At 34.7% G+C, this 57,671-nt stretch carries 40 protein-coding genes and 3 pseudogenes (2 of these 43 cut by a window edge); 20 read left to right on the forward strand and 23 right to left on the reverse strand.

From position 1 onward, the window contains the following. Window positions 1–709, reverse strand: a pseudogene (locus tag IPK14_00255) (RtcB family protein) (it extends 517 nt beyond the left edge of the window). An 868-nt stretch (window positions 710–1,577) separates the two neighbouring features. Further along, complete coding sequence (locus IPK14_00260) at window positions 1,578–3,134, reverse strand: RNA-binding protein (GenBank protein ID MBK7991874.1); 1,557 nt, start codon at window positions 3,132–3,134, stop codon at window positions 1,578–1,580. A 279-nt stretch (window positions 3,135–3,413) separates the two neighbouring features. Here IPK14_00260 and IPK14_00265 point away from each other — a divergent pair, with 279 nt between their 5' ends. Continuing rightward, window positions 3,414–5,024, forward strand: coding sequence for a sigma 54-interacting transcriptional regulator (locus IPK14_00265; GenBank protein MBK7991875.1), 1,611 nt, complete (start codon window positions 3,414–3,416; stop codon window positions 5,022–5,024). A gap of 19 nt (window positions 5,025–5,043) precedes the next feature. Next, window positions 5,044–6,555, forward strand: a complete 1,512-nt coding sequence (locus IPK14_00270) for a polysaccharide biosynthesis C-terminal domain-containing protein (GenBank protein ID MBK7991876.1) — start codon at window positions 5,044–5,046, stop codon at window positions 6,553–6,555. A gap of 78 nt (window positions 6,556–6,633) precedes the next feature. On the opposite strand, the gene IPK14_00275 is transcribed toward IPK14_00270, so the two are convergent. The 6 genes from IPK14_00275 to cyaB all read right to left on the reverse strand — a co-directional run bounded on the left by IPK14_00275 (window position 6,634) and on the right by cyaB (window position 14,935). Then, entirely contained in the window at window positions 6,634–10,518 is a 3,885-nt protein-coding gene (locus IPK14_00275; protein ID MBK7991877.1) for a S8 family serine peptidase, read from the reverse strand. Between the two features lie 134 nt (window positions 10,519–10,652). Then, window positions 10,653–11,282 (reverse strand): hypothetical protein, encoded by a 630-nt coding sequence (locus IPK14_00280; protein MBK7991878.1) that lies wholly within the window; start codon window positions 11,280–11,282, stop codon window positions 10,653–10,655. A gap of 2 nt (window positions 11,283–11,284) precedes the next feature. Further along, entirely contained in the window at window positions 11,285–11,515 is a 231-nt protein-coding gene (locus IPK14_00285; GenBank protein MBK7991879.1) for a hypothetical protein, read from the reverse strand. A gap of 5 nt (window positions 11,516–11,520) precedes the next feature. Next, the gene (locus IPK14_00290) at window positions 11,521–13,014 is read right to left on the reverse strand and encodes a protein kinase (protein ID MBK7991880.1); all 1,494 of its coding nucleotides are present in this window, start codon (window positions 13,012–13,014) and stop codon (window positions 11,521–11,523) included. Between the two features lie 532 nt (window positions 13,015–13,546). Then, window positions 13,547–14,347 carry a hypothetical protein gene (locus IPK14_00295; GenBank protein ID MBK7991881.1) on the reverse strand — a complete coding sequence of 267 codons (801 nt, stop codon included), beginning with the start codon at window positions 14,345–14,347 and terminating at the stop codon, window positions 13,547–13,549. A 72-nt stretch (window positions 14,348–14,419) separates the two neighbouring features. Next, entirely contained in the window at window positions 14,420–14,935 is a 516-nt protein-coding gene (cyaB, locus tag IPK14_00300; protein ID MBK7991882.1) for a class IV adenylate cyclase, read from the reverse strand. A gap of 163 nt (window positions 14,936–15,098) precedes the next feature. On the opposite strand from cyaB, the pseudogene radA reads away from it, so the two are divergent. From radA to IPK14_00330, 6 genes and pseudogenes are all read left to right on the forward strand, one after another. Further along, window positions 15,099–16,450, forward strand: a pseudogene (gene radA / locus IPK14_00305) (DNA repair protein RadA). A 238-nt stretch (window positions 16,451–16,688) separates the two neighbouring features. Beyond that, window positions 16,689–17,870 carry a TRAM domain-containing protein gene (locus tag IPK14_00310; GenBank protein MBK7991883.1) on the forward strand — a complete coding sequence of 394 codons (1,182 nt, stop codon included), beginning with the start codon at window positions 16,689–16,691 and terminating at the stop codon, window positions 17,868–17,870. Between the two features lie 26 nt (window positions 17,871–17,896). Next, the gene (gene ispD / locus IPK14_00315) at window positions 17,897–18,613 is read left to right on the forward strand and encodes a 2-C-methyl-D-erythritol 4-phosphate cytidylyltransferase (protein ID MBK7991884.1); all 717 of its coding nucleotides are present in this window, start codon (window positions 17,897–17,899) and stop codon (window positions 18,611–18,613) included. Between the two features lie 8 nt (window positions 18,614–18,621). Next, entirely contained in the window at window positions 18,622–20,580 is a 1,959-nt protein-coding gene (locus IPK14_00320) for a sensor histidine kinase (GenBank protein MBK7991885.1), read from the forward strand. Next, window positions 20,556–20,684, forward strand: a pseudogene (locus tag IPK14_00325) (HAMP domain-containing histidine kinase). The gene IPK14_00320 and the pseudogene IPK14_00325 overlap by 25 nt, the downstream one beginning before the upstream one ends. Before the next feature lie 3 nt (window positions 20,685–20,687). Beyond that, on the forward strand, window positions 20,688–21,299 hold the full coding sequence (locus IPK14_00330; protein ID MBK7991886.1) for a response regulator: 612 nt from the start codon (window positions 20,688–20,690) through the stop codon (window positions 21,297–21,299). A gap of 59 nt (window positions 21,300–21,358) precedes the next feature. Here the strand turns inward: IPK14_00330 and IPK14_00335 are convergent, their stop codons facing one another. The 5 genes from IPK14_00335 to IPK14_00355 form a co-directional block, all read right to left on the reverse strand. Further along, complete coding sequence (locus IPK14_00335; GenBank protein MBK7991887.1) at window positions 21,359–21,892, reverse strand: transposase; 534 nt, start codon at window positions 21,890–21,892, stop codon at window positions 21,359–21,361. Then, window positions 21,886–22,197 (reverse strand): hypothetical protein, encoded by a 312-nt coding sequence (locus IPK14_00340; protein MBK7991888.1) that lies wholly within the window; start codon window positions 22,195–22,197, stop codon window positions 21,886–21,888. Before IPK14_00340 ends, IPK14_00335 begins: the two co-directional genes overlap by 7 nt. 754 nt (window positions 22,198–22,951) lie before the next feature. After that, window positions 22,952–28,429 carry an Ig-like domain repeat protein gene (locus tag IPK14_00345; protein ID MBK7991889.1) on the reverse strand — a complete coding sequence of 1,826 codons (5,478 nt, stop codon included), beginning with the start codon at window positions 28,427–28,429 and terminating at the stop codon, window positions 22,952–22,954. A 480-nt stretch (window positions 28,430–28,909) separates the two neighbouring features. Further along, a complete protein-coding gene (locus IPK14_00350; GenBank protein ID MBK7991890.1) occupies window positions 28,910–29,926 on the reverse strand; it encodes a VWA domain-containing protein in 1,017 nt (338 codons plus the stop codon). A gap of 35 nt (window positions 29,927–29,961) precedes the next feature. Continuing rightward, window positions 29,962–30,966: a CapA family protein gene (locus IPK14_00355; protein MBK7991891.1), complete on the reverse strand. Its 1,005-nt coding sequence runs from the start codon at window positions 30,964–30,966 to the stop codon at window positions 29,962–29,964. A gap of 452 nt (window positions 30,967–31,418) precedes the next feature. Here IPK14_00355 and IPK14_00360 point away from each other — a divergent pair, with 452 nt between their 5' ends. The 9 genes from IPK14_00360 (at window position 31,419) to IPK14_00400 (ending at window position 41,881) form a co-directional block, all read left to right on the forward strand. Further along, on the forward strand, window positions 31,419–32,705 hold the full coding sequence (locus IPK14_00360; GenBank protein MBK7991892.1) for a hypothetical protein: 1,287 nt from the start codon (window positions 31,419–31,421) through the stop codon (window positions 32,703–32,705). 335 nt (window positions 32,706–33,040) lie between these two features. Continuing rightward, complete coding sequence (locus IPK14_00365; protein MBK7991893.1) at window positions 33,041–33,949, forward strand: ribonuclease D; 909 nt, start codon at window positions 33,041–33,043, stop codon at window positions 33,947–33,949. A 235-nt stretch (window positions 33,950–34,184) separates the two neighbouring features. Next, on the forward strand, window positions 34,185–35,168 hold the full coding sequence (locus IPK14_00370) for a Stp1/IreP family PP2C-type Ser/Thr phosphatase (GenBank protein MBK7991894.1): 984 nt from the start codon (window positions 34,185–34,187) through the stop codon (window positions 35,166–35,168). A gap of 404 nt (window positions 35,169–35,572) precedes the next feature. Beyond that, on the forward strand, window positions 35,573–36,493 hold the full coding sequence (locus tag IPK14_00375) for a hypothetical protein (GenBank protein MBK7991895.1): 921 nt from the start codon (window positions 35,573–35,575) through the stop codon (window positions 36,491–36,493). Window positions 36,494–36,611: 118 nt separating this feature from the next. Beyond that, window positions 36,612–38,279 carry an FAD-binding oxidoreductase gene (locus IPK14_00380; GenBank protein ID MBK7991896.1) on the forward strand — a complete coding sequence of 556 codons (1,668 nt, stop codon included), beginning with the start codon at window positions 36,612–36,614 and terminating at the stop codon, window positions 38,277–38,279. Next, complete coding sequence (locus IPK14_00385) at window positions 38,276–39,928, forward strand: glycerol-3-phosphate dehydrogenase/oxidase (protein ID MBK7991897.1); 1,653 nt, start codon at window positions 38,276–38,278, stop codon at window positions 39,926–39,928. The genes IPK14_00380 and IPK14_00385 overlap by 4 nt, the downstream gene beginning before the upstream one ends. A 235-nt stretch (window positions 39,929–40,163) precedes the next feature. Further along, window positions 40,164–40,640, forward strand: a complete 477-nt coding sequence (gene nrdR, locus IPK14_00390) for a transcriptional repressor NrdR (GenBank protein MBK7991898.1) — start codon at window positions 40,164–40,166, stop codon at window positions 40,638–40,640. 217 nt (window positions 40,641–40,857) lie between these two features. Then, complete coding sequence (locus IPK14_00395) at window positions 40,858–41,109, forward strand: KH domain-containing protein (protein ID MBK7991899.1); 252 nt, start codon at window positions 40,858–40,860, stop codon at window positions 41,107–41,109. A 439-nt stretch (window positions 41,110–41,548) separates the two neighbouring features. Further along, window positions 41,549–41,881, forward strand: a complete 333-nt coding sequence (locus IPK14_00400) for a response regulator transcription factor (GenBank protein MBK7991900.1) — start codon at window positions 41,549–41,551, stop codon at window positions 41,879–41,881. Between the two features lie 59 nt (window positions 41,882–41,940). On the opposite strand, the gene IPK14_00405 is transcribed toward IPK14_00400, so the two are convergent. The 6 genes from IPK14_00405 to IPK14_00430 form a co-directional block, all read right to left on the reverse strand. Next, complete coding sequence (locus IPK14_00405; protein ID MBK7991901.1) at window positions 41,941–42,579, reverse strand: hypothetical protein; 639 nt, start codon at window positions 42,577–42,579, stop codon at window positions 41,941–41,943. Between the two features lie 176 nt (window positions 42,580–42,755). Continuing rightward, window positions 42,756–43,634: a hypothetical protein gene (locus IPK14_00410; GenBank protein MBK7991902.1), complete on the reverse strand. Its 879-nt coding sequence runs from the start codon at window positions 43,632–43,634 to the stop codon at window positions 42,756–42,758. A gap of 16 nt (window positions 43,635–43,650) precedes the next feature. Then, a complete protein-coding gene (locus IPK14_00415) occupies window positions 43,651–45,468 on the reverse strand; it encodes an SUMF1/EgtB/PvdO family nonheme iron enzyme (protein MBK7991903.1) in 1,818 nt (605 codons plus the stop codon). A gap of 208 nt (window positions 45,469–45,676) precedes the next feature. Continuing rightward, on the reverse strand, window positions 45,677–46,357 hold the full coding sequence (locus tag IPK14_00420) for a fibronectin type III domain-containing protein (protein MBK7991904.1): 681 nt from the start codon (window positions 46,355–46,357) through the stop codon (window positions 45,677–45,679). Window positions 46,358–46,406: 49 nt separating this feature from the next. Next, window positions 46,407–46,937 carry a hypothetical protein gene (locus IPK14_00425; protein ID MBK7991905.1) on the reverse strand — a complete coding sequence of 177 codons (531 nt, stop codon included), beginning with the start codon at window positions 46,935–46,937 and terminating at the stop codon, window positions 46,407–46,409. A gap of 509 nt (window positions 46,938–47,446) precedes the next feature. Further along, window positions 47,447–49,627 (reverse strand): hypothetical protein, encoded by a 2,181-nt coding sequence (locus IPK14_00430; GenBank protein ID MBK7991906.1) that lies wholly within the window; start codon window positions 49,625–49,627, stop codon window positions 47,447–47,449. Window positions 49,628–49,821: 194 nt separating this feature from the next. Here IPK14_00430 and IPK14_00435 point away from each other — a divergent pair, with 194 nt between their 5' ends. Together IPK14_00435 and IPK14_00440 are read left to right on the forward strand one after the other, a co-directional pair. After that, complete coding sequence (locus IPK14_00435) at window positions 49,822–50,901, forward strand: aromatic ring-hydroxylating dioxygenase subunit alpha (GenBank protein MBK7991907.1); 1,080 nt, start codon at window positions 49,822–49,824, stop codon at window positions 50,899–50,901. 28 nt (window positions 50,902–50,929) lie between these two features. Further along, window positions 50,930–51,715: a sporulation protein gene (locus tag IPK14_00440; GenBank protein ID MBK7991908.1), complete on the forward strand. Its 786-nt coding sequence runs from the start codon at window positions 50,930–50,932 to the stop codon at window positions 51,713–51,715. Between the two features lie 12 nt (window positions 51,716–51,727). On the opposite strand, the gene IPK14_00445 is transcribed toward IPK14_00440, so the two are convergent. Genes IPK14_00445 through IPK14_00460 form a run of 4 tightly spaced genes read right to left on the reverse strand, consistent with a single transcriptional unit; the run spans window position 51,728 to window position 55,446 of the window. Continuing rightward, window positions 51,728–52,447, reverse strand: a complete 720-nt coding sequence (locus IPK14_00445) for a dienelactone hydrolase family protein (GenBank protein MBK7991909.1) — start codon at window positions 52,445–52,447, stop codon at window positions 51,728–51,730. 30 nt (window positions 52,448–52,477) lie between these two features. Continuing rightward, complete coding sequence (locus IPK14_00450; GenBank protein ID MBK7991910.1) at window positions 52,478–52,903, reverse strand: hypothetical protein; 426 nt, start codon at window positions 52,901–52,903, stop codon at window positions 52,478–52,480. 14 nt (window positions 52,904–52,917) lie between these two features. Continuing rightward, window positions 52,918–53,409 (reverse strand): ankyrin repeat domain-containing protein, encoded by a 492-nt coding sequence (locus tag IPK14_00455; protein MBK7991911.1) that lies wholly within the window; start codon window positions 53,407–53,409, stop codon window positions 52,918–52,920. A 3-nt stretch (window positions 53,410–53,412) separates the two neighbouring features. Continuing rightward, the gene (locus tag IPK14_00460) at window positions 53,413–55,446 is read right to left on the reverse strand and encodes a protein kinase (protein ID MBK7991912.1); all 2,034 of its coding nucleotides are present in this window, start codon (window positions 55,444–55,446) and stop codon (window positions 53,413–53,415) included. 241 nt (window positions 55,447–55,687) lie between these two features. Between IPK14_00460 and IPK14_00465 the strand changes: the two genes are divergently transcribed. Further along, window positions 55,688–57,671: the 5' portion of a photosystem P840 reaction-center cytochrome c-551 gene (locus IPK14_00465; protein ID MBK7991913.1), read on the forward strand. It continues 317 nt past the right edge of the window; only the first 1,984 of its 2,301 coding nucleotides appear in the window; the start codon lies at window positions 55,688–55,690; its stop codon lies beyond the right edge, outside the window.

Consider the following 57,671-nt stretch of genomic DNA (forward strand, 5'->3'; position numbering starts at 1 on the left):
CAACATAATCATTGAAATGCTCAGTTCCTTCAGGCAAATAAGCCAAATCTTGATCAGGTAAATTAATAAACCAACGTCGCATATCTTCTTTAGCTAGTTCAATAAAATAGCTTCCAATCCGATTACCTACACCACGTGAACCACTATGCAACATAAACCAAACCCGATCAACTTCATCCAAGCAAACTTCAATAAAATGATTTCCTGTACCTAAAGTTCCTAAATGGTTTAAGTGGTTTCCTCGGTCTAGCTTAGGATGTTTAGCTATAATTTTTTCATAACCTGTTTTTAAGTCCTGCCAAACTTTTTCATGATGTTTAGGTGAATTTGCCCAAGCACCTCTATCATTCTTTCCACCATTATCAGTACGACCATGAGGAACAGCCTTTTCAATTGCTGCCCGTATATGACCTAAGCTATCCGGTAAGTCATTTGCCTTAAGTGTAGTTTGCACAGTAGACATACCGCATCCAATATCTACCCCTACAGCAGCAGGAATGATTGCTTTTTTTGTTGGGATTACACTGCCAACCGTAGCACCAATACCAGCATGAACATCAGGCATTGCTGCAATCCACTTATGAATAAATGGCATTGAAGCAGCATTTAATAATTGTTTTTTAGCTGCGTCCTCTAATGCTACACCCTCAATCCAAGCTTTTACTGGTGCAGTTTGATCTTCTTTTAGTACCTGATATTTTTTTTCCATGCTGGCAGTCTCCTTATAGTAATTATTAATAAGCATAAAAATAGGGCTGACAAATTTGTGATTTAATTTGACTTAAACCACAGGAGCCAAGATTGTAGTCATTATTGGATGTAATGTAATCCTGGCAAGCATTCAGCCCTGATTTTATATAGAATTTTTTATAAATATGAAATAGTAATAATAGATCTATTTAGTAAGAGGTTGTAGCGACAAGGGTTTAGAGAAACACCGTCCTTACCAAATTGCTTTGGCAGTGGACACGCAAAAAACATCTTTTTTATCAAAAGACATTTTGATGCTTCGCTCGCTAGATCACTCCAGTATCGCTACCTTAGGGTCGTTATAGTTACGTGTAGTTCCTCAAGGCATTCGCTACAACTATAATTCTTACTTGAGTAAGCTTAGTTATTTGTGACGACAAGGATTTGAGAAACGTTTTTTCGTCGCTCTAACCATTGAGCTACAGCTTCCATAAGGATTTGGTGGAAGCTGGCAGGACTCGAACCTGCAACCTACGGCTTATGAGGCTTGTAGTTCCTCAGGGCATTCGTCACAAGCTTAATTTTTTGTTGATAGCAACAAGGGTTTGAGAAACGCCATGCCTTTCGGCTCCAATGTAGTTCCTCTGGCATTTGCTATCTAAGAACTTGAAAAAATTTAATTTTTATAAAGAAATTTTAATTGGGCTAACAAGTTGTCGGTAAAGACTCGATATGTAATGTAGTCCTTACCTGCATTTAGCCCAAAACCCGTAAGCAATGATTTGCTGCTAAACTCTATAATTTTAAGCTAGATTTAATTGGGCTGACAAGCTTTTACTAAGACACAATTCCTTATGTAGTCTAGCGGCATTCAGCCCAACAAATTTTTATATTTCTACTGTTTTGATCACATTAACCCAATGTTGGCCTTGACTTTGACCATTAGCAAATAAATTTATTACATCAAATACTTGGTCAGAAAATCCGCCAACATTAAGAATATCTTTCCTATCAATTGCTTGAGTAGTTCCATAAGGTTGAATATCAATACAAACTAAGCGTGCTTTAGGATTATTTTTCTTAAACTTTTGCCATTCTTCCATTGTTGCACTACCGCGACCACCCTTAGCATCTACCCAAGATTCATTGTCAGAGATAAATATTACTAAATCACCTTTAGCTTTACGTTTGTTTAACTCTGCTAAAGGTGCGCTACAGTTAGTTCCACCGCCGCCAATAGAAGCTAGTTTAGTAGCGTTAGTCATTATGCTATCGCGTCCATTAAGCCGTAAGCTTTTTACAACATCACATTCAAAAGGTAAAACTTCAGCATCAGAATTTTTACGTAGCACAGTAGCAGCAACTAAAGCAGCAACATCAATACAACGAACCTTACTAGTTGAACCTTGACGATAGCCAGTTACAGAAGAAGACATTGAACCAGAAACGTCTGGACAAACATAAACTTTACCTTCAAATTTTGGCACATTAGCAGTTGCTATTTCCATTGCATCTTGTAAAGCTTCACGAATTTCTTCTGGCACATCTGCACTAGTCATTAAATAAGCAGTCATTAATTGATAAGGAAAAGCTCTAGCTTTAGAAATTAATTCACTATTACGCAACCTATCAGCAATAACCTTACTAATTCCCTCAGTTTTATAAACTTTATGACGGGCAAAAGTATTTAAGTTCATTCTAGTCATTTGCCAAGAACCATTACGAGCAATTTCTGTCCAATGCTCTTTGGTTAAATCTAGCATAGTCAACATTTCAAAAGGTACATTAGGTATTTTACTAGATTTAGCTTGCTTAAATGCTTCATATTCTTGAACTAATTCTGGCAACTTATTTTCATGATATTGACGACCAATCATATAACCAAAGAAATTTTCCCGTTTTTCATCTTTTGGTTTAGGATGTACCATTTTTATAATATCTGCAAATGAAGGACTTTGACCAACAGAAGCACGAAAAATTGATTCTTCACTACGATTTTCAAACCATTCACGAACTAAGCGTTTTGGTAAAGTACCAAGGGATTTACGACCAACTACGCCAGATCTAATAAGCTGTACAAAATTACGTAGCATTTTTCCATTATCAATTACACGAGGAAAAATTTTAGCTAATAAATCACGATCTTTTACTGATAAAATAGCAGCAAGTAATGCTGGCATATCTTTCATAAAACCACGCTCACGGCAATAAACAGCAGTACGAGCAATAAAATCAGCGTCAACTTCTTGACAAAGGGATAAAACTTTTTCTAATTGTTGTTCAGCACTAGCATAAAATGTTTGGTTAAAACATCCAGTCATTGCATATTGAGCTAAAGCATGTTTAGAGCTAAAAGAATAAGCGTTTCCGCCAGCTTCATTAAAAGTATCAGTTTTAGGGATAAATTTTCCAATAACAGATTGAAATAAACCTTTGTTAGCCATAAATCCTCCTGCGGACAATGGATTCCGCCAATTAGAGACATTTGTTAAATCATTTATAAAATTTTATTACTAGTTTTGTTTTATCTAACTTTATTACTTGCTTTGATAATCTATATATCAAGCAGCGTGCCATAAATTAAATTTTCTGCAAAATATCGTAATTTGTTGATATTAAATAGTTTAATTTGATATTTATTTGTTTACTATAGCTGCTTGACAAAGCTAATTAAATTGCTATTATCCAAAATTCTAAATCACTTATAATAAATTCTAAATTTTATGAAAAATAAAAATTATGTAGTAATGGGATTAATTGGAACCGCGTTAGATAGTGGTACAGGCCCGGAACGTTGGGAAAAGTGGCGGCCAACCGTTGCTTTATGCCGACATGAAAATTTGTTAATACATCGTCTGGAATTATTTTATCAAGCTAAGTTTAACTACATAGTAGAAACCCTAGTAGAAGATATTAAGACTGTTTCCCCTGAAACTTCGGTTCGAGCAATTGAAATGGAGTTTGATGACCCTTGGGATTTTGAGGAAGTTTATTCAACTTTACACGAATTTGCAGGCAAATATGAATTTAATACAGACGAAGAAGAATATCTAGTTCATATTACTACGGGAACACACGTGGCACAAATTTGTATGTTTTTATTAACAGAATCCCGACATTTTCCAGCTAAATTGCTGCAAACATCGCCACCTAATAGGCATAAATCCGAGCCAGGGAAATACACAATTATTGACTTAGACCTTTCTAAATATGATGAAATCGCATCTCGTTTCCAACAAGAAAAGCGCGAAGGCGTATCATTTCTAAAATCAGGTATTGAAACTAAGAATAGAGAATTTAACCGACTTATTGAAAGGATTGAACAAGTAGCAATTGCGTCTGAATCACCGATTTTGCTTATGGGGCCAACTGGCGCAGGTAAATCCCAACTCGCACGACGAATTTATGAATTAAAAAAAGCTCGTCATCGTGTTTCAGGTAAATTTGTAGAAGTTAATTGTGCTACGCTGCGGGGTGACTCGGCGATGTCAGCACTTTTTGGACATATTAAGGGGTCATACACAGGAGCAAATACTAATCGACCAGGATTATTACGCACGGCTGATAAAGGACTATTATTTTTAGATGAAATTGGTGAACTTGGTTTAGATGAACAAGCTATGCTTTTAAGAGCATTAGAAGAAAAGATGTTTCTCCCTCTAGGTGCTGATCAAGAAGTAAGCAGCGATTTTCAATTAATTGCTGGGACAAATCGAGAGCTAAATAGTTTTGTTACTGCTGGAAGGTTTAGAGAAGACTTGCTAGCTAGAATTAATTTATGGACGTTTCGACTTCCAAGCCTTCGAGATCGTGTAGAAGACCTTGAACCTAACCTTGACTATGAATTAGAAGCTTATACTCGTCGAACAGGAAACCGTGTCACGATTAGCAAGGAGGCTAGAGAAAAGTTTTTACGCTTTGCTACTTCTTCGTCAGCAAAATGGAGTGGCAATTTTCGTGACTTAAATGCTGCTGTAACACGTATGACAACGCTAGCTTTAGGTGGGCGTATTTCACTAGAAATTGTTGAAGAAGAAATGGAAAGACTTAATGCTACTTGGTATAACCCTAGTGAGCCTAACAAGGAAGAAATTCTGCTGGAGTCTTTATTAGGTAAAGAAGAACTTAATAAAATAGATCGATTTGATAGATTACAGCTTTTAGATGTGTTATCCATTTGTCGAACAGCTAGGACGCTTTCTGAAGCAGGCCGAGAGCTTTTTTCTAACTCACGAGAGCAGAAAAAAAATATTAATGATGCAGATCGATTAAGAAAATATTTATCCCGCTTCAATCTACAATGGCAAGACATTAAAACAGCTACTGAAGATTAGGATTAAAATTAAATAATTTATGTCTGATACAAATAAAGAAAAAGATTCTCTAGCTCAAACCGTTGCACAAGGGACAATTTATATTACTGCTGCTAAGTTTTATTTTATTGTTTCTAGCTACGCGATTTATTTTGCCCTACCACGTTTAATAAGTGCTGAACTCTTTGGTATTTATGGGTTTGTTATTAGTATTGTTTCTATTATTAATGTTGTGTTAGTAACTGGTACACAGCAAACAGTCTCTAAATTTGTTTCTCAAGATTACCGTCATGCAGATTCGGTTAAGTATCAAGCCTTAAAACTTCAAGTTTTTGTTGCTGGAATTATAACGCTAATCTATTTTCTCTCTGCTCCACTGCTTGCAAGGTCTTTTAATGACCCAGCTTTAACTCGACCTCTACAGATTTCTGCACTAATTCCTTTGTTTTATAGCTTTTATGCTGTTTATGTAGGCTACTTAAACGGTCAAAAAAAGTTTGTTCGTCAATCTATACTAGATATTACTTATTCAACATTAAAAGCAGGCGGAATTATTCTATTAGCAGTGCTAACAACTAGTGTTGATGGAGCAATTTTAGGTTTTGGGATTGCAGTAATAGTAGTTTTTCTATTCTCCCCATTTGTTGCAGGTAAAGCAGTTAATCAACAAACAGATCATAAACCTTCTGTTAGTGCTTTTCTAAGATTTCAATCTGAACTGCTAGGAGCAATTTTAGTTAGCAATTTATTACAAAGAGCAGACCTGATTTTAATTAAAAAATATATTTCGTCTGACAGCGTTACGGCTAATCAAATGGCAGGCTATTACACAGCTTTAATGACAATTGCAGGCGTGACTTACCAAGCAATTGTTTCTGCTGCTTTTATAATTTTTCCAATAATTTCCCAAGCTAGTTTTGAGCAACAAACGGAAGCAATGAAAGGCTATATCCGTCAAACTACTAAATACACGCTTATGTTGATGGCTTTAAGCGCGACTGTTTTTTCTGCTAATGCTCCAGTAGTTTTAGAAATACTTTACCGCAAAGAATATGCTGTTGGCGCACCAGCACTTGCTATTGCTGCTTATGGGCTACTATTTTTTGGACTAATTTATATTTTGACTACAATTATTTCCAGTAGTGGTAAACCTAGAGTCTCATTGCTAGTTGGAGGAGCAACTTTAATTGCAAGTGTGCTACTTAATATTTTCTTAATCCCAAAATTTGGTTTGGTTGGAGCAGCAGCAGCAACAACTATTGCAATGTTTATAGGTGTAATTCTAGCTAGTAGCTATATTTATCATAGCTTTAAGGCGTGTTTTGATATTAAATCAACTATTAGCACTGTCCTTGCTGCCGCTTCTATGTATTTGGTAGCAAGTGTTTTACCCGCAAATATTATTAATATTGCTACAGGTAAATTAGCCATACTAATTAATTTTGCTTTTCAAGCAGGTATTCAAACAACCGTTTATTTAGTGATTTTAATTCTTACACGCGAAATTGGCCTTAAAGAAGTTAACTTAATCCGCAAAGTTATTAAAATTTGATAGGTTGATTTTGTATAAAATAAAACCCCTGCTTAAAATTGCTTAAGCAGGGGTTTTTTAATTAGCTAGAAAAGATTTTTAACGCATACCAGTTGGACTATTAAATTGTCCTAAGCCTGTACCAGGGCCACCTACAATTGTAGTTGTTCCACCAGCAGCAGGTTTTCTTTGGATACGGTTGTTAAGTGTATCTCCAATAAACACATTACCAGTAATAGAAACTGTAACACCTTCAGCACCATTAACCGTACCAGGTGCAGTACCTGTTGCCATAAATACTGACCAAACGCCGCTAGTATTTACTTGAACACGTTTATTACCAGTATCAGCAACATAAACTGTACCATTGGAATCAACAAAAATGCCTCTAGGTTGATTCATCTTGCCAATAGCAGTTCCAGCAGTAGCACTAGCAAAAATTGTCCAACCTGTTGTCATTCCAGTAGTATTCATTTGAATACGGTTATTGCCAGTGTCAGAAACGTAGACAACACCATTTAGGTCAATAGCTACACTACGAGGTTGTGAAAATTGGCCTAAATTTCTACCCGCAGCACTACCAGCAAAAATAGCTGTAACTGCTGTTGCTGTGCTAGCAGTATTAGTTACTAATACACGATTATTATTTGTATCAGCAATGTACAATTTGTCGTTTTGCTCATCGTAAGCTAAACCGCCAGGTTGATTTACAGCATTTGGCGCAGTGCCTGGCCCAACAATTACCGCCCAAGTCGTGCCACCATCGGTTGAACGTTGAATGCGATTATTACCAGTATCAGCAACAAATATTTTCATATTATCGCTACTAGCAACAACGCCACGAGGAGCATTAAATTTTCCTGGGGTTGTGCCAGGGCCAAATCCAACAGATGTCCAAGTCATACCGTCATCATCAGAGCGTTGTAATCTGTTGTTATTTGTGTCAGCAGCATAAATGGAAGTGTTTTCTAAAGTAAATGCTGGTGCAGGATCACAAATTATAGCATTAACCGAAACGGTTAATGTGTAGGTGGTGTTTAGCCCACCATTAGCATTTACTTCATGAACAGCTATTGTAAACTGTTGACCAGCAGGAACATTGAAAGAGTAAGTTGAATTGGTTGCGGATGATCCAGGATCAGCTAAATAATTTACACTAGGTGTAGCAGGAATAAATCCATTAGCATTGTAACTTAATGTAAATAAAGTGGTATTAGGTTGCATCAAGTTTACAGTGTAACATTGAGTGACTGCACTAGTATTTGTGAATCGATAAGAATCAAATCTTCTAACTACTGTAGCATCATTTAAGCCAGGATTAGCTTTAGGTACTGCACAACTAGAAGGAACTCCATTACGTAGCAATCTTCCAGTTTGAGTTCCAGTAGCAGCTATATAGTCAGGTGAAGCTGGTGGAGTAGTAGCATCTAAAACAGTAGTAACGGTAGTTGTGCTTATAACACTTCTACCTGTTGGAATGCTAAAGTTAAACATAACAGGACTTGTTCCACCACCAAAGTTTACAGTCAAAGTAAATGCTAAGTTAACACCACAGGTGACATTGCTGGTTAAAGCAACAACAAATGGATTAGCTGTATTAGTAACACTACTGGTAGCAGCAATATTGCCAAAATTTATTGTGCTAGTAGTTACTGTGACACCTGTAATTGGGTTTGTTAAAGCTAATGTGGCTTGAACGTTGGTTGCTGTAGTTGTACTAGGATTATTTAAGGTGACAGAAATTCTTGCTCTTTCGCCTGGGTCAATTGCTCCATTGTTGTTTGTTGGCGCACTTTCAGTAGCAGTAAATCCACCAAAATTAATTACTGCTTGACCTTGGACAGCATTTAGCATATTTACTGCATCCAAAATACCAAAACCAGAATTAATATCAAAACCATTGCCTTCAATATCTATAGCAGAAAAAGTTAAAATTGAGCGTATTTGGGCAGGTGTTAACATTGGGTTAGCTGATTTAAGTAAAGCTGTTAATGCACCAGCATGAGGAGCCGCCGCCGATGTACCAAAGAAAGGATTTAATCCACCAGCTAATGTAGTAGAAACACCATCAGCAGCAGTTATATCTGGCTTATTGCGAACCGTCCCGCCGTTAGTGCCAAATAAAAGGTTTCCTGGCGTGATAGCTGTTCCATTAGCGTTGTAAAACATTCTTCTTGGGCCATCGGAACTAAAATTTTCTACTAAATTAGTAGGGCTAAATGGATTTGGGAAGGGCCCAGTTACACCAGCAGAAGCAGGGCCCGCAGGAGTAGCAGCACATCCAAAAGCGTTAACCGCGCTATTATGGCCTTTAGTTTGACCATTTGTAGCAATGCTTAAGCGTCCACGATTAGTGTTTAAGTGTAAAGCTCTTGGACTAGCAGCAGATGATTTGAAAATGACGACTCTATCACCAGCAAATGTTCCTCCAGCAGTTATTTCAAATGGATCATCATTACCATCTTGTAAGTTAGTACCTGAATCAAAAAGTATCGTTAATGTAGAATCAAAGATAAAAACGTCATAGTCATTGCTAGATTGACCTAGAGGGTCAGACCAAAACAAAGTGTAGAATGATCCTCCTCCAGCAGGAACAGGATTAGCAATTGTTGGTGTTGGGCCGGCAGGAGTAAAATTATTAACACTTCCACCAGGTAAGTTAGCTAATGTTCCACCATCAGCAAAGTCACCTTCCCAAACGCCTGAAGTTCCTTTTTTCAAACTTCCAGCATTACCAGCAGAAGAAAAATAAATAGCTCCATTAGCTGTAACTGTGTTGACAGCCTGGGCAATGGGCCCATCTTGAAATGGAGATTCATTAAAATAAAACACATCATCAATAATGATGTCACAACCAGCCGTGCGTAGAGCTTGGATATTAGCAGCAAAATTGGCTACACCACCAAATGCAGTAGCATAGAAAAGTTGCGCACCAGGAGCAATATCATGAACAATTTGCAACATTGCTCTGCCCTCATCTGTACCTGAAACAAGGTCTTGAAGTACAGTTACAGGAGTAGTAAACCCATTAGGGTTGCCTGGGCCTGGTAGGTTGCCTGTAGTAATATCATTGGTTGCCCCGCCCAAAGCATTAAATGTGTCAGATAAAACACCTATTTTTATACCTGTTCCATTGACGCTAAACATAGTTCGAGCCGTAGCAGCACGATGAGTAGTGTCTCCTTGAGAATTAACAGTACCTATGTTTGGAGTAATTACAGGTTTTTTACGTTTGTCAGAGGATTTTTCTGCTGCACTAATCATTGCAGGCAAGTTATTTCTTACATTTGCTATTCTAGTAGCTAAACTAACTTGATTAGTTGTGTTAGGTTGAGGATTTGCTACATTTGGCCCAACAAAAGTTGAGGCTAAAGCATTATTAGTGTTGTTGCGATCAACCACACTTTCAAGTTGTGCTTTTATTTCTGGTTGTATAAAAACAACCTGTGGAAGGCTAGCTATAGCTTCCATTGAACTTAAAGGAGCTTTTGCTTTAATAACTTTATACTGTGGGCTATCAAAGAGAATATCCGCACCAGCATCCATCAAAATTTTCTGAAAACTATCATCAGTAGTAGTAACTTTTAACTCAACAGTTACTTTACCTTCTTTATCTTTTTCCAAGTTAACCGGACGTAGAGATTCTACTCCAGGTGCAAAAGCTTCTCCACGAGCTTCTTTTACACCACGAATTAAACGAGCATCCATTTTACGTTGTGCAGGGGTACGCGAGTTTTTTTCTTGAATTAGAGCAGCAATTTGTTGTTGTGCTGCTTCTGGTAAGCCATTTGTAGTTGCTAATACTTGTGGTTCATCTGTAGGCTTATTATTAGCATTTGCACTAGTGTTACTAACTATCTGACTGTTACTTAGTGTTAATGTAGCTAAACACAACCCTACAAGAAATGTATAAAACAAGTACCACTTAAGTTTTGGGGAAACTTTTTTATCAACTTTATTTGCTGGTTTGGCTTTGTTTCTCATACACATCCTTAATTGTTTGAATAGTTTTGGGGTTAAACAACCAAATTTATGAAAAATAGGTTGCCATCAATATTTTGTTATGGGATTTATTTAAGTTTAGAAAATTAGTATAAGCAGTTGCTTAACTTTTAGCATTATAGAATAGTTCCTGTGGATCTTAAAGCTGTAGAAGAAATATCTAAGTAAAATATTTCTTGAGATATTGGAGAAAAGAAGCTTTGAAACTCTTTAGGAATATTAATGTCTGATAAAGTTTTTATTTTTTGATCTTCTTTTCGACAAGCGACTAAAAATTTTGCTCCTTGCCTAGTCATTGCTCTTAAGGAATTTATCATATCTATATCATCTTTATAGTATTTTGGTGTAAATAATCTGTTAGCAGTGTCATAACCTAAAATATAGTCACACTCGCCAAAAAGATTAGTTTTTTCTAAGAATGTAGCAGCTTTAGTGATAGCAATAGTTTTATAGTCAATAAATTGTGTTAATCGTTTAGCTACAGTAGTTTCATTTAACCAAGGCTTATCAACGTTAGCAATTGAAAGCTCAAAGATCACTTCTTTTTTTAATATTTTTTCTGCCACTTCAGCTAACTTTTTATGTCCTTGATGAAGGGGGTTAAAAGAACCTGCCATTATTGCAAAACTACTTGGTAGAGAAGTTATTTTTCCTTTTTTAGAAATTACTAAAAGATCCTTTTTATTTTGCCAAAATGCTTGCCAAGTTACTTGTAATTCTAGATTGCTCAACAATTCTTTATACATAATTAAGCATTTCTACCAGACTTTCTTAAGGATTGAAGCAGGCTAGTTTGGCCTTTGCTAATACGTGTTTGCCAATGGCTTAAAGATAATGTTTCTGGCTGATATTGTGCCAAAATATCTTTTAAGGATTCCCCATTAATTTGACGAGACTTAAAGTAAAGCAACCCTAAACATATAGCAACAAAAGGGTTTATTAAAATATAAATTAGTATATGAGAAATATTAAATAGCAATGAAACTATAGCAGCTTTAGGTAATGGACTAGGATTAATAATAAAAACATTAACTGATCCTGATGCAATACTAATAATGGATAAATAAAATAAAAAAGTAGCATAAGCTTTTTAGTAACCCTTTGGCTTAACAGATATAAGTTTTTGGCATGTTTTAACGAAGCTAACCCACCTATACCTTCAATTATCGCTACAGGAGCATAAAGAGAATACTTAAAAACTGTCCTACCTGAAGTAATTAATATAGTTAGCATTACTAAAAATATAGTAGTTAGACGTAATAATCTATTAGGCTGTTGAAGAATTTCAGTCAAAAAATTTTCTTCTGTAATAAGTTGGTATACTAAATTACTAGTGAAAAAAAATGTAGAAGAGATGCTTATTGCTAAAAAAAACTCTGCTAGGCTATAAAGTAGAGCAGGAATAAGAAAAATACGTAGTCGTTTTTTTAAGATTTCTATTGCAGGTCTAATGGATACTTCTTTTAGAGGAGCAATTATTAATTGTGCTAAAACAGGAACACTAATTCCACTACTAATAGCACGAGTAAACATAAGATTTATTATCACACCACCAAGTATAAAAATAGTCAGTAATGTATTAATTAAAACATTAGGTGCTGTCTTAGTTAATACAGTATTTATAAAAGAAAAAACAAAAACTAATATTGCTGGAATAGAAGCTATAAGTGAAATTTGTATAAAAGTAGAGAAATGTTCTGCATAAAGTCCAAAAGCTTGGCGCATAACACTTGCTGCTGTTTCTGAACGGGCGCGAAGTGCATTAGCAAATGCTACGGCACTTACTGGGCGTTCTGGGGCTTGTTTACTTAAAGCAGAGTTTATTAAATCCGCTACAGCTTTAGGAATATCTGGGCGTTTATCTAGAAGTGATGGAGGAGGGCTGCTAAGGTGCTGCATCATCAAAGCATTAAAATTCCCCTTAAAAGGTGGCTCACCTGTTAACATTTCATATGCAATTACACCTAAGCTATATATATCAGAGCGTTTATCTAATGTTTCCCCAACGCATTGTTCAGGTGACATATAAATTGGAGTGCCAAGAATTGCCCCTGCTTGAGTTAATTTGTCTGTAGATTTAGTTTCTTTTGGGTTTTGTTCTTGAGTTGTTCTAGCTTTTGCTACTTGTACGGCTGTTTTTTCTTCATCTGGTGAAGAATTACTAGCTGATGGCTGTACAGCAGTTTTTGTTTCATCTTTTTCTACTAAATTGCTTTGAGGATTGACTTGAACAGCAGTTTTTGTTTCTTTATCAGGCGAGTTTTGAATAATTTGAACATTAGTAACAGCTTCTTGGAAAGTGTCTTGAGTTTTTAATTTGTTGGTTAAATTACCACTTATTTTATTATTGGTTGGTTCGGAGGATGTGCCTGGTTGAGCTAATTTAGCTAGGCCAAAATCCAAGACTTTTACTGTAAACCCTCCTCGCTCGTTGGGTTCTAGCCAAATGTTATCAGGCTTTAAGTCACGATGGATTATTCCTTCTGTGTGGGCTTTTTCTATTGCTAAACAGGTTTGCTCTAAAATATCTACCACCCAAGCTAATGGCAAGTTTTTTTCTTCTTTAAGTACATCGCCTAAATTACAACCATCAAGATATTCCATTACTAGATAAGCTAATTGGGATTTTCCTAATTCAGCAAAACCAAAATCCGTTACATTAACAACATTTGGATGTCGGAGCCGTCCGGCTGCTTCTGCTTCACGGCGAAAGCGTTCTACAAATTCCGTATGACTCATAAATTGAGGAGTAATAACTTTTAGCGCGACAGGTCTTAAAGTTCCTATATGAGTAGCTAGATAGACAGCACCCATTCCACCTTGTCCAAGTTGTTTTTCTATTCGATATTTATTATCTAAGGTTTGTCCAACTAACTCTGCTAACAAAGACATCTTTTGCTCCTAACAAACTAAAGCCCAGCGATAGAACACTGGGCTATTATCAAACTTTCCTGATAGATATTACAAGTTTTAATTTTTTCTTTAGAATCAATAATTTAGTCTAATTAGCTTAAAAGATTCGTCCAAAAATAATTAAAAGAGCAAGAATTACATCTATTATTCCCATGACTTTGGCAAATTTTAATTTACCAGCAAATTCATGACCTAAGTTATATTGCTGCATTAAATCTAGTGCTTTATTTGCACGTGAAAAAGCTAAAGTACCAAAAATTAAACCGCCAATAAAAAAACCTATAATTGAAAAAGCCATAGAGCGTTTTGCTAGTTTTTTAATTTCTTCATAAGTTTGGGCTTGTTGCAAATCATACTGCATTTGTTGTCCGTAAACAGGCGGACTCATCGATTGTTGGTTATAAGCTTGTCCATAAGCTTGCCCATAGTTTTGTTGTTGTCCATATTGTTGGCCTTGGGCATAGGTTGTTTGTTGCTGGTTATATGGTTGTTGTCCGTATTGTTGATTTTGTTGAGGATATTGAGCCTGTCCATATTGCTGTTGCCCATACTGTTGATTTTGCTGAGGATATTGAGCTTGGCCGTATTGCTGTCCATATGGTTGTTGGTTGTATTGTTGATTTTGTTGAGGATATTGGGCTTGGCCGTATTGTTGACCATATTGTTGGTTTTGTTGAGGATATTGGTTTTGGTTGTATTGTTGGCCGTATTGTTGGTTTTGTTGAGGATATTGGGCTTGGCCGTATTGTTGACCGTATTGTTGGTTTTGTTCCTGATTATAGGCTTGACCATATTGATCTTGTTGTTGATTATATTGTGGAAGTGCTTGACCATATTGTTGTTGGTTATTATTGCCAAACTGTTGATTATATGGATTTTTTGGATAATTATTATCCATTAAATTTATCCTTCCTGTAACTAGTTGTTACTGCAAGTTTTCGTTATTTCAATACTGCTTTACTTAATCAATTTACAAAAGCATATCAATATATGCGTTAGCAATTAGATCATTTGATGCTATTTCTAAATAACGCATCAAATCTGCCACCAAACTTTTAGCAATATCAATGTCTTCTCTAGGGCTTAAAACATATTCTAGTTCTAAAAAGTTTCCTAACCCTGCTACTTGGTCTAAATGTATTCGGGTTTGCCCTGTTTTATAAAGTAGACGCTTTTTTTCTACTATTCCAATTACTCCTAAAGCTTTAGAAAGTGCTGCTTGCATAGCTAAAGGTTCAGTAGTTTTAGCTATAATGTAGCTAGATTCTTTAGCTTTTATAGTATTTTCCCTTTGGTAATGTATCAACTCGCCATGGTCGTCCTGGAAAATTCTTAATTTTAATCTACCATTTTGAGCAGGAAAAAATATATCTTTTTGTACTAATATTTCTTCTGGTGTGTCGCTAAGTGCTATTACTAGCTGATATAATTTTTGCCAATCAGATATTTTTGCTTTAATTTCTATATTTCTAGCTACATCTGGCATATATACTTAGTATTAATATTTGGCTAAACATTACATTTTATGTTTTATAACTGCCAAACAAGTATAATCTTTAACTACATTGGCTCAAAGCAATATTTTAATAAAATTTTTTATCTGCACGGATAGCTTGCACCATTTTATTGATGCTGTAATTATTTTTCTTATGGTAAAAGATAAAACCGTTTATTCTTGTCAACAATGTGGCTTTCAAAGCAAAAAATGGTTAGGTAAATGTCCTGATTGCGCTGCATGGAATAGTTTAGTAGAAGAACGTGAAACTAAAAGCAGTGCTGTACGCCTAGCACCTACTAGCACAATTGCTGCAAACTACCAAGATATTTCTAGTCAAGATAATAGCCGTGTTTCTACAGGTATAGTGGAATTTGACCGTGTTTTAGGTGGTGGAATTGTTCCAGGAAGTCTAGTTTTAATAGGTGGTGATCCTGGGATTGGTAAATCTACTTTACTTTTACAAGTAGCTGAAAAGCTTAGTCAATCGGAACAAAAAGTTCTTTATGTGAGCGGGGAAGAATCAGAAAAACAGATTAAACTTCGTGGTCAACGTCTTGGGATTGACCTAAAAATCTTTTTTTAGTACCTGAAACTTGCTTAGAGAAAGTTTTAGATGAAGTCGCCCATCATAAACCTTTTTGTATAATTGTTGATTCAGTACAAACAGTTTATTCAGAAAAAATAGATTCTGCGCCAGGGGGAATTTCTCAAATTCGTGAGGTAGCAGGACAATTTTTAGTTCAAGCTAAAAATAAAAATATTACAATTTTTCTAATAGGGCATGTTACTAAAGAAGGAATGCTAGCTGGGCCAAAAGCCCTAGAACATATTGTTGATACAGTGCTTTATTTTGAAGGGGAGCATCATCATAATCATCGGATTGTTAGGGCTGTAAAAAATCGTTTTGGCCCAGCTAATGAGCTAGGAATTTTTGAAATGACTGGCTCAGGGCTAATAGCAGTAAAAAACGCTTCTGAACTTTTCTTAAAACAACGTCCTGTTGGCGTTGCTGGATCTGTAGTACTGGCTTGTATGGAGGGGACACGTCCAATTTTAGTAGAAATACAAGCTTTAGTAACTTCTAGTAATTATGGTAATGGGCGACGGATGGCACAAGGAGTAGATCAAAACCGAGTAGCATTACTAATAGCTATGTTAGAAAAACGTGCTGGATTTCATCTATATGGAGCAGATGTATTTGTTAATGTTGCTGGTGGAATTATTTTAGATGAGCCAGCAGCAGACCTTGGAATTGTTGCAGCCATTATTTCTAGCTTTAAGAATATTCCTATAGAGCCTTCTATTGCTGTTTTTGGTGAGGTTGGTTTAGCTGGGGAAGTTCGTTCTTCTGCTCAACCTAGTGTTAGGTTAAGGGAAGTGTCTGCAATGGGTCTAGGCAAATGTTTAATGCCAGCTAATAATGCAAGTGGAATTGAATCTCCTAGTAATGTTGAGGTAGTAGCAATACGTTCTGTTATAGATTTACTAGATGAACTTTTTTGATAAATAAGTATATCCTCTTATATTCGGCTAATTCTTAGCTAATTCAGATTTTAGCAAACATATTTTACTTGCTATAATAAAGCAAAACCTACATAAAAAGCTTTCAAACTTAATAACAATAATAAAATACAATTAGCGGAAAACAATCAACCTGTCTAAAAATTATTCTTAAAGTGACTTTTCTAACTTTACGACCGGGGCAGTACAAGTTTAACAAATATTTGTGCTGAAAAACTTAATGAATTTTGACGTAAATTTAATCCGTTTTGGTTTTCTCTTAGCATTGGCTGGAGCAAGTTATTTTTTGCAACAACCAATTACTAATAGTGCAATTTTATCCTTTATAGTTGGTCTTATATTAGCATCTGGAATTATTTTTTTTGAAACTCGCATTCGTCGTGCTTCTATTAAAACTCTAATAGGTGGAGCTATAGGTTCAATACTTGGCATCATTGGTGCTTCGTTAATTGGTTTTTTAATTTCTGTACAAGGAGAGATTTCACATCAGGTTAAAGCTTATGTGACATTTTTACTAATAATGTTTATGGGGTATGTTGGTTTAATTGTTGGAGCTATTAAGGGAGATTACCTGGATTTATCAATTCTTGGTGGTTTATTTCGTAGCGATGGGACAGGAAAAAATCAACATTTAATCCTTGATACTAGTGTAATTATTGATGGCCGTGTTGCTGATATAGCCGAAACAGGCTTTTTAGGGGGTCAATTAGTAATTCCACAATTTATGTTACGTGAACTTCAACAAGTAGCTGATAGTGGGGACTCAGCCAAACGTAACCGGGGCCGTCGAGGTTTAGATATTTTACAACGTGTACAGAAAAATCATAACCTAGATGTTTTGGTATCAGATATTGATTTTCCAGATATTAGAGAAGTAGACCTTAAACTAATTGAGCTAGCTAAACAATTAAATGGCAAAATTGTCACTAATGATTTTAACTTAAATAAAGTAGCCCAACTTCGAGGTGTTGCTGTACTTAATATTAATGAGCTAGCTAATGCTCTTAAACCGGTTGTTTTACCGGGTGAAACAATGAAAGTCTTTGTCTTAAAAGAAGGTAAGGAATACAACCAAGGTGTAGCTTATCTTGATGATGGGACAATGGTAGTAATTGATAATGCTCGGCGTTCAATTGGAAGAAATATAGAGATTAGTGTCACTAGTGTACTTCAAACAACTGCGGGAAAAATGATTTTTGGTCGTTATATGGGCAGCGAAGATGGTCGCTCTACTCCTTCAGATGGACGTGTTTTGGATGGTCGAACTACTCCCCCTGATGGTAGGGTAATAGCACCAGAATTGCGTAACAATGAAAATCGTTCTATCTCACCAGATCGTGGTGATGTGCGAAATACACCTACAACACCAGTGCATAATTCTAGTAAATATCGTGTAGAGTAAAGTTAAAGCTCTCGAGTAGACGACAAATGAATATTGCAGTTATTCCTGCTGGCGGACAAGGCCGGCGTATGCAAAGTAGTAATACATCACCTAGTAAACAATTTCTGTCTCTAGGTGGTGTACCTTTAATAGTCCATACCCTACGACAATTTGAAAAATGCTCAGATATTGATGCAATTTTGGTTGCCCTGCCTATTCAAGCGGTAGATGATGGTGTTTTGTCTAAGCTGTGCCAAGAGTATGAATTAAAAAAAGTTCTCCCGGCTGTTGTAGGTGCAACGGAACGCCAACTTTCTATTTTTGCAGCTTTAGATTTTATTGCTAATTCACCGCTACACGAAAAAGTAGAAATAGTTGCTATTCATGACGCGGTACGGCCATTTGTTACAGCAAAATTAATTAGTAAATCTATAGCAGTAGCTCGCGAAACAGGCGCAGCACTTTGCGCTTTAGCTGCTACGGATACAATTAAAGAAGTAGTTAATGGAAAAGTTTTACGCACATTACCACGCGCTAATATTTATCAAGCACAAACACCACAAACATTTCGTTATTCATTGATTTTAGAAGCACATAGAAGAGCAGTAGCAGAAAACTTTTTTGCTACCGATGATGCAATGTTGATGGAGTGGATAGGCCACACAGTAACTATAGTTGAAGGTCTAGCAGAAAATATAAAAATTACTAAACCTGCGGATCTAGCTTTAGCCGAATTTCTTTTATCACAACTTAAAGAAGAATAGCTAGACTAATGAAAAGACAATATTTATGGTTTAATGACTATAAATTAAATCTACTTGCTAACAAAAGCTTTTATTGGTTGTTAGTGTTTGTATTAGCATGTTTACCTATTTTTTTCTTACTGTATGTAAGTTTTAATGCTCAAGCTGATGAGCTAAAACCTATTTTGGAATTAACAGATAACCAAGGCAAATATAACCTTAGCCCCTATTTAGACATTTTAGAAGATAAAGATAAATCATTAACAATTGATGACATAGCATCAAAAAAATTTGATTCAAATTTTAAACATAATCAGCAATCTGTTCCAACTCTTGGGTTTACAAAATCTGCTATTTGGTTACGCCTAAAAATAGAAAATAAATCTAGCCAAGAAAAAACCTGGTTACTTGAAATAAACTTTCCAAGGTTAAATCAAGCTCAAGTGTTTTTACCAAATAAATCTAGTGATGGGACGCTCTCTTTTACTCAAAAAACTATTGGTAGCTCTTTTGCTTTTTCTAAAAGAGAGGTTAAACATCAAAATCTGGTTTTTAAGCTTCCAATACCTCAACAAGAACAAATAATTATTTACTTAAGAGTAGAATCTTCTAGCACAAAAGTTATTCCTCTAACTCTTTGGCAGACAGAATATTTTACAGAAAATAACTTAAAAAATTTACTTTTTTTGGGTATTTACTATGGCATTTTCTTGGGCCTTATTACTTATCATATATTTTTGTATATAACTATTCGAGACCCTATTTATTTTTTCTATGTAATGCGTATTAGTACAGTTGGAGTAGTACAATTTGCATTTGATGGATTAGCTGCACAATATTTATGGCCTAATTCAACAAGTTTAACTAATCATGTTATACAAATTTCTGTTGGTCTTATTGGAGTTTGGGCCGTTTTTGTTGGAAGAACTTATCTTTGTTTAAGAGAAAACTTACCATCATTTGATAAACCAACTAAATTTCTTATTATTTGGTTTGCTTTGCTCACTTTTATATCATTATTTTTCTATCGTCCACTTGTTCCATTTTTAAATAACTTTAGTAGCATTATTTTATTATCAATACTTATTTTTGCGGCTGTTTTATGTATTAAAAAGAAATTTAACCCAGCCTGGTATTATTTGATTTCTTTATCAACTTTTGGATTAAGTGGAATTATTACGGCATTAAGAAATAGTGGTGTTATTGTAGATACTTTTTTTGTCCATTATATTTTACATTTTGCAACAGCAATAGAGGTTGTACTTCTTTCTTTGGGTTTAGCTGCTCGTATTAGAACGCTACAAAAGGCTAAAGAATACGCGGAAACCAATGCTAGATTAAAGGAAAAGGATGCTGAGATTTTTAGCTTACGTAATGTTGAATTAACACAAGCAAATGCTAGGCTAAAAGAACTAGACCAAATTAAAAGTACTTTTACCGCAATGCTTGTTCATGACTTAAAATCTCCTCTTTCTGTAGTTAAAGCTACATTAGAAATTTTGTCTGAAGATGAAACTGTTGATAAAGAAAATAAGTCTTTAATAGTTGCCTCTGAACGTAGTGTTAACAAAATTCTTACCTTAGTTAGAGAAGTTTTAGAACTCTACCGTTCAGATTCTCAAGACATAAAATTAGATTTTCAAGAAATTGAGGCTCAAAATTTACTTTATGATTGTTTTCAAGCTGCACAACTTTCAGCTACTTCAAATAAAATTCAAGTGGAACTAAATATAAAAGAAGAGTTGCCTAAAATTATTGTTGATATAGTTAAACTTGAAAGGGTTTTAGCTAATTTGCTTTCAAATGCAATTAAATTTACCCCTGATCAAGGAAAAATAACTATAGAAGCTTGTTTAATAACAAAGGAAAGCGAAACATTTTTGCAAATTTCTATTAAAGATACAGGTGAAGGTATTCCAACAGAAGCAATTCCAAGTTTGTTTGAACCCTATCGACAAGCTGAATCAAGAAAAAAGGCTCTGGTGTAGGGTTAGGTTTAGCTATAGTTAAACGTATTATTAATGCTCATAATGGAACAATTTCTATTAATAGCCAATTAGGTGTTGGTAGCACTTTTATAGTACAAATTCCAATAATGCCTAAAGAAAAATCTGACACTAGCATTTCACCCCTAGAAAAACCTTTAGAAAAAAGCTTTTCACCTAGTCAAATTAGACCAAAAATTTCTACTTCACCTATAGAAGAAACTAGAATCTACACAACCAACCAACCTCAAGCAGAACCAAAACCAGAAGTGTTAATTTTGCTTGTTGAAGATGAAAAAATGAATCAATTAATAGTAAAAAGACAACTTCAACAGTTAGGTTATAAACTTGATATAGCAGAAAATGGTTTAGACGCATTAAAAATGCTATCTAAAAAAGCTTATCAAGTAATTTTTATGGATTGTAATATGCCTATTATGGATGGCTATAAAGCTACAGTAGAAATTCGACGCTTAGAATCTGAACACAATAAATCTAATAGTACTAAAAAACATATCCCGATTATTGCCTTAACTGCTAGTGATGCACAGTATCCAGAAAAGTTCTTTCAAGCTGGCATGGATGACTTTTTAGAAAAACCCTTTCAAATTAACCAGTTTATAGCAATTTTAGAAAAATGGCTGTTTCAAAAATACCTACATCGTAATATTGACACTCCAAAGCCTAAAGGCATTGGATTCTTTTGGTCGCTAAGGAAGTAGTCAGAAAGGCTCACACCTACTGTTAGAAACAGTCCAACCGCTTCCAAGCCATAAAAGCATCACCCATCAGCACAACTTGCGTGGATTAAGGGGTGGCCGGTGTCAGCGGCTCTACTACGTCTAGCTAAGTTTTTCAACTTCACAGGTCGTAGATACTTTACTTTTCCTTTAGGAATAAGGAAATTGGGTTTAATTTCACCCTTATTGAGGTATTTGTTTAGCAAGTTAATTGCTCCTACCTCATCTCGAATGCCTACAAATTTACACTTTCTACAGTGATATTGTCGGCCTATAGGCTTATGTTTGTTACCACAAGCCGGACACGTCTTAGTTGTATAAGACTCATTATATTCTTCTAATTCTATTCCAAAGATGGCTAGTTTATACCTAAGATATGCTACAAATAATCCTAAACTTAATAACCCCATTTCTTGGTTTAATCTTCGGGATGTTTTATCTTTCTTCCCTCTATTTATTTGCGTTATATCACCTACTACTAGCTTTGATACTTCTTTTGCCTTACAGAAATTTACTAATTCATTTGCTGCTTTGTGAAGTAGGTCTTTAGTTTGATTTTCTGCTTTATTTAGTATTTTATACTTAGCTTTTGAAGTTTAGTCCAACGCTTAGAATGTTTTTGACAACGAGATTGAAGTTGAGAGATTTCTGCTAATGCTTTAGCTTTTCCTTGATTGATGCTTCTAAGACCTCGCCCTACTACTGCTAGAGAATCTTGACCATCTGTTACTACTGATAAATGTATTGAACCTAAATCACTTGTTGCTATTTTCTCATTAGCTGGTTTTGTTACTTCAACTTGATTTTGGATAGTCAAAAGCAATTTACCAAAAGCTAACTCTGCTTGTACTATTTTTCCTTCTGGCAAGTCTTTTGGCAAACGGATGCAAATTCCTAATTGTCTTTTTCTGCTGTGAGGGTCTATTCCCATTGGTAGTATTATGTAGTTATTCTCTACTTTTATGTGTTGGCCTTTCCAGATAGGGTTAAAGTAGTTCTTTTTCTTATATGGGTAGCGAGCGTGTTTTTCTCCATTTGCTCTATTGACGCGAGTTGTTTCAATATTTGCAAAGAATTTAGCTATTAATGCTTGGATGGCTTGACTGTGTAGGCAGAATTTCCTTGCAAAATGTTTTCAAATTGGGATTGAGTAGGCCATTTTTACTTCTTTTCCTAAACCACAAGTGCAGTTTTACCATTCTATTCCATAAGCGAGCCGCTTCTATTCTGGCATCTGTCATTTGTTGCCAAGTTCTACTTGGTACTTGTAGCTCTATTTGGATTACTCTATTTGCTTTCATTTTTCTATTATATTATGCTATTATTCTTACGTCAATATTTATTATTTATTTATTTCACTGCCGCAATTCATCCCACGCCTAAAGATTTTAGTATCTACACATGTTACATCGAATATTGAAAATAAAGAACTTAGCAGAAATTAATGTTAAAATTAAATCTTCTAAACAAAACACTTACAAATTTGTGTAGATACTAAAACCTAAAGACGTGGGTTTTCTTGCGGAAGATTTGTAAGAAGGCAGTTAAACAATCTTTTCCTAAGAGATTATAAGAAGTAAAAGAAATTGTTTAACTGCCTTCTACAGCATTACATATCTTAAATTAAAGTTCTTTTAATCATTCTTTGTAGACTTATTTTTAGTAAACATAACAGCAACAGAAATTTTACCGTCAGGATTTTTAACAGTTAAACGAACAGGAACATCTTTCTTAAGAAACATATCAATAGTTTGATTGGAAGAGGCCCCTTTACTTTTAGCTGTAGTAAAACGGGTTGCATTCTCATCAAAACTAAGTACAAATGTTTCCGTATCATCAATAATTAAAACAGCCCCTAGTTTAATAAATGAAGCTGCTGCTTCTAAAAATATAGTTTTATCCTCAAAAGTGGGATTTTTAATCACAGGTAAATCAGTAGAAGCAGGGTCAGAACCGCTACTCATCATTCCATTTCCAAAGAAACTTGTCACGCTATATGTAAAGTTTCCAGTTGAACTTGAACTTGTGGGGGCATTATCCATAAATGTGTTTTCGCTTCCAGATATTGACCCTATAAGATTTTCTGGTTTTATTATGTCCTCTATTTTAGGTACTGTTCCATCTGACGGTTGGGTTACTCGGTAGATATTAAATCCAGCTATAGTTGCCTCATCTGCTTTTGGTTCTATTTTTCTTTCAGCTTCATTTACTGGAGTAGTTTCATTATCTATTGTATCTACAATACCTTTTCTATTAAATCTTACTGCTACTGAGGTTGTTCCTTCAGGATTTTTTACTACTAGTTTTACTATATCCTTTTTAGTTACTACTTTTTTGATTACCAGACCATTTTCTGTACTTGCTTGTTTTTTAGGAACAGTAAAACGAGTTGCTTCAACGTCAAACCCTAATGTATAGCTTTCCTCATCATTTATTATTAATTTTGCCCCGTTTTTAATAAATGAACTAGCTGCATCTAAAAACACAGTGCCTTTTGCAAATGTTGGGTTTTTTATTACAGGAAGGTTTGTTCCCATTGGATCAGAACCGCTACTCATCATTCCATTTCCAAAAAATGAAGTTACACTGTAGGCAAAGTTATCTGATTGTCCTGTTGATGGCTTGTCCATAAATCCTGTTGCATCTGGAGGTAGGGTTGTTACTAGGTTCTCTTCTTTTACTAAATCTTCTACTTTAGGTAATGTGCCATCTACAGGCTGAGGAACTCTATAAACATTGTATCCTGCTATTTTTAACTCTTCTTCTGCTTTAACAATACCTTTAAGCACTTTTCCTACATTGGCAATAGATTCTGGCTCTAGTTCTTTTGCTCTAACTCTAACATTTTGAGGAGGAAGAACTTGACCTATAGGAGGAGGCTGGAAAGAAATTTCTACAAGTAGTGCTGGCTCAGGTAACTTGTTGGATATTTGGAAGTCGCTTTCCTTAGCTTCTGCAACCAAATTACTAGGAGGGGCAATTACACCTGTAGGAGGGGGAGTAAAACTTAATCTAGTTTCTATAACAGGGGTTGGATTAGCTGAAACAGCTTTTCTTATAGAAAAAATTCCGCTTGTTGTAGTAGTAATATTTCCACTACGATCAGTTGCAGTCATTATTACTTTTGCATCAGAACTTTCTAAAGTTATAGGTATATTCCAAACTAAGCTTCTGCTCTTTCCATCTAAACGGCCTATGTCATTGCTAAATGTGCCACGAGAAAGTAATGAGCCTACTACTGATACTGTAAAACCTGATAAATCATCATTGTCAGAAGCTTGGAAAGTTATTACTACAGCTTTTCCAGCTTCAAAAATTTGGCCTCCACTAGGATTGCTAAAACTAACTCTAGGCATTTCTAAATCAATACTTTCTGCTGTTAAAGCAATATTGGCATTTCCCCCATTACTTGTAACTACTACATTTCCTGTGATTTTACTTAAACTAGAAGGCTTAAATGTTACCGCTATAGAAGTACTTTCATTAGCTTTAAGCAAAGTATTTGGAATAGAGGAAATACTTAGATTATCACCTGAGATAGAAACATTTGTTATATTAAGGTTTTCTCCGCCAACATTAGTTAGTCTAAAGTTTCGTGTAAGAGTGCTACCTAGATTAACTTTACCAAAATCAATACTGCTATCACTCTGTAATTTAGCTGGAGCAACTGGAGGAGGTGGAGGTGGGTCAGAAGCTTCAGTAATAATTAAAGTAGCTGTGGAAAGAGCTAATGAAGCTCCATTAGTTGTCCCACTTAACCTTAAGTTAACAACCTTATCGCCTCCAGGTTTTTTATCATCAATAATAGGGATAGTGAAACTTTGGCTATTAACACCAACACCAAAATTTAGAGTTCCACTAGCATCAAAATAATTAATCCCGCTACTAGCATTTGCACCAGCACTAGTAGAGTAATTAACTGCAACTGCAACATTATTACCATTTGAACGAGTTAGAGTAATTCTAGCAACACCTGCTTTTTCACTTATTGAATAAGAGCCTTGTTCAAAAGCAATCTGACCTGGTTGAGCAGTATCTTTTTCTATAATAGTAACTATTGCTCTAGGAATACTAATAGTTACACCACTAGTAGCACCTGAGAGTTGAACATTAAAAGTTTTATTTGGCCCAAATGAGCTATTAGCTATTGTGTCAATAGTAAAAGATTTAGGAGCAGTGTCATTATTAGCAAAAGTGAGGGTTCCAGACTTAGAAGTAAAATCCCTACCAGCAATAGCACTTCCATTTGAAGTAGAATAGTTAACATTAACAGCACCAGTGTTGCCATTAGTACGATTAACAGAAAGTGTAACTTTTCCTCCCTCAGCAACACTAACAGCACTTACACTAAATCCAAGACTTCCAGCACTTGCAGCAACAGTTAAAGTATAATTTCTACTAACAGAACACCCAATTACATCAGTTGTAGTAATGGTAAAATTAAAAGTTCCACTAGCAAGAGGTGTTCCAGCTATTCCTTTTTGAGCAGCAATAAAGACAAGTCCTGAAGGTAAAGTCCCATTTGTTAAAGCAAAAGTATATGGTGCAACTCCTCCACTAGCACTAAATACTTGTGAATAAAAAGAGCTAACCTGAGCATTAGGAATAGTTGCAGGGCCAATTATAATATTTGGACAATTAACAACAATTGTATAAATGATAGTCCCAACACAACTATTTGTATCAGTTACGGTTACAGTAAAATTAAAAGTTCCTATAGAAGTAGGAGTACCAGATAAAACACCAGCAGTAGTAAGAGTTAAACCTGTTGGTAACGTTCCATTACTAACAGTAAAGTTATAAGGAGCGATTCCTCCATTAGCAACTAAAGTTTGAGTTGGATAAACAGTATTAACTATTACATTAGGCAAGCTAATAGGAGTAATGTTTATAGCTGCACAAGAAATGCTTATAACATAGTTACGAGTAGCCATACAGTTATTAGCATCGCTAACTTGTATAGTAAAGTTAAATATATTTGTAACAGTTGGAGTTCCTGCCAAAACTCCATTTGGAGATAAACTTAAACCTGTAGGTAAATTTCCACTAATCACTGAAAAAGTATAAGGGGTTGTTCCTCCACTAGCTGTTAATCTCTGGTTATAAGTAGTATTAACTTGTGAATTAGGTAAACTAGCTGGCGAAATTGTAATAGTAGGACAATTAACCATCTGGTTAAGAGTTGCTGAAGTACTACCACTAAAATTATTATCTCCTAAATATTGAGCAGTAATAGAATGTGTTCCTAGGCTAAGATTTGAAGTCGCAAAAGTAGCAACCCCAGCACTTAAAGTGCCTGAACCAATCATTGTAGAACCATCAAAAAAGTTAACTGAGCCTGAAGGAGTACCCGCACCAGGCATATTAACTGTTACAGTTGCAGTAAAAGTAACAGTTTGCCCCAATGTTGATGGATTAAGACTAGAGTTAAGTGTTGTGCTAGTAGTAGCTTGATTAACAGTTTGAACAAATATAGCTGAAGTACTTGCCAGAAAATCAGAGTTACCATTATAAGTAGCAAAAATAGTATGATTACCTGTGGAAAAAGAAGAAATAGGAAAACTAGCCTGACCATTAGATAAAGTAATAGGAGCTTGGTCAATTCCATCAATATTAAAAACAACTGAACCTGTAGGAGGAGTTGTTCCACTTTGAGGGGTTACAGTTGCTGTAAATGTCACTGTTTGCCCAAATACTGATGGATTTGGTGAAGCGGTTAATGTAGTTGCACTTGCTACTGTATTTGGTGTAACTACTATATTATCTACACCTGCACGGAAAAGACCTCGATTATCAACTTCTGCAAAGCGTATCCTTACTGTAGTACCTGCAAAAGGAGCAAGATTAAACGTCATATTGGTAGGATTTAACAGCATTGGATCATTTGTGTTTGTTGTAAACACATTAGCTAAAACCGCTAATGTATCAATTGGTTGCATAGGATCTATAATATCCACCCTATATTGCTGATTTGGAACAGTAGTATGATTAAGTATATTGGGACTAGGAGTAATAAGTGGAGCATTACTTCTGTAATAGAGAATAAAAGAAAGAGTAGTACTACCAGTTAAAGTTATATCTTGATAGAGTATATGAGTACCTGGCCCACCTTGATTAGTTGTTGCTGCAAATGTACCTTGAGGAGGAGCAATATTACCTGGGCCTGGGCCAGAGTAGACTAACCATGCACCATTACCGGTTTCTACAGTTGTAAAACCAGTAAAATTGCCAGCCTCAAAATCTCCATTAACAATGCTTGTTGGTGCTAGAGGAGCAATATCTTCCACATCAACAGAGCCACTAGCAAACTTAATAAAATCTATACTTAATAAATAATCATTACTTAAATCTAAAGAGGTTTTTGCAGGAGAAACTTTTGCAAAGTACTCACCTGTAGAAGGTATGCTAAAAACTGCTAGCCTGCTGACAGAATTGGGGAATTTTTTAGAAATAAATTGTGGAGTAATAGAGTCACCATTAGAATCAACTAATTCTAAATTTACTTCAAATTGTCCATCATTATCATTATTTACAGCCCCAAAGCTTATGGAAACAACAGAGTCTTTTCCAGCAGAGAAAGCAAAATTATCACTATCAAAGGAACTTGCTTGTATTTGACCATAAAAGAGATTAGCTTTATTGTGGTTAGCTTCGATGATGCTGTTATTAGGTTCAACTTCTGTTAGAGCATAATCTGTAGACTTTTGCATAACCAAGCTACGCATATTATATCCCGGTTTAACTGGTTCTTGGTTATTTTCATAAACTTGTAAAAGGAGGTTTTGATCTAGGGTCAAATTAGACTTAAGAATATATTTTGTATAAAGGGCGCGAGAAATAACTAGATCTGCTTCTATGGTTGATATACTTTGCCCCAAAGCAAATTTTTTTAATATATCTACTTCATCATAAGAAAAGCTCTCTCCAATACAACTGTCAATATAAAGCTTAGTTAAAGCCTCACTACGTTGTTGGTCAAGACCTACTTTAGTTTTACTACTGCCTTTTTGTATTTTGCTAAAAGCATCAATCGTCGATACATTGTTATTTTGAATTAGTAGCAACAGCAAAATAGCCATTGCAGAAAAGAACCATAACTTATTGTGCTTCATCCTAAATCTCCTTAAAAGACCCAATTTTTTACAAAGCAAATTCCAGAGGTATTTAAATAAGCTTTTTCAAAGTGCCACCCAGCAATTTTCCTAGCATAACTAAGGGGGCATCAGTATGGACTAAACCTTGACAAGAAATCAATTCTTAATAGTAGTTTTCTGGAAGAATTGCTGCGGTAGTTCTAAATCGCTGCTTATTTTTCTACGGACATAGCAGTAATAATGATTTGTACATAGGGTTTAAGCTTGTTAAACTGGATTTTACTTAATAGTTTGGTGGGTAGTAATTTTTAAGTGCTATTCTTAATAATAGAAGTACAACGTAAACTAAGTAATATAATATTTCTTTAGTTTATACTGCATTTACTAGTTAATTATTTTAGCTAGTAGATGTAATAATAATTAAATCAAGTAGTTAGTTATATTGACTGGTTTTATAGAGTTTTAAGTAACACTAGAGTATAAGCCTGGTTAATTTATTTACTCCTTAGCTACAATGTAACCTTCTTTAGCTTGTACGCTTAAGCCTAATTTACTTAATAAAACTTTCACCATACGGAATTTTCCATCTCTATGTTCATTGCTTGGGGTATAGGTAATAATATATTGATTTCGGATTTCTTCTGCTACCTGGGCATAAGCAAAAGTTAAATCCTGGGGTTTTAAAGGGGTATAAATATTGCCACCGCTTCGATAAGCAAAATTTTCTAACTCGGTTTCTGCTTTTTCTAATCTTTCTAACATTGCCGCTGCTTCAGCTTTTCTAGTTACTAAATGACTAGTAAAAGTATAAGTGTTTTTTAGCTTTTTCATCAAAATGCGGGATTCATTTACAATATATAAACCTACATTATTTTTTAATAATGATAAATAAGCTTGCTCTTGAGTAATTGAACTACCGTTATCATCCCCATCTGTTAGTATAATGATTATTTTGCGACCCTCTAAATTAGCTAATTTTTCTTTAGTTGCATAAAATAAAGCATCCCAAAGACAGGTAGCTTGACCTGGATGATAAAGCTTATTTATAGCTTGTTTAACATCTTCTGAATCTCCAGTCCAATCTTGAAGAAGTTCTATTTTGTCAGCAAATTGGATGATTGCAACGCGGTCAATAGGTCGTAGGAGTTGAGAAAATTTAATAGCCGCTTGACGAATGTTTTTAATTTCTGAATAAACACTTCCAGAAGCATCCAAAAGCAATACTACATTTACAGGTGCTTCACGTAGGTTAAAACTTGTAATTTGTTGAATTGACCCATCTTCAACTACAGTAAAATCACTTTCACACAGCCCTTTAGCTAACCGTCCCTTTTGATCTCTAACTGTAATAGGCCATAAAACCTCACTGGTTTTTATATTTACTATAGACTCTTCTTCCAAGTTACTAGATGAGGGCGTTTCTGGGCAGTTATTTTGAGCAAAAGTATTGATAATAGTTAGTAAACAAAACACATTAATAAGTGCTAATTGGCGAAGTAATATACTTATTTTCATATTATTTTCTCGTAATGTTAATTTATTAATAAATATTAATTAGAGTAAGAAATTGTACCATCTTCAGCAACTTTTACTGCACTTGAACCAAAATCTTGTGTTGAGAGAGTTTTAATAACGGAAATCACTTGTTTTTCTGTATCAAATTTGGGGCCACCAGGTTTTTCTTGTTTTAATGGATAAATTTTTCCATTCAAAAATTTTCCTGTTAAATCAATATTAGTTTCTAAAATTAGAGATAAACCTTTTGCACCTGTTAAGTTAAATGCTCCATAAGTAGCAAAATTACCTAAAGAATAAGCAATAAGGCGTTCTTTGTAAATTTCCATTCCACGAACTACATGCGGGCCATGACCAATTACTAAATCTGCTCCAGAATCTATTACAGCATGAGTAAACTTGCGTAAGTCACCTCTGGCTTCTCCTAGGTAGACTTCTTTTCCATGAGGGACATTTTGATGGGCTTCTCCCTCTGCTCCACCATGAAAGGAAACTACTACAATATCAGATTTGGTTACTGTGTCTGCAACCACTCGTTTAGCAGTTTCTACATCATTTAAGTTATAAGCTACAGAATTAGTAGCAAAGGCCACAAGAGAAACTTTTTTTCCTTTTATAGTTAAACTACCTATTGAGCCTACAGGCCCAGAATGAATAATTCCTAAAGTGTCTAAAACTTTTTGTGAACTCTCCATTCCATATTGCCCAAAATCAAAAGCATGATTATTTGCTAAGCTAATTAAGTCAAATCCAGCATCTTTAAGGTGTTTACCATAGCGAGTTGGTACACGAAAAGCATAACAATTTTTTGAGCCTTTACTACATTTAGTAGATTTACCACCTTCAAGCATCGGGCCTTCTAAATTACCAAAAGCTATATCTGGTTTAGTTAGAACAGAGGTGACTTCTTTAAGTAAATCTGCTCCGTCATTAGGTGGGAGCAACGCACCTTCGGGCCAGGTAGTCCCCATCATAATATCACCAACACTAGCAAAAGAAATAGTATTTTTACTAATTTCTTGCCCTTTAATTGAACTCATACTTATAAAACAGCAAATTAATATTAGTAAAATGACTAGAACTGACGCACTTTTGCTGATAAACATGGCAGTCTCCCTTGATTGATAGCTTTTTGATGTTTTAGAGTTCGATGTAGAAAAGATAAATTGATTTTAATTGACTCTTTTGTAAAAGACAACTTAGAGATTTTTGCTTTCTGAAAAAAGCCTTTGCTTACAAGTATTTTGGATGGTATAGTTAACTTACTTTCTTAGCTATTATCAAACTATTAAGTGATATGAGATAAATTTTTTTGATATTTTCAAAAAATTTATTTTGTTAACAAATAATTATTTTTCTATTCTTTATAACCACATAGTGGCTTTTGATAATAGACCAGCACTTTAAGGCTGGTTCTTATAAGCAACATATTTCTTATTTAATCAATCAATCTTTCAAACAACTATTGTTTATCTTCTTTAAGAGGTGACAGATGAAGTATCGAATTACTACTTTTTGCTTAGTTATCCTTATGGTATTTTCCTTAGCTACAATAAATTATGATGATGTTTATGCTGCTGCTAAAAAACCTAAATCTAGCAAAACAAAAGTTACCAAGGGAAAGCTGGCCTCTAAATATAAAACTACTAGTAAAAGTCGTCGTTCTAGCCGTTGGTCAATTCGTCAAGCCTCTGTGCGTAGCCGTAATGTTGCTTATAGACGTTCAATTACACGAGTTTCTTCTGTAAATAATATGTTGTTAAGTACTGCTAAAACATTCATTGATCAAGATGATTTAAGAGGAGAAGATTTAGAACTGCGCCGTGCTGCACTTTCAGCTATAGGTGATCATCCTGCAACAGTTGTAATAATGGATCCTAACAATGGGCAAGTTTATAGTATGGTCAATCAATCTTGGGCCATAGGAAAACCCTTTAAGCCTTGTTCTACAATTAAATTAATTACTTCTATTGCAGCATTAAATGAAGGTGTTGCTGAGGCTGATTATCCTGCTACTATTAGTGGTCTTGGCTCAATTAATATGATTAATGCTTTAGCTTATTCTAATAATCAGTATTTTCAATCATTAGGCTATCAATTAGGCTTTGATCAAGTTATTAATTATGCTCGTCAATGGGGTTTAGGTCCAAAGACAGGCCTTAATAATGATGGTGCAAGCCCAGGATTCTTACCAGAGTATAAAAGCCCCCAAGCTTTACCAAGAATGTGTAGTCATGGCGATGATATTGGCGTAACTGCTCTACAACTAGCTGTTTTAACCTCTGCTATTGCTAATGGTGGAAAAATTTACCAACCACAAGTTTTACGTACAGAAACAGATAAGCAAAGTTTTCAACCTAAATTACTTCGTACAGTAACTTTAACTGAAGATGTTAGGGAAAAACTTATTGAAGGTATGGTAGGGGCTGTTACTTACGGAACTGCTAGACGTTCTGGAGCAGCACCATTAAATGTAGCTGGCAAAACAGGAAGTTGTAATGGGGAAGAATCTAAATTAGGATTATTTGCTTCCTTCTCTAGTCCTAATAAACCTAACTTAGTAGTAGTAGTAGTTTCTACAGGTTCTAATGAAAGAGGCTTTGTATCAGCCAGTATAGCTGGAGAAATTTATAATAATATTGCTCATCGATTAGGGATTGAGAAAAATAACTCCATAGATTCTTTAGAATCAAAACCACAACGCCCAAGACGAGTTACAACTAACGATAATAACCTTTTAGAATTTGATGAAGAGGAAGAAGACGAAAACGAGGAATAACTATCTAAATCTTTTAGTAAAATTAGCAAAATAGGGCTAACATATTTTTTATGTTAGCCCTATAACTTTGTTAAACTATTATAATTGCTGGGCTTGTTATTCAATTATTTATAAGGCTTCTAGGGTTAAAATCTATAGTATTAATCTTAGTGCAAGGCTGTGAGGCGAAGCGACAGAGTTTTTTCTTAGCATTAAAAGAGTTTGTCACCCTTTTAAAGCTTAAAAAGATGTATTGATTATTACCTAAAGCTATAATCCTCAATTACAGTTATATTGGCCTTTTAGGTCTTAAGATAAAAATACTAAATCTTTTAAGTTACGTTGTACTCATAATTATGGAACTAAATAATTTACTCTCTAGCATAACATTTGTTAATAGTAATGATATGTTACTGTCACTAAATCAGTCTTTGATGGAAAGCTCATTTGTGGCTTTAGACATTGAAACCGCTTATTGGTGGGATAAAACTGCTGAACGAGTTTCCCTAATTCAATTAGGAGTGCCTAGGGAAAATGCTTTTGAAGTTTGGATAATAGATTGTTTTAGCAACTTAAACTTAAAACCATTACAAGAAATAATGATTAATAGCAACATTATTAAAGTTATTCATAATGCTAGCTTTGATGTAAATAAGCTTAGAAAATTATCTAATATTATTGTAGAAAATGTTTTTGATACAATGCTTGCCGCCCGTCGCTCAGGTGAAAAAGGTTGCTCACTTGAAGCACTAGCTAAAAGACACCTTGGAATTAGTTTAGACAAAACTTTCCAACGCTCAAATTGGGCTAGTCGTCCGCTATCAAAAGAACAGCTAAACTATGCTGCTAATGATGTTATTGTGACGCTACTACTTTATCAAAAAATAGCTGATAAACTACATTTAGGCAAATATAAAGCCCAAAGTCGTTTTAGCCATTATGAAGAACGCCCTATAGTTACAACGTTTGAACATCCTGTTCGTAACTTGTGCGCACCAATTCCAGCTAATGAGTTAGCAACAAAAGCATTAATTAAAATTGTTATGCAGTTTCCGGGTCGTTATAGTGTTCAGTCCTTGGCACATTGTTTGGGTAGAGATCGTGCAGGGCTAGCAGGTTTTATTGTTGATAACGCAATTAGCAAAGAAGCCTTTATTGACCACAAAGAAGCCTTAACCATAATTGCAGAATTAATTACCAAAGGTTACTTAGTTGACCGGGGTTATCGCTTAAGCATTGGTCAATCAGCCATAACTAAAGTATGAAATTTTTATTAAAGCGGGAAATCTTCACCAAAAGTTGCTTGTTTATTAAGCAAAACCTCGTGCATTATTGCTAAATTAATGATTTTCCGAAATGTCAAAATAAAAGATTTACAATTGAAGCAAAATTGTTGACAATCCATTAAAGTTATACATTAGCTTATAATTAATTATTTATGGCATTTACCCGCATTAAATCAAATCATTGCCCAGGAAACTGGAGGTTAACTTTATTCTTATGAGTCCTAGAAGACTGTCGTCTAATTCTAATAACTCAGGTGTTGATAAAAAAACTAAAAAACTATCTAACGAAGTTAGGCTTAATGCTTATGGTTGTACGGATGTTGGCGTAGTTCGATCAAATAATGAAGATAGTTTTTTGCTCTCTGACCTTGCTACAGGTGCGCAAATTTCTGGCGAAGAGATTAATAACCAAAAAGTTAGTAAACGAGGCACTTTGCTAATAATCTCTGATGGTATGGGAGGTGCGCAAGCAGGTGAAGTAGCCTCAGCAATGGCTGTTGCTGCTGTACGTAGTGAGTTAATGAAGTCTGTTGCGTCCCGTCCGGCTGAAGAACAATTAATAAAAGCTGTCCAACGTGCTAATTACCTAATTTGGAAAGAAAGCCAAGATAATTCTGCAAAGTCCGGTATGGGAGCCACTCTAACCGCTGCACTAGTACGTGATGGTAAAGCTTATATTGCTGAGGTAGGCGATAGTCGAGCCTACTTGATCCGAGGAGAATCCATTCTACAAGTTACAATAGATCAATCCCTTGTAGAATTACTTATCCTAGCTGGTGAACTTTCCCGTGAAGAAGCAGAACATGCACCCATAAAAAATGTAATTTTACAAGCTATGGGAACTCAACAAGAAATAAAAGTTGCTCTTACAGGTATTGACCTTAGACGAGGTGATTACTTGTTACTTTGTTCAGATGGTTTATCTAATAAAGTTACTGAAGCTGAAATGCTTAAGTTTACACTTAAAGCAAGTAGCATTGAAATGGCTTGTAAACAGCTAATTGAGCTAGCTAAAAGACGTGGAGGAGAAGATAACATCACTGTAATAATATGTGCTTTTGATGGAGAAGGTCTAGCCCCCCAAGCACAAGATAATCATTTTGAACGGTCAGTTCATTCAATAGTTTCTTTCTATCCCACTGTAGAAGAAGAGTCTATTTCCCCAGAAGCTAAAACACAACCTTTATCTAACGGATAAAAAACTAGTAAAACAACACTTATATAGTAAACTAGCCTATTTATGGCTAGTTTACTAAAGCTGTAAATTTTAGCTTTAAAAGTAGATTCGCTCCTGCTGAGAAACTTGTGATATGCATAGGTTGGGATGAATCCTTCACAAGCTTCTCAATAGGAGCGATAGTTGTTTAGTTTATCGGTGAAAAAAAAATTTTTGTTGCCCATCTATAAAAAATTTTTCCGTAAGAAAAATTTTTTATAGATAAATTAAAGCTTTCAAAATCTCTTAAACCGTGCTATTTGTTCTTTTGTGGACAATTCTATAGAAACAACTTGTGATAAATGCGGCAAAATTTTAAGAACTAACCAAACAACTTGTATCAAATGTTCTCATAACTCTACTCAAGAGACTAAAACAGGTCGTGTTTGGCTAGTCCTAGGCATATTTTTTTCTTACTTAGTGGTGCTATCCTAGCGGCAACATTTTGGTTTGTAGAAAATAGACGTGCTAATAAAATTACAAATATTAGTTCTTTTACACCCATTAGCAATGTCACAACTTCAAATAACCAACCAACCTTACGCTTAAATAAATTAAGTAGCCAAGAATTACTTAATCTAGTCCCTGTTAGTGTTTTGTCCCGCTATCGTTCAAAAACAGGTGATCCCTTGCCTGACCAAACTATTATTATTGAAGAAGATACAGAACAATATTTAGTTCTTTTTGGTTCAGAATTAGTTGATGGGGACAACCGCGAACCTATTATTTCTATGTTTAAGCTAGAAGCTCAAACTCTCTCAGATGTTAGCCGTGAAGCTCTCCCCTTTATTGAAGGAAAGTTAGGTGATAAAAACACAGAAGTTAAATTAATTGATAAAGGGCCAGAATTTGACCTGAAAATACCTTTTCAAGATGGTTTATTTGAAAATTGTGTTACTTGTGAGCAAGCCTATAGTATTCAAGAAATTAACTGGTGTGAAACAAATTACCAATTAGGGTCTAAGTATTTAAGTAATGATCCTTATACAGTTTTTTATCTAGTGGCAGAGTCTTTAAGTAATCAAGCTATAGCTCCAGAATATCGTAGCTATATTGACCCAAGCCTTGATCCAACAATTATATTAGGATTAGAAAAACGTTCTGGAAAAGCTTGGTCTGTAGAAAACTTAACAACTAATAACAAATTCAAAATAAAGAGCTTAAATAAAATCACTTATTCATTAAGTAATAGCGTTAGAGCATTAAATATTACTGTTAGCAAACAAGAAAATGGTTTATGGTTGGCAACAGCAATAGCAGTTTATGACCCAGATTTGCCAATCGAATCACCGACCGAAACAGAATAAAATCTTTTTGATTAATACACTATAAACTACTGTAATTGATTAAAAATATTAAATATGTTATCTAAGGAAAAGGTAGTATTTACCTTTTTCTAAGAGTTTAATTAAGAGTCTAAAGTTTATGTCACAAAAGCAGGAATTAAAATGGTATGGTTGGGGACTAGAAAATAAAACCTTTGATCTTAGTCGCCGTCATAATTTTTGGCCTTATCTACGAGAAAAATTAGAACTTAAAGACAGTGAAACTTCCCCAAACTCTTTACCTGTCAATCTATCAGATATTAAAATAACCCCTAAAGACACAAATCTAGCAGCTAAATTTGAAAAATTAGTATCTAAAGACCAAGTAAGAAGTGATGATCTAGCCAGAATTACACATTCAATGGGAAAAAGTTTTCCTGATTTAACTCGTATTCGCAAAGGCTTAATTGAAAACCCTCCAGATTTAGTAGTTTATCCTAAGACAGAAAATCAAGTTTTAGAAATTTTACAGCTAGCTAGTGACTTAAAAATAGCTGTAATTCCTTTTGGTGGTGGAACTAGTGTTGTAGGTGGAGTGGAAGCATTAAAAAGTAGCGGTCAAGCGGCTGCTATTAGTTTGGATTTAAGCCTGCTTAATCAACTAGTAAATATCGATGAGATTTCACTACTTGCAACTATTCAAGCGGGAATCTTAGGCCCTGCACTAGAAAAAGCTTTGCAAGCTCAGGGTTATACTTTAGGGCATTATCCACAGTCTTTTGAATTTTCTTCCCTAGGTGGCTGGATTGCAGCCCGTTCCGCAGGTCAACAATCAAATAAATATGGTCGTGTAGAAGATATGGTGTCAAATGTGACGCTAGCTAGCCCTAAAGAACTAATTACTACTTTGGATGCTCCTGCTTCAGCCGCTGGGCCATCAATAAAACAAATGTTAATCGGTAGTGAAGGAATATTTGGAGTAATTACTAAAGCTAAAATGCGCATTCACCATATGCCAACAATTAAAATTTATAGAGGCATATTATTTAAGGACTTTTTAGCTGGTGCGCAAGCAATTCGTACAATTATTCAAGCTGGCTTAAATCCTGCTACCATAAGGCTTTCAGATGAAACAGAAACTAGCGCGATTATGAAAATGCGGGCTGAATCTGAGTCAATGCTAGAAAATGCTCTTAGTAAAGCTGGGAAGTGGTACTTAAAAAATCGTGGCTATAGCAATTCTACTTGTTTAATGATTTTAGGTTTTGAATCAACAGATAAATCAGTAAAACAAGAAATTAAAGCAGCATTAGATATTTGTAAACATCACGATGGTATAGACTTAGGAACTCGTGTCGGCCAGCATTGGTATAAAGAACGCTTTGAGTTACCTTACTTACGTGATACATTGCTAGATTATTCAATAATGATTGATACTTTAGAAACAGCTACAACTTGGGCAAATTTAGCTAATCTTTATAATTCTGTAAAAAGTGCATTAACTTTAAGTATAGAAAGTTTTGGTTTTCGGGCCGTAGTTTTTTGCCATATTTCCCATAGCTATCACGATGGAGCATCACTTTATTTTACTTTTCTAACTAAACAAACCAAAGGCTCAGAGTTAGAACAATGGCAAGTAATAAAATCTACTGCTTCAGATGCAATAATAGCTGATGGAGGAACGATTTCCCATCACCATGGCGTAGGGCGTGATCATGCAAAGTGGGCAGAACGTGAACATGGTAAACTAGCAATGGCAGCGTTAGCTAGCGTAAAGCAAATTTTTGACCCTCAAGGAATACTTAATCCAGGTAAAATAATCTCATGACAAAAATAGCACTTGAGCCAAGAACAGTGGCTATAGAAAAACTACAAAAAGAAGATTTTGATATTTTAATTATTGGGGGCGGAATAACTGGAGTTGGTGCCTGTCAGGACGCAGCATCTAGAGGGCTAAAAGTAGCATTAATTGAACGTGGTGATTACGCTATTGGCACTTCTAGCCGTTCCTCTAAGCTTATTCATGGCGGACTACGTTATTTAGCTCAAGGAGATTTCCGCGTTACATATGAATCTTGCTCAGAACGCGCATTGCTTCAAGAGTTAGCACCACATTTAGTAAGACCTATGTCTTTTTTAATCCCTATTTATCGTTGGGGGCATGGAGCGCAAGTTTTTCTTGGACTTTGGCTTTATGACATTGTTTCTAAAGTTAAAAACTCTCGGTTTCATAAACGCTTAAGTTCCAAAAAAGCTGTTGAAATGGTTCCTTTACTAAAAACCGATGGGCTTCACCTAGCCTATCTTTATCACGATTGCCAAACTAATGATGCTCGCCTTGTGATGGAAGTGACAAAATCAGCGACAAGCTACCAAGCTGTAACTTGTAATTATTTGGAAGCAATTGATTTAGTTAAAGAAAAAAATGTAATTACTGCCGTTAAAGCACGGGATTTAATTTCTAACAAAGAAATTACTATTCGCGCTAAACAAGTTATAAATGCTACTGGGGTTTGGATGGATAAAATGTGCCAGGCTGATGACCCACAAGCTAGTAGTAAAGTCAGACCTGCTAAAGGTGTCCATATTACAATAGATCGCTCTCGTATCCCTACTACACAAGCCTTACTCTTTGAATCAGCCGCTAATGATGGTCGTTCTTTATTTTTTATTCCTTGGTATGAAGGCATTATCATTGGTACTACAGACACAGATTTTAAGGAGGATATTGAATCTCCTAGAGCCTCAGCCGAAGACATTAAATATATTGTTGACTCAACAAACAAGGTTTTCCCTAATGCAAAACTTACTAACAAAGATATTTTAGCCACTTATGCAGGTCTACGCCCACTTATTGATGAAGGCGGAAAATCAACCAAAGATATCTCGCGCGAACATCGCATTTTTGAAAGCGATTCAGGCTTAATCTCAATTGCAGGTGGAAAATTAACAACTTATCGTTTGATGGCTAATCAATTGATGGATTTTGTGTTTAAGAGTATGAAAACACGTAATTTAATCCAAAATGTTAAACCAACTATTACAGATAAAATTTTCCTAAGCGGATTTTCTAGTAGCCAAACACTGGATAAAGTTCAAAACCAAGTTAAAGATGAAGCTAGAAAATTAGGCTTAGACTCAACTATCGCTACTCATTTAGTAGAAGATTATGGAGTTAATGCCCAAGAGGTTCTAAATATAGTTTCAGCTAAATCTAGTTTAGCAACACGTCTTGTAGAAAAACTTCCATTTATCCATGCTGAAGTAGTTTATTGTGTTAGACAAGAACAAGCTACAAAGCTTGATGATTTTCTAGTCCGTCGCACTAGAATTGCATTTCTTACCTCTGACCAAGGCATAAGCATAGCAGCAAAAGTAGCTGAACTTATGGCAATAGAATTAAATTGGTCAACAACAACAAAGGAAACTGAAATCCAACGCTATCAAGAAACTTACGCAGTCCAGTATACAGTATAAATTAATGGTAACTGCTTGATTTATACGTAGTTACCATTAATTTATATAGCAGCTTTCACAAATATATTTTTAACTAACACAAATTGTATAGAAAAATAATTAGACACTATATGTAGGAGTGTATTTTTGGATCTGTAACTTAAATAACGATATAGCGTAAATTTTTCTTGCCATCCCCTAGTGGTTGTGTGCTATCTTATCACACAACCATTAGTATGATTTTTGTGGAGATCCGATGAAGTGTCCCTACTGCAACTCTTTATTTGACAAGGTGATAGATTCTCGTGAAAGTCAAGAAGGTGAAGTAATTCGCCGTCGTCGTGAATGTACAGATTGTAATCGTCGTTTTACCACTTATGAACGCCTTGAACAATTACCTTATATGGTGATAAAAAAAGATGGTCGTCGTGAACCTTTTGACCGCAATAAAGTTTTGTCGGGACTACTAAAAGCTTGTGAAAAAAGACCTGTTAGCCCAAATAAACTAGAAGAAATTACTAATGAAATTGAAAGATTTGTTCAGGAATCTAAAGAGCGCGAGAGACCTACTACTAAAATAGGCGAACTGCTTATGAGAAGACTAAAAACTTTAGACAAAGTAGCTTTTGTAAGGTTTGCATCTGTTTACAAAGATTTTAAGGATGTCACCGAGTTTATGAATGAGCTTAAATCATTAACTCAAACGACTGCGCGTAAGGGTAGCACAAGATAATGAAAATAGTCTAAGCTTAGGCTAGGATTTTATATTAGTTATTGTTTTCATTTCTTTAAGCGGTTATCATTAGCGAGATTCTAAATTTTACCTAATTTTGTAACAACAACTCAGATTTTATCTTAAAACCTAAATATTAGATGGGGTCTGTTTGCTCTAAGGATAGAACTTGTAGTAATTTTTCTGTAAATTGCGAATGGACTAATGGAGGAGAAAAATGATGAAACATCTAGTAGCTGCAATGGCTAAAGCATTAGTAGATAATCCAGATCAAGTACAAGTAAATGAAATTGATGGTGCGCAAACTAGCATTATTGAACTTCGTGTTGCAGAATCAGATCTGCGACATGTGATTGGCAAAGAAGGGCGTACAGCACGAGCAATGCGCGATATTATTTATGCTGCTAGCAAAAAGCTTAACCGCCGTTACCATTTAGAGATCATTGAACCAGGTAAAAATGATCGTTAGTATTTTTTTAGCTAAACCTAAATTTTATACTTATACAGTCAAACTCTAAAAAGTACACACCTAACGGGTGTGTACTTTTGGTAGCCTACTTTTAATTTACTTATTTTATTAAACTTAATACCTTTTCACCAAAAAGACGACCTAATATATTTTTACTAAAATATCCTTCTAGTTGTAACTTACCTTTAATAATTTCCTAGCTAAGTTTATTCAGATTATCTTAATTATGCTTCTCTATGTGGGCTATCTATCCAATGTCTTAGCACCTAGTTAATAATCCCTTAGATTAACCTACAGGATTACATTAGAGGTTTTCAGGTTTTCTTCTGCTTTATTTTTCCCTGATATCCAAATATTCTTTACATCAGCAAGACAAATTAAATTTTAGTCCTGCCAGCAGAACAACTGCTTAAAACTATTTTTTGGGTGAGAGATAATTATGACTACAACAGCTTCTAAGAAAAAAGCCGATGCAAAAGGCCATACTCCTTTAGTAAAAAGAAAAAAGACCAAAGAAGAAGAAAACGGTGATGGTACACCAAAAGAATCCTTAAGAGGTCGTAGCAAACGCAACATTCTAACTGCACGTCAACAAGAAACCTTAAAATTATTAGTTGAAGGTATGACTAATAAGCAAATTGCTGATATCTTAAAAATCAGTGTAAAGACTGTTGATGCTCATCGTGCTAGCATTATGACTCGCTTACAAATCCATAGCTTAGCTGGACTTGTAAAATATGCTATTCGTACTGGCTTAACTTCTATGGACTAATACTTGCACTAATTAATAATTTATAATAAATAAAGGCTAGTAAGTTTTCTTACTAGCTTTTATTTATTTTCCGATACCTGCCGGTTAGTGATAACAAGACCCTGAGATTTATTTAGCTCTTTAATAAAAAGTGTAAGAGGTTTAGCTTTTTTTCCTAGTAATTCCCAAGAAACTTCTACTGATTGATGAGGTTTTAATGAAAAAACATAAACTTTCTTTGTCTGTTTATTAGGATAATCCCAAAAAATTTCTGCCCCTTCTATGCCATTAACTTTTAAGTTAACTATTTTTGATTCTACTTCTACAAAAAGAAAAATGTCTTCCCACTCAAGTTTTACAGGTGTTTGACCAACAGGTAAATCTATTTGTTTTAGCAAAATGTCTGTGCCTAGTAATGGTTTTTCCTTTAATTTAGCAGAAAGAAAAACTTTTCCTGGTGAGATAAAAGGAAAATAATACACATTGCTATCTACTCTATTTAAAGGGTTTATTTGGTTATTAAGTAAAAGCTCTACTTCGTCTTTTCTATCAGTAGTAACAATTAACTGTGCATCTCGTTTACTAAGCATTACTTCTATGGTTTGACCCGCTAATAAATCAAATTCTTTTGGGTTAACATCTAAAGGATAAAAATTATTGCCTAAAGCTTGAAATATTCCTTCACTCAAAACATGCTGAGGAGGTAAATTTTTAAGCACTATTCTTTCATTACTAATTTGTGATGTAGCTAGTAACTTTTATTAATTAAAATATCTACATTAGGGCGATCTCCTTGGATTATAAATGTAGCATCATTCCAACCTATTGATTCTTTTACTATTTGATCTGCAAGTAATATGACTTCTTTATTTATTATTTGTGAGCCAGATTTTATTTATAAGTTGGTTTTTCCTGCTAGCATTGGAGGAAAAGCTAGTTCTGATTGGGCTTTTTCTGAAACTAAAGTTACTCCATTAACAGTAATTTCTACAGCAGGACGATCCACACTTACTTGTAACAAAGCATCTTTTCTAGCTAAGTTAATTGCATAGGTTTTATTTGCTTCAACAAGCAGTTCTTTAGGCTCAACTTCTAGCAAATATTTATTTCCTTGATGGTCAGTTGCTACACCAGAGATTTTTTTTAAGCCTGGCGAAACATTACTTAAGCTAATAATTTGGCCTGCACTGTTAGAAGTTGCCTCTAGTCGATTGTTGATATAAAGATCTACATTTGCACGATCAAACCTAACATCCAATGTTGCATCATCCCAACCAATATTAATAGAGTTATTAGTTTTATTTGAAATATCAATCAATTTAACTAAGTCTTTTTTTCCTGATAATTTAGCAACTAAAGTTGCTGGCCCAAATTTCAAGTTATTAAAAGTTAATTTTTCCCCTACATATTTTGATATTTGCGACGAATAGCCTATTAATTCAACTGAAATACCAGCACGATCTGTAATAACTGTTAATTCTGCATCTGCATTACCTATTTCTACAATTGTGACTAAACCTGTTTTTACTACTACAGGCTTATTTTCTACCTTGCCATTTTCACGCCAAGAAATGCTATTTCTTCCCTCTTTTAAGCACATAACCACAGTATTTTGATCAATACGAGATTGATTTTTAGGAGAAGTAATTTCTATTGTAGGGTTATTAAGTTTAATTACTAGTGTGCCATAGTCTTTAATTTGAGCAAAGACATTACTAGCAAAGCAAAGCAGGAAATAAAACAATAAAACAATATTAAGTAAGTATTTATACATGATAATTATTAGGTTTTTATTTAGGTAAAAAATCTTGTGCGCAGCGAAAACCAATTGTCCTAAGTATTTCTTTTTGTCTTTGGCTGCTATTTAGCTGACCTAGCCAAAATCGGCGCGTAGTTAGTATATAACTTGCTGTGTCATGATAGCTACCGCCGCGAAAAATCTTTTCTATATCTGGACAATCATTATTTTCTGATGGTTTTACAGTGTTTTTTTGATAACAATTTGTAGTCCATTCAGCTACGTTTCCAGCTAAGTCTAAGATACCAAAAGGACTTTTTCCAGTTGTATAGCTCCCAATTTTGTTAGGGCGATTTCTGCCTGTTTCTTGAGAGTTAGCATGTCGGTAAATTTCTTTAGCCTGATCCCCCCAAGGATATAAATATTTAACTGTTCCGCTATTGTCGCCCCGTGCAGCATATTCCCATTCTGCTTCTGTTGGCAAGCGTTTCCCTAACCATTTAGCATAAGCTTCAGCTTCACTAAATGTAACATTGGTAATAGGATAATCTGATTCTTCTTCTTTAAATGTCCAGCTTTCCCAGCGTTTTAGTAATGGATTATTAGCATTTGCCTTAAGAAAAGCTTGAAACTGCTGATTAGTAACTTCCATTACATCTAAATAAAAAGCACTAACAGACACTTCCCTTTCAGGTCTTTCATAAACATCAGAAATTGCTAAATTGTCAGTTCCCATTAGAAATCTTCCTGAAGGAATTAAAATCATACCTGGCGGCAAATAAGCAGTTATTAAATCTTTTGGTGGTACTGCTGCCATCCAATTAGCAGGCTTAATATTAATTACTGGATAATCATTAAGGTAAATATAAGTAGCTGTAGATAGCAAGCTTATGATTAATATTATAGCTAGAGCAATTTTATTAATTAGTGGGCTAGCTACTTTTTTTTCTGGAAAACTTGTAGTTTTTTGACTAGCCGACAAGTCAAGCACATTGTTAAAAATGTCTATTTTTTCACTAGTTGCAAGCATTAAAGCTTTTTTCATTTCTAAAGCAGAATTGTAACGATCTGCAATATTTTTACTTAAAGCTTTGGAAATAATATTTTTTATTTCTTTAGGAATATTTTCAGGAAATTCAATTGGCACAGCCTTTTTTAAGTCGCAGATTTCTCGCATAAGTAACGTTGGACTAGGCCATTTAACACGGCTATAAAGTTGCTGTGTTGTCACTAGTTCATAAAAGATTGCTCCACAAGCCCAAATGTCTATTGCCTGGCTTACCTGGCCCTCTAACGCTTCGGGTGACATATATTCTATTGCGCCAATTGGATTTTCAGTAATTCGCTCGCTATCAACCCAACTTGAAATAGCAAAATCAGCAATTAAAGGCTCAGCTTTTTCTTTAAGCAAAATATTTGCTGGTTTTAAGTCTCGATGAACTAAATCTTGTCCAGATAAATTTTTTTTCTGATGAATACTCTCTAAACCGGAAATTATTTTTAGCATTAATTCTTGAGTCTCTTTATAAGAAAGATTTTCTTTACTTGCACGAATATTTTCTAGCAAATCAGCTAATGTTCCATACTTAGCCCAGTTGCTAACAATTACTCCTAAAGTATCATCAAAAGCAGTAAAGGCTTGAAAACCAAAATGAACATAAATGTCTTGTTTTAAGTTAAATTGCTGCATTACCTCCCATTCGTTAGCAAAATCTTGTTTACGTTTTGGATGAGAAAGATTAAAAATTTTTAGTACAAAGTAGTCATCTGTTTTCAACAATTTAGCTCGCCATACTTTAGCAGAAAGTCCTGCTCCAAGTTCTTCTACAAGCTCATATTGGTTATTGATGACCTGACCTTTTACTAACATTTGTTAAACTCAATATTTTTTTTGATTCTAAGTACTCTGTAACTTAAATATTCTGATATTTTAATCTTAAGCCCCGCTGGGGCTTAAGATTTAAGAATATCAAAAAACTTAGTTTACGTTGTACTAAGTTGCCATATTTTAGGGAATAAAAAAAGATGCCGAGAAAATACTTTCTCGGCATCAGAAGTTTTTCTATCCAGAAAGAAACTTACTTATTTTTCTTATTCTTCTTTTGCGTCTTAGCCGCAAAGTCTACAGAATAAGCAAAGCCTTTAGGATCTTCTATCCAAAGGCGATAATCATATCTAGTATTAGCTTTTAGCGAAGTATCAATATAGTTTGCTTTACCATCAGCAGGGACTTTAGCAATTTGCTTAAATTGAGAGCCTTCTTTTCTATTAATTTCAACCTTAAAACCTCTTAATTGCTCATTGTGGACACCAGGGAAGCCCCAAGTAAGTTCTATTGCATTAGGAGCAATGCCTTGACCAGCAGGGAAGCAAACCGGCCCAAGATTTATTGTTCCAACTCCACCACCTATAAGCCCACCAGCTAAAACACTAGCAAAAATATTTGTAGATGAAAAAAGATTGTCTGTTGTAAGAGTCGTGGCCCTTGAAGAAAATGCTATCACAGCACCATTGGCATTAATAGCAGGAGAAAAACTATCTCCATCAGTAGCAAGATTGTTAGTGTCAAGGTTAGGAAGGCTAACTAAAGTTGCACTTTGCAAACCTTGTTGCAAATTAAATAAGTATATATCACTAAAATTATTGGTGTCAGTTGCTGTAAACCTTTGACCTGTAGAAACTGCTAAAAGAGTACCATTTGCATTTAAGGCTATTGGACGAGCATTAGAGGTGGCAACAGAAATAGGCATTCTTGTCATATTTGGTGACCAAGAGGAATTACAAATATAGCAGTGCCAGAAACATAAGCTATGGTACTTCCATCAGAACTAATAGTAAGAAATTGTGGGGAGCATTATTATTTAATGGTAGGTTTGGTATTGCACTAGCTGTATCTGTATTAGTGCTAGTATCCCTAATAAAAACGTTATTTCCAGATATAAAAGCAATAACAGAACCATTTTGACTAATAGAAGGTGAAGAGCAATTTGCTAAAGGCCCATTGCTATCTCTACTTATTAAAGTATTACCACTACCATTAAAAAGATATATGCTAGATGGAGGGGGAATAAAAGTATCACTAGTAAGATCAGTAGCATTAGAAATGTAAACAACTGAATTTCCATCTCCACTTATAACAGGAGAAAAACTGCTTCCATTAGCTGGATTTAATGAAGAATTAAAAGATCCACTAATTAAAGAAACTGCATTGTTGCCACGAACATTTAAGTAAATATTTGAGCCGCTAGAACCAGCAGTAGGATCTATTAAGTTGATAGATGATTGAAAAACTGCTCTTAAACCATCTGTACTTAAAGAAGTGGCTAATCCTTCACGCACGCTATCATCAAGATTAGCCCTACTTATGATCAGTCTATCTCCTGCGCTGATGTCACTTGAGACTGCGGGCTGAAGATCAGGAAATGTTGCTGTGTAAGTGATGAATTGACCATTTCCACTAACAGAAGGGTTTATACCACCGCTAAATGACGTAGAAGAATTAGGATTAGTATTTCCTCCGCTAATTAAAACAATTGTATTTCCTTGTTGTTGGCCGTAGCAAACACCGACAAAAAGGTGGAAATTACACAGGATAAAATTGCAGCTTGAAAAATTTGGGAAAAACGGCGAATTCTGGATAAAGATGTTTTCCTCACTATTTTTAATAATTTATTAATATAGAAATTATTTGAAAGAATGCTCTAACTCGAGATTTGTTAGAACTATAATTAAAGCTATTTTGACCTATTTGCCCAATTATATACAGATTGCTATCTGTAGCCAAACATTATTTTGCTAAGTGCCGCTACTCCATTAATTACATTAATTAATAAAGCCTTTATTTAAGATTAACTAAAAACTACTGCAAGAAATATTAAAACATTTAGCATAAATGAAAAAATGCCTATATATCGGCCTGCTAAAGCCCAAACTCGGTAATCATAACCAATATTATGTTGATTAATTAGCTTTAATGCTTTTCCTCCAAGTATAAATGATATAGGCCCAGCGATCGCTCCAAAGCAAAATAAACTTAGTACAGATAATGCAAAAGCGATCATTGCATTGGTTTTTATTTGTTGCAGAATGCTATCTAAAAATGCCTCTGATCCCATAGGCATTCGATTAATTATTTGGTAAGGATGTTGATAAGGAGGCATTTTCTGCATGTTTTGAGCAGGGTTATATGAATTATCAAAGGGTGTCCTATTAGGTGAATTGCTAGGATCATTTAATGGATCAGGATAATAAAGAGGACGCTGATTTTGTTGTGCTTGCTGTGGATTAACATAAGGCGCATAAGGGTTATTAAATGGCTGATTTGTGTTACTAGAATAATCAGGCGGTTGTGAGCTATTAACTTTGTTGCTTATTAAATTTGCTGTTAGGTATAAATCCCCGTTTTTGGATTCTCCTATTATAGGCATTCCTTTACCAGCTATAGGAATTAACGTTCCATTAGCAGTATTAGTAGGGACTTTAACCATAATATTTTTTCCATCTATGGTTAGAAAAGCTATTTCTCCGCCTAGTTGTTCATCCGTTATGTTAACAGTGCAGTAAAGATCATTTCCTTGTCTTTGGAAAAAATGATGCTGTCTAATAACAATATTGACATAGAGATCACCATTAGCCCCACCATCAAAACTAACTTCACCTTGACCCGTTAAACAAAGACGCTCACCATCTTTAACCCCTGGCTGAATATTTATATTAAATGTGTTTTCTATGTTGATCTTGCCTAGTCCCTTACAAGTACGGCACTTGCTAGAGCCGTCCATTATCATTTTACCTTGGCAACTTTGACAAAATTGGAGCCTAGGAATTTTAATAGGCAGCGTTATCCCTCTAGCCGCGTCTTCAAGGCTTATTTGAGCATTAAAATTAAGATCGCTTCCTCGTTTTCCAACTTTAATTGGTGAAAGTTCTCCAGACATATCAACACGGGTAAGAGGTATTTCTTTATCTTCAATTGGATTTGTAGACCTAACCTGATTAGTTGATGTAGCTTGATGGTCAAGATTATTAATTGCACTAGCTGAAATTTGATTGGCTACCAAATTCTTAATATTTTCATCCATTGGCGAGGTTGTAGGCTTTTTTAACCCATCTGTCACTCTAGTTGGAGGAATTTCTATATCTGTTGATGTTGTTGATAATGATTGATTTACTATTGACTCAAAGTCTGGTGTTGCATCAAAAGGCATTAAACAGGCTATTTCTAATTGTTTAGCTAGAGCAGCAACACTTGGATCAAAACTTGATTTTAACTCTGTAAAAAGCTGAGAGCCTCGCGGATTTTGAAAATCAGTTGATGAAAAAATCAAGTTATCGCTTTTATGGTACTTTTGCCATAGATTTTGGTCTACCGCTAAGGCTCGTAAACTAAGATAAATTACTAATGCTGAAAAATCAGCTAACTTTTCATCAAAACTTTCTAAATTTCTTTGTGGATGTTGAAAGTGGCTATTTCCTAGCTCTAAGCTATTTTGACCTCGCAAAGAAGGGTTAAAAATGCTGTCATAATCAACCAATAAAATTTGCTCTTGCTCATTAATAATAATGTTATTAGGCTCTAAATCACCGTGTGAAAGCCTATTGCCCCGCAAAGTATTAACTAACCCTCGCCATTGAGCAGCTAAAATCATCAAAACTTTAGAGTTATTCAAGTTTTTGGCTATATAGTCATTTAACTTTGTACCTTGCGCCCAATCCATTTTTACAATAGGAAACGTTTGCCCATTTATTTGTATCCCTTGAGCTAAATAATTGAAACTAACTAGGTTGGGAATCCAAATGCTTTTTAGATATTTACTTAAAGTTAAATATCGATTTTCTAAATCTATGGTTTCTTTAAGAAAAAGGCGGACTGCCCAAGTTTTATTGTTGTTTTGCATCTGATAAACAAGTGCATTAGAGCCTTGAATTAAACTTGAGCTTACTTTTGCTTTTTGTAGGTCAGGATCTAAAAAGCAAGAAGGTGTATTTATCGCATTTTGATAATCGGCTAATGTCGGCCAATTGGTCACTTTAACTTCTCCATAACAAAAAGCATAATAAAATTAAAGCCAAACGATTTTGATTATACTAAAGCCTATAGCTTTTTGCAGCCTAGTTAAATGATGCAAATGTAGTGCAAATAGAGGTTTCTTTGTTAGCAATAAATTTTGTTATACTAGCAAAACTCATTAACTTAATTTAACTTAAGCTTTGATTTAACCCTATGGAATTTTCAAAATATAATTTTGACCCACGTTTAGCTTATGCCCAAACTATTCCTTCTGACTGGTATTTTTCAGCAGAAATGTTAGCCGCAGAAAAACTTAAGATTTTTGCTAAGACTTGGCAATTAGTTGGAAGATTAGAACAAGTTGCAACACCAGGAAGTTACTTTACAGCCAGCCTAGCAGATGAACCTATTGTTGTAGTTAGAGACAAGGATAGTAAAATCCGAGCATTTTCTAATGTTTGTCGTCATCGTGCAGGAGCAGTTGCTAAGGCGGCAGGAAAAAGAAATTCTTTTCAATGTGGCTATCATGGCTGGACTTATAGCCTAACAGGTAAATTGCTACATTGCCCAGAGTTCGACGGCGTAGAGTGTTTTAATAAAGCAGATTATTCTTTACCAGAATTTCAAGTTGAAATCTGGGGACAACTAATTTTTGTTAACCTAGATAAACATAGCCCTGGTTTAGCTACTTTTCTTGAAGATTTACCTAATTTATTTGCTTATCACGATTTAGCAAGCTTAAAACTTGCTGCTCGTAAAGATTGGTATATAGATTGTAACTGGAAAGTCTATATTGACAACTATTTAGAGGGTTATCATATACCAATTGCTCATCCTGGGTTAAATAGGGAATTAGACTATGGAAAATACTTAGTTGAAACTAAAAGATATTATTCAATCCAACACTCTCCAATTAGAGAGTCCGCCGCACGTTTAGCCCAGGGTCAGGAAAATAACAGTCCTGCACAATATTTTTGGATTTTCCCTAATTTGCTACTTAATGTTTATCCTGATAATTACTCAACAAATTTGATTATTCCTCTTAGTCCAACAAAAACTTTAACCGTGTTTGAATGGTATTTTCGCAACCCTGAAAGCGAGGCAGTGCAAAAGGAAGTTGAACGTGTAGTTAAATTTAGCGATGAAATTCAAGTCGAAGACATAGATATTTGTGAAACTGTACAACGTGGGCTAGCTTCTCAAACCTATAAACAAGGTCGTTATTCAGTAAAACGGGAAAATGGAGTTCATCATTTTCATTCATTGCTAGTAGAATACCTAGGGTTAAAGTAAGTCATTTTCTTTAATTAGAGGTGCTGTTATGTTTGGGAAACTGTTGTCTGCTCTTTCGATAGGTTCAGCTAAGATTGATACACGTTTAGAAAAAACTAGTTACATGCCTGGGGAGCAAATGCGAGGGCAAACATTTGTTTTTGGTGGTGAGCGAACAGAAAAAATTGAAGATATTTCTATTAATACAAGCACTCGTATTTTTAAGAGGGTAAATAATGAAAAACGATATTGGTATAGTATTTTTGCTAATTATCAAATTACTTCCTCTTTTTTACTTCAACCTAAAGAAACAAAAGTTTTTCCTTTTGTTATTACACTGCCTCTAAATACTCCATTAACTATGTTTGACCAACAAGTTTATGTTAATACTAGATTAAATGTTGCAATGGCTGGAGATCCTAAAGACACAGATACTATTGAAATTAGACCTTTGCCAATAATGGAAGCAATTCTTTATGGAATGCAATACTTAGGGTTTTATTTAGTAGCAAATATATGTGAATACAGCCCACATTTTAAGCATAGTGGTGAATTTGTTCAAAAAATAAGATTTAACCCTACAAGCGGTATTTATAAAAATAAGCTTGAAAAAATAGATGTGATTTTTTTACCTAACCCACCATATCATTTAGATGTAGTTTTAGAAGTTGATAAAGACATAAACGGTTTTCTTCATGAAATGATATTTTTTAGGTCAGATAGTCTTAGCACCTCTTTTCAAATCTCAGGAGCAGATTTACAAAAACCTGTAGAGTATTTTGCTGGCCTGATTACAAATGCCATAAATACAGTAATAAACGCTAGTCAAAAATAATTAAAATTTTAATTATTTTTGATTTGCCCAAAGCTTTTCTAACCAAGGAACGGATTTGCTTAAAGCTTCTGCAAAATCGCCTGTTTGAAAATGAGTGATTTTACTAACAACGTGTAATTCTACTTTTCCACCTTTAGCTTTTAATTTTTCTACAGCTTTTTCTGTTAAATCTAAAGCAAAAAGCTCATCATCTTGGCTATGAATAACATAAAATGGAGTCGTTCCATCAGGCTCATCAATTGGTCTAGCGGAAACAGGTATGGCAGCACTAAATAATTTAGGATGTCGGCTAGCCATAAACCAAGTACCAATCCCACCACGACTATAGCCAGTTACTACCATTTGATTTTGATTTATTGGAAAATCAGCAATTGTTTTATCTAAAAGCTCTAAAACAGCCGCTTCGCTTTTTGGATCTCGCCAATCTTTACCCGGACAATCTGGAGCAATAATTACAGCAGGTAAATCTTTAAAAGCTGGTATAACTAAATTGTCTGCATAATCCTTACCATAGTAAGGGGTTACTTCTCCGCCATAATGAAGCGCAAGTATTAAAGGCACTTTTTTATTTTCTTCTAGCTTAGGTAAATATATTGTATAACGAAGCGTTGAACCATCTTTTGTAACAAGTTCTTTTTTATAAGCTCCGGGTTGTAAAGTCTGTTTTTCCATAGAGTTAATATTGCTACTAAAAAATAAAGTAATTAAAAGTAAAAAATTTGCTAACCACATTAAATAATCCTTAAAATATTGAAAATATAGTTACTTATTTAGTTTATTGATAATAGATTCAGCAGTTTGAACATGACGACTAGCAGTTTGAATATCAGCATCAATTTCAGCCTTTAAGCTAGCTCGTTCTGAATCAGGTGTTTTTGGAAACTTTTCTGTTTTCTTTATAGCTTGTTGCCAAGCGTCATGCGCTTTTTGTAGATTTTCTTGGGCATTAATTAAATCTTTTGATAAATCTTTCTCGTCACGCTCTAAAAATGGGGTAGCTTTTTGTAATCTAAAGTCAAACTGTACAATTTGAGAAGCTATAGATTCACTTTTGGCTGACTCAAGCAACTCTTTATGAATTTCTAGGGCTTGGCGGGCTTGATCAAGTGGGTCGCCTTGAGGCTTACAACCTATTAAGCTAATTATGCTAAAAATAACTAATAAAACTACTAATAATTTTACTTTCATTGCTTATTTTCCTATCACTTAGTAGCACCGGCTTGCTTAAGTAAATCAATTATTTCTGTAAACATTCCACCTATAGCATAACGCAGGGCTGTAGCACCTGTTTTTGCTCTAGCATTAACATTAGCCCCTGCTTCAATTAGTAATTTAGTTATTTCTAAATTGCCAGTTGTTGCAGCATAAATTAAGGCAGTTATGCCATTTTTTGCAGCTATGTTTACATCAGCGTTAGCCTCTAAAAGTAGCTTAACTATTTCTGGATAATCTTCTCTAATAGCATTAATTAAAGGTGTTGAGCCTTCATCATCTTGTACATTAACATTAGCTCCTGCTTTAATTAATATTTCTATAATTTCTGTTTGACCTTCTAAAACAGCATTAATTAAAGCAGTATTTCCATAATGATCTACAGATTCTAAGTCAATTCCAGCAGCTAACAGCACTTTTACGGCAATAATATCACCTTCTAATGCTGCAATTGGTAATTCGGGATTAAGATTATTTACCATATTTTAGTTATGCTCAAAAGTTATATTAAAAATAATAGGTTTATCTAAGCTTTTGCTTGATGACAAAGCTTTAGCAATAGACTCAATTTTTTCATTTCCATGGGAAATATTTATGGTTACTTTTTCTGCCATTTGTTGAAATTGTTCCCATTCATCAATTTTTCCAGCTACTAATAAATATCCAGGCTTACTATTAAGAAAACTAGGTGCTGCTAGTGGTTGTGCAGAAAAAATTATAGTGTAATTTTCCTGTCCGGGCTGATTATTAAATGAGATTACTCTTTCATCCCCATTATCTGAAGTTCCGTTAGGAAAAACTATTTTTTCCCCTTGCTCTATCTTATTGCTATTTAATCCTGTTGCGGGACTAGGATTATTAGTTAAAAACGTTGTAAGATTATTACCTTCACCTAAGCCTAATATATATAAATAACCTGACTGTTTAGCTAAAAAGTGGAATTTAACATAATCTTGGCTAGAAATAGTTTTTATATCGGCTTTTTTTATAGAATTATTAGCTTTATCCTTTGGCAATACTTCTAACCAATATTCTAATACTTCCACTTTTTCTTGTTTTACGCTTGATGTATTGGAATTTAGCTTAGGTGTAGGGGTTGGATAACTTACAGAAAAATTTATAGATGAGTCTTTTAAGAAATACCATATTGTTGTAGATAGTAATGTTATAGCTAAAACACTTACAATAGCGAAAATAGTTTTTTTATTGTTTGTATTTTCTTTAGAAATACTTTCAGGAGTGTTTTGTTGTAAGTTGTTTGAGTTATTAACAGCAGAACTCTTGTTTTTATCTAAACTGTTTTTGATATTTTGCTGGGTATTTTTAATTTGTTGAGTATTTTGTATTTCTTTGATTGTATTACTGTTTGTTATTACCTTAGAGTTTTCTGCATTAGTTACTTCTGCTATTTCTAACAAAGTGCTTAGGTTTTCTTTAGCTTCCTGACTTACTAAAGTAGCTTCAACTATTTTAGTTTGTGCTACTTCTGGATTTTCTTTAGTTTTTCCGTCATCAGAGTTAATTTTAGTGTCTATTTTTTCCCCAACTAGAGTTTGAGCTTGAGAAATATCTTCTTCAAAATAAACTTCTGCTTTTAATGCTTCTCTAAGCTCATTAAATAGCTCTTGGCAATTAGCTGGACGTTTAGCCGACTCTTTAAGTATTGCTCTTTCTACTGTCAGGCTAAATTCTTTAGAAACATTGCTTACTACGTTACATAGCAATGGAGGCATAGTAACAGAGTGATGATAGACTAAATTTTGGATAGTTTTTCCGCTAAAAGGCTTAGCTCCTGCTACTAATTCATAGAGTATTATTCCTAGGCTATAAATATCTGCACGTCCATCAATATCATCTCCATTCCATTGCTCAGGCGACATATAATGAGGAGTTCCTAAGATTTGCCCTGTTGCAGTAAGTGCTGTAGCATCAGCACTTATAACTTTAGCAATACCTAAATCTAAAAGCTTAACTGTAGAACTACCGTCTTTAGCCTTACCTATCATTATATTATCAGGCTTTAAGTCACGGTGGATTATTCCCATTGAATGGGCTACAGATAAGGCTTCTCCAATTGGAGTTAAGATTTCTACTGCTTCTTTAGGCGAAAATCGACGGCGTTTTTTTAGTTCGTCACTTAAAGTTTTGCCATCAATATACTCTAGCACCATATAAAACATACCGTCAGCAGTAGTGCGTAAGTCGTGAACTGCAACAACATTAGGATGACTAAATTGGCGAGCCGTTTTTCCTTCTCTCAAAAAGCGTCTTTGGTAATCAGCCGTTTTGCTAATTGAACTAGGCATTATCTTTATGGCTACTTGATCGCCTAATAGAGTATGACGAGCAAGAAAAACTGCTCCCATACCGCCTTGACCTAATAGTTTTTCAATAAAATATTGTCCATCTAAAGTTGTATTAACTAAAGCAGTTAAGTCCTCTTCTAATATTTCGCTATCATCAGGACAGATGCTTAAGGTTTTTTCATATTGCTTTTTACAAATAGGACAAATTTTCATGATGGCTTAAATTAAAAAATTGTTTTCATAATTTTATGAATTTGCTGATATTTCGGCTTTTTAAAAATAAGTCTGTATTTTATCACTGCAAAGCTTTTAACGCACAGTTATAGCCGCTAAATTTGCTCTAGCCAACAAGCCACAAAAAGCACTGGAAAAAGAAATGTACAAAGTATAACCTATGCACACTAAAGAAAAATGCTTATATCTTAATTTTTATAAACTTAGGACTAATTAATATATGCTAGAAACATCTCTTAGTGCTTTTTTAGGAATACTTTATATTGCTGTGGGTGCTGTTACAGTTTGGTTAATTTTTCATGCTTCTAGTCGGCTAAAAGATAAAGGAGCTAGTGCAAAGCTTGTTAAAGGTCATCGTATTGGGGGTTATATCTTTATATTTCTTTTTTGTGTAATGACTTATTACATGGTTTTAAAAATTAAAGATACTCCAGATGAACTAGCACTACGTCCAATGCTTCATATGCTAATAGCTATGCTATTGATACCATTGATATTTATTAAAGTTTTAGTAGCTCGCTATTATAAAACTTATTACTCTGTACTAATGCCGCTAGGACTAATAATTTTTACACTCTCATTTGTTATTATAACAATGACGGTTGGCCCATATTTACTACGTCGAGCTACCATAAAGGAAGTTGCATTAGAATCAATAAATTTAGGTAAAAAGACCATAGATTTAGAAGCTGCACAAAGTTTAACCCAAAATAAATGTGCTAAATGTCATGGGCTAGACCGTGTGGTTGGGGTTCAAAAAGATGCTAGAGGCTGGCTTGCAACTGTTAATCGGATGAGAGCTTTGCCCGGTTCAGGAATTAATGAACCTGAGGTAGCCACAATAGTTTCTTACCTTGTATCACAAAATCCACAAGTAGATGATAAAGGGCAAATGACTGAACAAGGAACAATGGATGCTGGAAAATCCTTAGTTGATACACGTTGCAATAAATGTCATGACCTGGATCGCACTTATTCAGCTAAGAAAAGTGTTGAAGAATGGCGGACAACCGTTGTAAGAATGATTACTTATGCTCAAGGAAATGGACTATTTAAGCCTGGGGATGATGAAGCAATTATTAAATTTCTTGGCACTACACAAACACCAGAAGCAGTAGCAAGCAGATCTGAAAAAGTTAAAGAAGTTGCTAGTAGTGGACAAAGCTTGCTTGGAGATGTAAAAGCTCCTGAAGTTTCTTTACCACCTTCTCCATTTAGTCCAAGTGCTTTTTTAATTATGCTTATAGCAGCAGTAGTTTTAGGAATTATGATGTTTTATAGACCTGGTAATTTACCTCTAGGAATTGCTCTTGCAGCGGCCTCTCCTGCTATAGTAACTAGTCCAAGTCCAGAAACTTCTTTTGCACCAACAAGTAAAAGTCCTGTAAAAGGGCCTCAACCCGCTACACCTGAACCAAAAAAGGCTGCTTTACTCTTACAACTTGCACGAATTGATGAGCAAACACATGATGCTAAAACCTTAAGGTTTTTACTACCCCCAGGAGAAGTTTTTGCTGCTCGTCCAGGACAATTTCTTACTTTTCAATGGATGATTGATGGTAAAAAAGTAGTACGTTCTTATACTATTTGTAGCTCACCTACTCAAACCGGGTATATAGAAATTACTCCAAAACGGGTAGATGATGGTTATGCCTCAGTGTTCCTTCATGAAAAGGCTGCAATAGGTTTAACTGTTGAAGCTAAAGGGCCTTCAGGTCAATTTTATTTTGATGAAAATAAACATAGAAGAATTGTTTTAATTGCTGCTGGTAGTGGTATTACTCCAATGGTTTCTATTTTGCGCTACTTAGATGATCGTTGCTTAAATATCGACTCTACTTTAATTTATGGGGTTAGAACTAGCAAAGATGTAATTTTTGAAAAAGAATTAATAAGGCTAAAAGAAAGTTTAACTAATTTTAATTACTTAGTTAGCCTAACTAAACCTGATACAAATTGGCAAGGCCCGACAGGACGAATTAACCGTGCTTTGATAGAAAAAAATGTAAAAGATGTTTCAACCTCAACTTTCTTTATCTGTGGCCCAAGACAATTTATGGATGAAATTAGCAAAATACTGCAAGGTATTGGTGCTAGCCCAGATCAAATAAAAATGGAAAGCTTTGGAGGTCGTCCACTTCTTTCATCGTCTGATAAAAATGAAAAAGTTACTGAAGAACCAGCTAAAGAAACTACAAAACTTG

This window comes from Blastocatellia bacterium (assembly GCA_016713405.1).
In the GTDB taxonomy this organism is placed as follows: Bacteria; Acidobacteriota; Blastocatellia; order Chloracidobacteriales; family JADJPF01; genus JADJPF01.

Coding starts and splice junctions, on each gene's coding strand:
- IPK14_00260 (MBK7991874.1), bottom strand. CDS start 3,134: ATGGCTAACAAAGGTTTATTTCAATCTGTTATTGGAAAATTTATCCCT.
- IPK14_00265 (MBK7991875.1), top strand. CDS start 3,414: ATGAAAAATAAAAATTATGTAGTAATGGGATTAATTGGAACCGCGTTA.
- IPK14_00270 (MBK7991876.1), top strand. CDS start 5,044: ATGTCTGATACAAATAAAGAAAAAGATTCTCTAGCTCAAACCGTTGCA.
- IPK14_00275 (MBK7991877.1), bottom strand. CDS start 10,518: ATGAGAAACAAAGCCAAACCAGCAAATAAAGTTGATAAAAAAGTTTCC.
- IPK14_00280 (MBK7991878.1), bottom strand. CDS start 11,282: ATGTATAAAGAATTGTTGAGCAATCTAGAATTACAAGTAACTTGGCAA.
- IPK14_00295 (MBK7991881.1), bottom strand. CDS start 14,347: ATGGATAATAATTATCCAAAAAATCCATATAATCAACAGTTTGGCAAT.
- cyaB (MBK7991882.1), bottom strand. CDS start 14,935: ATGCCAGATGTAGCTAGAAATATAGAAATTAAAGCAAAAATATCTGAT.
- IPK14_00310 (MBK7991883.1), top strand. CDS start 16,689: ATGAATTTTGACGTAAATTTAATCCGTTTTGGTTTTCTCTTAGCATTG.
- ispD (MBK7991884.1), top strand. CDS start 17,897: ATGAATATTGCAGTTATTCCTGCTGGCGGACAAGGCCGGCGTATGCAA.
- IPK14_00320 (MBK7991885.1), top strand. CDS start 18,622: ATGAAAAGACAATATTTATGGTTTAATGACTATAAATTAAATCTACTT.
- IPK14_00330 (MBK7991886.1), top strand. CDS start 20,688: ATGCCTAAAGAAAAATCTGACACTAGCATTTCACCCCTAGAAAAACCT.
- IPK14_00345 (MBK7991889.1), bottom strand. CDS start 28,429: ATGAAGCACAATAAGTTATGGTTCTTTTCTGCAATGGCTATTTTGCTG.
- IPK14_00350 (MBK7991890.1), bottom strand. CDS start 29,926: ATGAAAATAAGTATATTACTTCGCCAATTAGCACTTATTAATGTGTTT.
- IPK14_00355 (MBK7991891.1), bottom strand. CDS start 30,966: ATGAGTTCAATTAAAGGGCAAGAAATTAGTAAAAATACTATTTCTTTT.
- IPK14_00360 (MBK7991892.1), top strand. CDS start 31,419: ATGAAGTATCGAATTACTACTTTTTGCTTAGTTATCCTTATGGTATTT.
- IPK14_00365 (MBK7991893.1), top strand. CDS start 33,041: ATGGAACTAAATAATTTACTCTCTAGCATAACATTTGTTAATAGTAAT.
- IPK14_00370 (MBK7991894.1), top strand. CDS start 34,185: ATGAGTCCTAGAAGACTGTCGTCTAATTCTAATAACTCAGGTGTTGAT.
- IPK14_00380 (MBK7991896.1), top strand. CDS start 36,612: ATGTCACAAAAGCAGGAATTAAAATGGTATGGTTGGGGACTAGAAAAT.
- IPK14_00385 (MBK7991897.1), top strand. CDS start 38,276: ATGACAAAAATAGCACTTGAGCCAAGAACAGTGGCTATAGAAAAACTA.
- nrdR (MBK7991898.1), top strand. CDS start 40,164: ATGAAGTGTCCCTACTGCAACTCTTTATTTGACAAGGTGATAGATTCT.
- IPK14_00395 (MBK7991899.1), top strand. CDS start 40,858: ATGATGAAACATCTAGTAGCTGCAATGGCTAAAGCATTAGTAGATAAT.
- IPK14_00400 (MBK7991900.1), top strand. CDS start 41,549: ATGACTACAACAGCTTCTAAGAAAAAAGCCGATGCAAAAGGCCATACT.
- IPK14_00410 (MBK7991902.1), bottom strand. CDS start 43,634: ATGTATAAATACTTACTTAATATTGTTTTATTGTTTTATTTCCTGCTT.
- IPK14_00415 (MBK7991903.1), bottom strand. CDS start 45,468: ATGTTAGTAAAAGGTCAGGTCATCAATAACCAATATGAGCTTGTAGAA.
- IPK14_00420 (MBK7991904.1), bottom strand. CDS start 46,357: ATGACAAGAATGCCTATTTCTGTTGCCACCTCTAATGCTCGTCCAATA.
- IPK14_00435 (MBK7991907.1), top strand. CDS start 49,822: ATGGAATTTTCAAAATATAATTTTGACCCACGTTTAGCTTATGCCCAA.
- IPK14_00440 (MBK7991908.1), top strand. CDS start 50,930: ATGTTTGGGAAACTGTTGTCTGCTCTTTCGATAGGTTCAGCTAAGATT.
- IPK14_00445 (MBK7991909.1), bottom strand. CDS start 52,447: ATGTGGTTAGCAAATTTTTTACTTTTAATTACTTTATTTTTTAGTAGC.
- IPK14_00450 (MBK7991910.1), bottom strand. CDS start 52,903: ATGAAAGTAAAATTATTAGTAGTTTTATTAGTTATTTTTAGCATAATT.
- IPK14_00455 (MBK7991911.1), bottom strand. CDS start 53,409: ATGGTAAATAATCTTAATCCCGAATTACCAATTGCAGCATTAGAAGGT.
- IPK14_00460 (MBK7991912.1), bottom strand. CDS start 55,446: ATGAAAATTTGTCCTATTTGTAAAAAGCAATATGAAAAAACCTTAAGC.